This window comes from Bradyrhizobium sp. WSM1417 (genome assembly GCF_000515415.1).
Taxonomy (GTDB): Bacteria; Pseudomonadota; Alphaproteobacteria; order Rhizobiales; family Xanthobacteraceae; genus Bradyrhizobium.
On record NZ_KI911783.1, the window covers coordinates 1841173 to 1898843 of the forward strand.

Genomic DNA, 57671 nt, shown 5'->3' on the forward strand with positions numbered 1-57671 from the left:
GCGCCAGAAATAATGTACCTTGTTTGTCTCCATGGCAGCCAGATCGTCCATGTACCGCTTCTTTGTTAGCGTGACGTTGAAGAACGAAGGGGCGTGGTCGATACGGTTCCTGCGCAATCGCCAAAACACGACAAAGGCTTGCTTCCCGGGGTCAGTTTCTTGTTGGTTCGATAATACTCCAGCGCACCGGTAAGGATTTGCGAGTTCTCCGCCCGAGCCAGTCTCTCCAGCGCTCGGATGCAGGAATCCAACCGCATCTTCTGAACAAGCCTGTCGAGTTGCCGTTTGGCGTCCGCCGGCGTTAACCGACGGCCATTCTCGTAGACGGCAACGTTAAACTGAAGAATGCAGTGCGAGCCGACATCAAGGCTATGGTTGGTGAAGCCGTTTTGAATCTCGAAATGATATCTCAGGCCTTCCTGCCCGCAGAGGCCGCAAGTTTCGCAATCTCGTCATGGTCATGAGTCAGACCCGTGAAGCGCCATTCAGCGAAAGCTTTCGGCAATGTGTCCGCGATGGAGAGCGGAAGCATACTCTCCCTGACCCTTCTGGTGTATGTCTCCATTTTCGCAAGACCCCCATATCGAATTGCTGCGCTTACAAATTGTTCTTTCCACTGAGAATTTCTTACGGTCGCAATACGAGCGGGGCCACCTGGCAGCATACCCAAAATGTCACTCTAGCGATAGCATCTGCGGCTCCCAACGCTATTTCATGGGTGACAATCAGCTAATTAGCTGATAAGCTTCCAAAAAATCGAAGAGGTTCTATAGTATGGGTCTAGATATGTCGTCCTTTGGACGTGCCATTGCCTCCGCGCGCAAGGGGAAGGGCATGAGCCAAAAGGAACTCGCCACTAAGATCGTGAAGGAGGATGGCGAGGCGATAACGCCGCAGTACTTGAACGACATCGAACACGATCGCAGAAGCCCGTCCTCGGACCATTTGGTGGGCGAGTTTGCAAAGGTTCTAAAAATGGATCCGCTTGCCTTGTACGGCGTGATCGGGATGCTGCCGGAGCAGGACAGAAAACTGGTAAGAAAATCGACACCGGACCAGATCAATCAGGCGTTTGTCGCCTTTCGAAAGAAACTGAAGGAATAGGCAGCTTGAGGTACGTCCGCGACACGATGCATGGTTTTCGGGAGAGGCCTCATTACGAGCCCGCCGAACTTGATACCATGTTTGAAAAGCTCGTGGCGGACCACCTGCGGAGCAAGCACGGCAAGGTCGAGTTTCCTATTTCGACTGACGATATCACGACCTTGATTGAGCGGGACGTTACGGATCTGGACCAATATGCGGACCTGACCATGTATGGCGCCGGCGTTGAAGGCGTCACCGAGTTTGCCCGCGCTGGAAAGCCAAGGGTCTCGATTTCCAATGACGTCCACAGGTTCGAGAACCGGCTGCGGACCACCCTCACCCACGAATATGGGCATGTGATCCTGCACGCCTACCTGTTTGGGCTGGAGCAGCGCCAGCTACCGGTGGATGGCAAGCGGAAGCCCAACGCTATCTATTGCAAGCGGGACACAATGATTTCCGCGAGCAAGACTGACTGGATGGAATGGCAGGCAGGATACGTTTCCGGGGCAGCGCTGATGCCGAAATCCTACCTCCAGAAGATTGTTGCTGGCGTTCAGCACGCACGCAACATCTACGGCGCGTGCGAGCCTGGCGGTGCCAATGGTGAAGCGCTGATTCAGGCTGTCGTGAGTGAGTTCGCCGTCTCTCGGGAGGCGGCAACGGTTCGTCTGAAGATCCTTGGCCACCTCGGTCGGGAGCAGGCAATCGGCAATCTGTTCACCTGATCAATGCGTTAGCTACCATTGACTCTCCTGCAGGCCGGCTTATGATACGTCAATAAGCGTATCCGCTGATTGACGCGCGAGACAACGCGGGACGTATAAACTGGATGGAGAATCAGTCATGAGCGGCAACGAGGACAACACTTCCGGCCATGGGGGCGGGAATTCCGGTGGCGGAAACGCCGGAGGCGGAGGCAATCCCGGCGGCTCCGGAAACCCGGGTCACGGCGGTCCCAACGTCCACATCGAGGTTGATGGGCACAACAAGTCGGTACGGGAGGGCGACTGGCTCGTTAGCGACCTCAAGGATAAAGTTGGTGTCGACCCCGCCAAGGTGCTGGCGGAGATTACTCCGACAGGGCTCGTCGATCTTGATGACCAGGCTCGCATCGACGTGAAGGAAGGCATGCGCTTCATGAGTCATGCGCGTAAGGGCGGTTCATCATGAGCACCGGGTCGACCAATGACGGCCTCGATGAAAGTCTCCGGCCCATCGCGCAGCTGTGCGATGGGGTGGTGTCTTTCCAAACCGAGGGATGGCGAAAGTTGATCTATATGGAGAAGCTTCGCTTCAGGGTCGGTTCAAGCAGTCACGTCATGGATGCGATCCTCTGCCTCAACCACGACAACCCCGCATATCCCACGAAGCTTTATCTGGCCGCGAACGTGGGCGGCGAAGGCCTGAACTGGAACGAGCAGGCGTACCTGCTCGGCCGCAACTGGCCGACCTTTTCCTGGAAGGACGTGCCGGCAGACCAGCCATATGTCGATATTCTTGCCGCGCATCTCTCAGCGCTGAGCAAGGGAAAGGCAGCCTAGCATGTGGCGGCTTCTCTCCGGCCTATTCGGTCGTTCATCCCCGTCGCCTGCAGACCAAAGGCAGGTTGAACGTCGCGCATACGCGACATTTCGGTCCACGAGCTCGTTTATTCAGGAGGTAAGGCGCGATCTATCCCGGCCCCATGCATTCGCGCATGAGCGGGTCGGCTTCATTACCGTGCGCGCGGCGTCCGGTGCGGATGGCCTGGTTTTGCTCGCGGAGAACTATTATCCGGTCGCTGATGACGAGTATGTGCGCGACAATACTGTCGGCGCGATGATCGGCCAGGAAGCACTCCGCAAGGCGCTAGAGCTGGCGCTCTTGCAAGGCATCGGCGTCTTCCATGTGCATATGCACTTCCCTTCGGCGCGGTTGTGGTTCAGCGCCACCGATCTGCGCGAACAAGCCAAGTTCGTGCCTGACTTCTTTAAAGTTTGCCCGCAGATGCCGCATGGCGCAGTCGTTCTCAACGACAAGACTGTCGCCGGACGCATATGGACTGCCCCCACCCAAGTGAAGAACATCGATGAGTTCAACATTGTTGGCACGCGCTCAACTGTGGGGCGCGCCGCGGCCGATGGCAGCACAGATTTGTTCGCATGACAAACGACCGCGATTTTAGCCGCCAGAGCTTCCTCGGTGCACATTCCGAAGCGCTGTTCGCGAATTTGCGAGTGGCTATCGTCGGACTTGGCGGAGGTGGCTCCCACATCGCGCAGCAGCTCGCCCATCTTGGCGTCGGGCATTTCCGGCTAATTGACCCTGATGAGATCGAAGCAAGTAACCTAAACCGCCTGATTGGCGGCACTCAGGACGATGTCGATCACGAGCGCCCTAAAGTAGAGATCGCCACCCGTATGATCCTTGGCATCCGGCCATGGGCGAAAGTAACCTCCAGGCAAGCGAAGTGGCAGGAGGCGGACGACCTGATCCGTGATGCGCACGTCCTGTTCGGGTGCGTCGACGGCTATCAGCAGCGCGACTATTTGGAGACCGCCGCGCGACGTTTTGGTCTGCCATACATCGATATCGGAATGGACGTGACCAGACTGCATGATGCCAGTTTTGCGGTGGCAGGGCAGATGATCATGACCTTACCGGGCAATCCGTGCATGCGCTGCCTGGGCTTCCTGACTCCCGACAAGTTGGCGCAAGAGGAGAATCGCTATGGCGACGTGGGCATCAACCCGCAAGTGGTTTGGACGAACGGCATGCTAGCCTCGTTTGCTGTCGGTGCATTCGCAAAGCTCTTTACGCCGTGGTTTTCCGCAGAAGAAAACTATACGTGGCTGGAGTTCGACGGTAATGCTCAAACCGTCTCGCGAAGCCAACAGCCAGATTACTTCCCGCTGTTACCAGTATGCCCACATCATGGGGGGACTAACGGTCTCGGCGAATTCGGCTTCGACATTCGTCGAGCGTAGCGGGCGGCTCAGCGACCACGCTATAGAGCCCTGAGTCCGGCGACACGCTCCGCGCTCCGGGGCTACCTTGCGGCCATCGAGCAAGGCGTTCCTCTTCTGGTGGAAGCTCGAGAGATCATAGCTGCTTTCCATGCGATGATCCGCAAGAAGGCTCACGTAGAGCTTGAACCATGGTTGGAACGAGCGCGCGCAAGCCTCGTCATGTCTTTTGCCAATGGCGTCATCAAGGACAAGGCCGCTGTCAGCGCAGCGATCACGACGTCATAGTCCAATGGACAGACCGAGGGCCAGATCACCAAGCTCAAACTGGTCAAACGCCAAATGTACGGACGCGCCAAGCTCGACTTGCTACAGGCTCGGCTAATCGGCGCCACATGACCAGTGCTGCACCAAATTTGCGTCAGAGCCAATTTTGCAAGCCGAATGACACATCCAGGAGATGCGGAGCGGCTGCCCGCCAGTTACTCACGATCGCACAATGGGTGCGTTACACCGCTATCGGGGCTGTTTTGCCAACCGCGTATCGGGTCGAGTGCGCTCAAAAAGCCCACATCGTCACGCGTGGCTGCAGCAATATCTGATTGGACGTAGCTTCGGCATGGCGTCCCTGCAGACGCGGCAGTGAAACTTCGTCCAGGGATGCGGACCGTCATGAGCCGCTTGGCCGACAAGCGGGCGCTGATTGGCGGCCGCGAGCCCATCCCGGTCAACCCAATGTTTCCTCAAACAAGAGATCCGGAAGTGGGCGCTCCGAGTGCCATATACCTTTCTGCTTTACATAGTAACGACATAACGAGCTGATTTTTGGGCTGTCGCCAAGTCTCACTCGCTGACGTGAGATCTCTCCCAACTGAGCGAAGACCTCTTGCGTGTAGCCTGAGGACGACAGGAATAATCCCCCATCGGTGGCATCACGCGCATTGACCTCAACGAACGAGGTCACGTCATCCATTCCAGAACGGTTGCGTAGCCAATGCTTGATCTCAATGTAGAATACCTTGTAGATGCCTCCAGCGACGCAACGTACAATGACATCCTTGCCGCCATCCTTAGCAGGCCGCGTTAGCTCCACCGAAAACCCGATTCCGCTTACAGCGGTGGCAATCACCCTTTCTAGATCGCGCCACTCAATTTGCTCCAGAATGCGAGGATTTCGTGCAACAAGTTCGCATAGACAAGCAGCCATCGCGCGAACTACTTGCGCGACGGGAGAAGCGATCTCGGCGTCCGGGTGTTTGGCTATTTGGGCAACGACCTCTGCGAGAGCGCTCCGGAGTTCGTTGACGCCCTCTCCCGTCTTGGCGCTAGTACGGAACACAAAATCGAACCCCAGTTCTTTCGCCAGCTTTTCAAGCCGGTCGACGTTGTGTTTGCTCGTACCCATATCCTCCCGCGTCGAGACGAGGAGTCTGCGAGCAACCGATACCGATGTGTGTTCTGAAGCTGCCGAAAAGGCCTCGAGCCAACCACGTGTTGAATCACCCAACGATCCATCTTGGTGATGCGCCAGATCCACGGCGACCACGACTGCGATGGCTTCTTTCCCGTTTAGGCTGGATTTCAGCCGCGACGCCGCATAGTCGCCGGGAATGTCGTGGATTGAAACGCTGCCCTCTAGGGCAGGCAATCCTATGTCAGCTGTTATCATACTCCGCGTGCTGTATTCCTGGAATGGGTCTTCCGCGTTGCGAAGCCTCCTAAACAGGGCCGTCTTCCCTGCACCTGAGTCCCCGATGACTACGATTTCGCGATCCCTGCGTAGTTCCTCCGCTCGGAACTGAGACTTCATCCTGGCCTCCAATGTGCTGTCATCAGCATTGCGATTGAACTAAGCCGGCGGCGACGGCCGTATAACGCCGAGAACTCGAGCGGACGGTTTGAACACTTTCAAAGTCTTTCGATCAGATGAACCTCAACCGGAAATCCCATCAATTACACCCGATCAGCAACTGCCCGAGGACTGACTTTGCTGAAGAATGGGATGCTGAGAGTTCCGGATTTCTTGTACCTGTCCCGCATGATCCCAAACACCACAGTGAATTCGCTTGGAATTGGCTTCGAACGTCCGTCGGGCAAGATTGCGACCCCAAACTTCTGATCACGCACGAAGGACTCAGCCGAGACGACGCCCTGAACCCATAAGAGATTGATCGGCGCTGAGGAGTGCCTATCCTTCAACTGAATGAACTGCTTGGTCGCGGAGAGAAAATCACAGGGGTCACCCTCCAGAAATAGCAGCGCAGCACTGCTCTGGTTGACCAGCGGCTGAGCCCACCCGTTGCAAACCCTCGAACAAAACCGAACCATGTCGGCGGCACTGCGGGCGCCTGGCCAACAAGAGCCTTCCGGCTTTGGCAGGCCCTTTTAGCGCAATTCCAAACAAGGCCGCGGCCATCAATGCATGGTCGATCTGATCGAGGTCGGTCGTACGCCTCGAAAACACTACTTACTTCAAATGAGCCGCTCTTCAATACCCTAAATAGGGTTGCAACCTGAGAGCTATTCGTTATCAACGATGCCGGCTCGATACAGGTGCTTCACCGATTGGGGGCGGAGGGGCTCGTCGTCTCAATTGCAATCAGTCGCCGCTTTCGGCTGCTGGACCGGTGAGCCGCGCAATGCGCCGCACTCCGTCCCATTCTACGTCGGATACGCGTCGAGAAACTTCTCCGCTCGGTGCCTTGCTCCATCATCGCCCGCATGTTCCAGTTCGTAGATGCCGACTGCCACTCCGGACAAATCTACGGCGTACGCCACGTAGCGCATCAACGATACTCAAACCCGCTGAATGCTAGGATGAAAGGACGCAATTCTGACTGGGAGCGGTTGGCGCTCAGATGGTTCTCCTGGAGAACGGCGCCCTGATCTATTCGTGTACCAACAGCTGTCGTCGCCGTTGCGGCAGGGCTCGCACGAGCATCAACGATGCGGACCAGCTCCTGCAAGCATTCGTCTTACTCGCGGGGATGGAGACGCAAGCCTTGCTCCCAAAGGATGTTAGCTTTCATGATGGCTCGCAATCCGCATATCGACTTTACGCGTGCGAGCCCAACCAGCCCAATGTTCGGGTTGCGACCTAGCGTCGTCTTCAAACCGCTCTTGATCTGCCGCTCAGTTTGGCACGCCGTCTCCTGACGAGTGATCTCGCTTGTACATCTCGGACTCTGTTTCGAAGCTTCTCGACTTCTCTAAGCTCCGCCAGTATCGTTTGCAGACGTTCACGCAGAACCGCACAATTATAAACCTGACGAGTACCTGACATTACCTGCCCCTAGTTTGTTAAGTAGTCGGCCAATTCGCTACGCCGAAGCTCAGTGAGCTAGAGCCGAAGCCGCCAGATGCTCCCAGTACTCTGCCTCTGCGAGCAGCTTCCAGCTTCTCTCGGGATCACGCACGGCGGCCTGTCGGCATAGCAACGCCATCGCACGAAAGCGGCGCCTAGCTTCCATCGAAAACTCCCTGCTTCTGGTTTTCCCCAACCCTAGTTTTTAATATTGCGGTGGAGTCATCATGATTACTGCGCATAACTAAATTTGTCGTTCAGCGGCAGCGAGTTAAGTTCCGGGTCAAAGCGGACTATTTTCGCTTTAGGCTTCACGTCAGTTTCGAATGCTACTCTGTGCGGCGTGTCGCGCGCGCAATTGCGCAGTTCCGCGTGAGCGAGTGCAGCGCCATGAGCCGTGCTGGGCCCAGCAACATGCATGCGAAGGGCCCTGAGTAGGCATGCCTGTCAGAAACCGAAGCGACGACCGCTCAGGATCCTCCCTAGTTGGTCCTTTGCCCAGCACCTGAACTTTACTGGCGATCAGCCCGGCGCAAATGCCGGGCTCATTCATCAAGCTCATTTTGCGGCACGCAGCTTGAACGAACGACCAAGTGCGCTGGCTACCAAGTCTTAGCAATTTCTGAATTGCCGCAGCAGTCTCGCTCAGGATTAGTCCTCAGGAACGCTTTCCCTTCCTTCGGCCCCGCGATGCTCTGACGCTCGGGGATCTGCTGCGGGCGATGGCGCGACTCGCGCTCACGGGGAACCGAGCGTTCAGAGGGATTGCGGCCGATACTAGCTTGGAGCTCGACAAGACCGGTGAACACGTCGGCCTGGCGGCGCAGCTCGTCGGCGATGATCGAGGGCTGGCTCGTGATCGTGGAAACAAAGTGACTCGCACGCGACGGCGCTGCAAGCATACTGTTGATCGGACGATCGTGTGTATTAACATCCTCCGAAGATTTGTTGTCGAGAGTCGCAAGGCGAACGGACAGCTCTCCTGTCGTTGGACATAGTGGTATCGGGACTGGATTGAAGCTCATCAAAATTGACCGGTCTTGAGGCGGAAAAACTTCCACTACGAATTACTGTGGCGCAACCAGCCTTTCGGGAAATCACTTCGAGTTGAGAATTGGAGACAGCAGCTGTGAGTGAAAGCTGAAGTGAACGGAACAAACGGCTTCGCGATGCCACCGTTCGGATCTTGCGTTGCTCGGTGTGCTCCGTGATTGTTCCGAGCAGGGCGTCGCCCACGCGCGAGAGGGCTGCGAGAAGATCAAAGCCGCGTCAGAGGATATGGCTGAAGCGCTGCGCGAGACCTATTCGGGAAATGCCAGGAGCGCGACACACTACGGGCTCAAGGTCATCCAGATCTCGAACCTTAATACCGCCTCTGCGATCGATTTCTTCGTCCAAGGCAAGTCGGCAGCGGATGTCGTCACTTCGTCTGCGGTGCAAACGTGCAAGACTTTCGATAGCGCATCCGTCCAAAGCAAGGACTTGTGGGACCTTACCCAGAAGCTTGCAACCGCAACCGGCGAACCGCTCAAGAAGCGCGTCGCCAAGGTCCTTCACCGAGGCAACTAAGCGGCACTCAATTCACATCCAGGTTCGTTCAAGAGGGAGATCCGGCCGGTTCTTTCAGGGCGATCTCCACGTGTTTTCCTGAAACTCCGTTTCGCAGCGCGGCAACACTTGAGTAGCGCTGGCCGCCAACTAGGTCAGGTTCGCGCTCCTATCGCTAGCCAATGCGACCCGATATCTTGTCGGGTGATTAAGTCTTGATGTGGATTTTTGAGAACTCTGCAAATGTGATTGCGCTTCCGGTGGGGAGCTTTGTTCATGCAAATCGATTTGAGGTGGGCCGCGCGCAGCCTGGCGAGTGACGCTGAGGTGGCTGAGGTGGAGGACTGCTCCTCCGATCTTACACCTTCGAGCGAACCCGCCGCCGCGAACGACAGTGCCGAAAACACGCACTGGCCCTTCATTCCATTTCCTGACGGCTGGTACGCGACGTCTTGAAACGATCCAGATCAGAGCCTTGGCCGCGGGTCGCTCCGCAGCAGATCGACCGTTCAGCGGTCCCGTTTTGGCGGCGGTATCGCCGCGGCCCCTTCCGGTTCGCGCCTACCACTCCCGCGGCCTTCGCCCATCCGTGCCGGCTTAGGTGGCGGCGGATCAGGTATTTATGGATTTCAAGCGTCGCCAGAAGAACTGCCAAGGCGCGCCGAAGTTAGGAGCGATCGTGTCCCCTGGCGTGGTGTAGCTGGCGGTGGATCACCGCGTTCGCCGGCAAGGGCCGGGCCGGTCAGTTGGCGATGGCCGGAAGGCTGACGGTTGGATCATCGCTCAATGGGGCGATGGTTTCCAGCGTCATGTAGCGGGCGCGCTGGACGGCCCATTCATCATTTTGTTCGAGCAGGATGGCTCCGATGAGGCGGACGATCGCATCCTCATTGGGGAAGATGCCGACCACCTCGGTCCGCCGCTTGATCTCGCCGTTGAGGCGCTCCATCCATAACGTGTGTCGCGACATTTTATGCGACCAAGGTTCGGGATTTAGCCTCTGATCGCGGGTAGCTCCGCTGCATCGCGTGTCTTTGCAAGAGAAAATGGATATTAGGGACAGTTGTTCGCAAACGACCTTCCCCGCGAAGACGCGCCTGCGCCGAACGAAGAGTTCGAGGCGATGACGGTCATTCAAATCGGGATCAATCATAGATGAAGCGGGAGACCGATGCCAAACAGTGACGGACGTTCCCCTTAGGAAGAACGCCTCTCAACAGATCCTAAGCGCAAATTCCATCTCACCAGTGCCGATGGTGCGTGCGGCCGCTTGAAAGCTCCTCGTCGGCCGTCGACCTGTTAACCGTGTCAACTCAGATCTGGGATCTGCCGCTGGTGGCATTTCGGGGCGCGTTTGTGCCGCGTGCGCCAAGGATCGTAGCAAGCGGCGAGAAAGAAGATCCGGCGTCCGCCGCGTAGGTTCCACAAGGGGCACCGGATCACATGGACAAGGGGCGGACGTGTCAGTTCGAAACCGCCTGCTGCGTGCTAATCGGCAGGAATGCACGAGCGGTCGAAAGAATTCGTCTCGGCAAAAACCAGCTCGTTGCTGATGATGAAAGAACGACCGGAGCTCCGCAGGATGCGCAGTTGAACTATGTCGGTCCTAAATGTAGCGGTCGCGACTCGCGAGCGAGGAGCGCGGAACTGCGCTGATCGACATGCATGCCCTCGCGCGGGTCCTCAATGTAGCGCGTTGGCACCACCTTTTGGATTTCTGCCGCGATTCTCAAACGGCTGCCTGGAGGTGCTTGAGGGCATGGCCACGCCTGTACGGGTGTCCATCGGGCCGCGCCTTCAACGGCCGAGACGGGCTCCCCACCTTGTGTCCCCATTAGTGGTGCAGTAACTCTTGTATTTCAGCTTAAGTCCGCCATATGGACTATCTCAAATGCCAATTGAACTATCTCAAAATTCATGCAAGCTTAGGATTGCCATGCGCCGCTCCAGTGGGAACAGCGCCAATGCGATCTATGAGGACGAGAAATGCTTAGAAGCTGGGATGAGGCGATCAACCTCATCAAAGAGCGCATCGATGGGACGGCCCGACAGGTAGGCGAGGGATTTCCTCATTGGGCCGATCCGAATACCGGCATATGGCGGACGACCGAAAATGGGGATTGGACGGGTGGTTACTGGCTCGGAATGCTGTGGCTGATTTCCCGAGATGGGTGCGGTGAGCGATATCGTCGCCTGGCCGAGACCGTTTGTGCGCGCCTCGCGCCACGGGTGACCGCCGACACGGCCTTCAAAGCCGCTACCTTCTACTATGGCGCCGGACTGGGTTCGCTGCTTGCGGGGAGCGAGTCCGCTCGCGCAATGGGTCTCGCTGCGGCGAACGACCTCAAGCGACGTTTCGATCCTTCGCTCGGTCTGGTTCCGTTGGGAGCCCAAGCAGAAGAGGGCGCGCATGTCGGCGCGACGGCGAGCAGCATCGACAGCCTAGTGGTTTCCCTGTTGCTTTTCTGGGCGGCGCGGGAATCCGGTGACGAGGAGATGAAGGGCATCGCTACGCGTCACACATCCAGGGTGCTCGCGCTTCATCAACGCGAGGATGGCGCCTTCATCCAATCCTCGAAACTCGACCCGAAGACGGGAGAGCTTCTGGAGCGCTACACCCACAAGGGTTACGGCGCAAACAGCGTTTGGGCGAGGGCACAGGCATGGGGCGTGTTGGGCGCGACGATCAGTTGCCTTTCGGGCGGCATTGACGAGCGCTTGCTTGCCGCCGCAACGAAGGGGGCGGATTGGTGGATAGACCACGTACCCGCCGACGGCGTTTCGTACTGGGATTTCGATGACCCCGCGGCTCCGAACACGGAACGGGACACCGCTGCTACCGCCTTCATGGCGTCGACCTTATTGAAGTTGAGCTCGATCGCGCCATCCGAGAGCCTGCGTCGGAAATATCGCGACGCCGCGGAGAAGGCCGCGACTGCGCTAGTGGGAGGCTATCTCACGCCGGTACGGTCCGACGACCGAAGGTCCCTCGGCATGTTGGTCGAGGGGTGCTTCAACAAGAGAGAAGATTCCCGACCCGAGGATTTCATCAACAACGCCGAATTGATCTTCGGCAGCTACTACCTATTCGAGGCGCTGCACATCCTTAGCGGTCGCCTGCGACCGTCCGACGTTTAGGGAGCCCGGTAATGCGATTGCTTCAATTCAATACTGCGGAGGGACGTCGGCAGGTGGGCGCCATCCTAAAGAATGGTGCCGAGCCGATCGTGGTCAGGAATGCGGCGGGCGTCCGCGACCTCGCACTCGAAGCCGCGCGTAGGGGCGCGTCTCTGGAACAACTTGTTTCGGAACGCGGGTTTGAGGGAGAAGTCGACTACGATACACTCATCGCCGAGAAGAGACTGCTCCCGCCGCTTGATCATGTGGAGCCTTCCCGCTGCATCATTTCGGTGACGGGTCTGACCCATCTCGGAAGCGCCGAGTCGCGCGACGCCATGCATGCGAAGTTGGCCGCTGCCGATCTCTCCGACACGATGCGGATGTTCAAACTCGGCCTCGACGGCGGCAAGCCGAGCCCTGGCACCATCGGGGCGCAGCCCGAGTGGGCGTACAAGGGAGACGGTTCATGGGCAGTGCCTCCTGAACATGCGTTAGGGCTGCCGTCATGGGCTGAAGATGGCGGAGACGAAGCGGAGGTCGTGGGCCTCTACGTCATCGGCGATCGCGGAGAAGTGTTGCGCGTGGGCTTTAGTCTTGGCAACGAATATTCCGATCACGTGATGGAGCAGCGCAACTACCTTTATCTCGCCCATTCGAAGTTGCGGCAGTGCTCCTACGGCCCAGAGGTCCTTCTCGGTCCACTGCCGAATGACGTTAACGGCAGCGTCCGCGTCACGCGGTCGGGCTCGACGGTCTGGTCCGCCAAGTTCATCTCGGGCGAGGACAACATGTCCCACGCGATAGGCAACCTCGAGCACCATCATTTCAAGTATCGTCATTTTCGTCGGCCCGGCGATGTGCACGTGCACTTCTTCGGTGCGAGCGTCTTGAGCTTCGCTTCAGGAGTGATGCCGCAGAGCGGCGACGTCTTCGAGGTGGAAGCCGAGGCCTTCGGTCGGCCGCTGCGTAATCCGATGATCGCCGACGAAAAGACGGAGCTTATTTCTGTTAAGGTCTTGTAGCGGGGTACGTGGGGCGTTCGCGAAGCCGGCCGGCCACTTCACTTCGGGAATGGCCAGGCCGGCCGGCTTTCTCAAATCTGTTGAAAATCAGCAACTTCTCGCCCAAATTCGCGATCGCGAGCTGGGCTTCGGAAGTGGAGGTCCTGTAAGATAAGCGACTACAATGCAAAAATGGTACCCCGAAATACAACCCGGCAACGCCCCGGCCTTTCTCCGTTTGCTTGAGGCGATCGAGAAGGACATTTCGTCAGGGACGCTTGCGAGCGGGACGAAGCTTCCGACGCAACGCCACTTGGCCGAGCGTGTTGGTCTCAGCGTGGGTACCGTGATCAAGGCCTACGCGGAGGGGCAGCGCAGGAGCTTGCTCGTCGGTCACGTGGGCCGAGGGACTTTCGTCGCAGAACAACGACAGAACTCTCAGGCGCGCGGGCGGGTCGTCGACCTCAGCCTGAACATACCGGGTCCTTCCATCTTGCCGAAGGTCCTTGCCGAGAGCACCTGGACCTTTCCCAGCGACATCTCAAATTACGTCGGCTACCTTTCGCAATCGGGCGTACTCGACCACCGCAATCAATTTGCCAGGTTGTTGCGCGAGACGGGCTTCGACACATCACCCGACAATCTTGTCATCACCAATGGCGCGCTGCACGGTATCTCTCAGACTCTGAGCGCGATTTGCCAGCCCGGAGACAAGGTATTCGTCGAGGCGACCACCTATCACGGCATGAAATCCTACGCTCATTTCGCCAAGCTCGATTTGGTCGGGCTTGCTATGGACGAGGAAGGCCTCGTTCCGGACGCGTTCGAGAAGGCGGCGGCGTCCGGCGTCGCGCGCGTGCTGTTCACGATGCCGACCGTGCAGAGTTCGACCGCCGCGATCATGGGTGCGGCGCGTCGGCAGGAAATCGTTCGGATCGCGCGCAAGCACGATATCCTGATCATCGAAGACGATGCCTATGGCTTTCTTGACGAGGCCAGCGTTCCGTTGGCATCCTTGGCGCCGGAGCGGACGTTCTACGTCAACACCCTCTCCAAATGCCTGGCGCCCGGCCTCAGGCTGGGCATGCTGGTGGTGCCGGAGCAATACATTCCCCGCATTCATCAGGCCATGCGGGCAACTTGTTGGATGGCTTCCCCGATCTCATCCATGATCGCTTCCGAGTGGATCGAAAACGGCACGGCTGCGAGGGTTCGCCAGTCTCTGATCCAAGAAGCGAAAAATCGGGTTCAGCTCGCTTCGCAGATTCTGCGTCCGTACGTCCGGGCAGGTCATCCGACAAGCTTTCATGTCTGGCTCGATCTTCCGAGCCAATCCGTCGAACAGGTTGCCGCACGCGCGCTGCAGCGTGGCGTGATCACCACGCCCACGTCCGCTCTCCTTGTTGATCCGACGCTGATCTCCGGCTTGCGGATCTCGATCGGCGTTCCCGAGCGGCTCGAAGACCTCGAATGGGCCTTGCGGCAGTTGGCCAGTGCGCTTGAGATCGGCCACGCAGCGGATATGTCCATCATCTGAGACCGGAATGCGGCGGGCGCACTCCGGTCCGATTGCCGATGTCGGCGATCGCTATGCTTCAGACGGTCCCGTCGAAGGAATAGGACGTCTTCACCGTCGTGTAGAACTCGGCGGCGTAGCGGCCCTGCTCGCGCGGTCCATAGGACGAGCCCTTTCTACCGCCGAACGGTACGTGATAGTCAACGCCCGCCGTCGGCAGGTTCACCATGATCATCCCGGCCTCAGCGTTGCGCTTGAAGTGGCCCGCGTATTTCAAGCTCGTCGTACAGATGCCGGAAGACAGCCCGAACGGTGTATCGTTCGCAATTTCGAGAGCTTCTTCGTAGCTTCTAGCGCGGATCACCGTCGCCACCGGCCCGAAGATCTCCTCGCGAGCGACGCGCATTCCGTTGTCAACGTCCGTGAAGAGCGCGGGAGACAAGTAGAAGCCGGGCGCATCTCGTTTCAACAGATCGCCTCCGGTGACGAGCCTCGCTCCTTCATCCTGGCCGAGGCGGATGTAGCGTAGATCCTGGTCGAGCTGGCGTTGATCGACGACCGGACCGATATGCGTCCCGGTCTTACATGCGTCGTCCACGACGAGGGATATCATGCGTTTCGTCATCGCAGCAACAAAAGCGTCGTGGATGCCATCCGTTACGATCAGGCGAGACGAGGCGGTGCAACGCTGACCGGTCGAGAAAAAGGAGCTGTTCACCGCGCATTCGACGGCAACGTCGATATCAGCGTCGTTCAGCACGACCATGGGATTCTTACCGCCCATCTCGAGTTGAACTTTCTTCATTGGATCGGAGGCCATGCATGCTCGGGCGACGTGTTTTCCCGTCGAGACCGAACCCGTAAACGAGATGGCCGCGATCTTGAAACTCTTCAGCATGGCTTCGCCTATGATCGAGCCGTGCCCCATCACGAGGTTGAACACTCCCGACGGGATCCCCGAGCGGGCGATGATCTCGGCTAATTTGTGTGCCGATCCCGGCACCAATTCCGCCGGTTTTAATACGATCGTGTTTCCGTAGCCAGTGCAGGAGCGATCTTCCAGGCGGGGATTGCGATCGGGAAATTCCAGGGCGTGATAAGCCCGATGACACCCAACGGCTCTCGCGTGATTTCGACGCCCACGCCCGCACGAACCGACGGCGCGTTCTCACCTGCGAGGCGCAGACATTCACCGGCGAAGAACTGGAATATCTGTCCGGCGCGCGTGACCTCACTTATCCCTTCCGGGAGTGTCTTGCCTTCCTCACGGGAGAGCAGACGCCCGAGTTCCTCCTTGCGACAGAGGATCTCGGTCGCGATCGCATTCAGGCAGTCGTGCCTGGTCTGGATGGTCGATCGTGACCAATTCCGGAACGCTTCGGATGCTGCGTTGATCGCTCGCTCGACGTCGATGGGTGACGCAAGCGCATAGTCCCCGAGAATGTCGTTCGTGTTCGAAGGGTTCACGTTGGCAGCAGCATCCGCTGCGGCGGTCCATTCTCCGGCGATGTAATTCAATGTCATCTCGTGTCCATCCATGTGGGAGGGGGCGCCCTGCGGGGACGAGCAACTGGGCAAAAACCAAATTCCGGTGTAATTCTGTTTTCACACATATTGGGATATAGCAATGTATAATTGAGCTGTAGTAATAATTGACCGCCCGGAAGATGTGCAGTAGCGTTCGGATGTCGCTCGGTCGGCCAAGAACCCGTTTTAGGAGAGGATGCCCAATGAACGCTCAACCCAACGGCAAATCGCTCACCGCCAAGGCTGGTGCCCTGAATGGCATCGTCGTGCTGGAAGTGGGGATGGTGATGCAGGTTCCGCTGGCCTGCCAAGTTCTGGGCGACCTCGGGGCGGACGTCATCAAGGTGGAGCGGCCGCAAGGCGACATCACGCGCGGTCTCGACTTCGAAGCCACGCGCCTGGGCGGTATGAGTTCTTACTACGCGGCAATGGGGCGCAACAAGCGGTTGCTGTCGCTGGATCTCAAAAATCCGGCGGCGAAGGAGATCCTGCTTCAGTTGGTCGACAAGGCCGATGTCCTCATGCACAACTTCCGGCCGGGCGTCATGGAACGCCTAGGCCTCGGCTACGCCGAACTGAGCGCCCGCAATCCGCGACTGGTCTACGCCGCGGGCTTCGGCTTCGGCGAGAGCGGGCCTCTTGCTGATAGACCAGGCCAGGATATGTTGGCTCAGGCGTTCAGCGGAATGGCCCGCGGTGGGCTGCAAGACAACGAGCCGCCTCACCTGACCAATTCGCCCATCGTCGATTACGGCGCGGCCATGTCTCTTGTACAAGGGGTTCTCGCCGCTCTCATCGAGCGGCAGACTTCGGGCCACGGCCAGATCGTCTCGACGTGCCTGTACGACGTAGCGCTCGCGATGCAGCTTTGCGAGGTCGCGAGTGAAAGCATCTACGGCACGAAGACCAATTGGATCAAGCAATCGATCTTCTTCAAGACGTCGGACAGTTGGGTGTCCGTGGTCATGTTGTTTCGGGACAACCCGCTGGGCCTCATGTGCAAGGCGCTGGAACTGCCGGACATCAGCACGCGACCGGAGCTTTCGTCTCTGAGCGGGCAGGTTGAGCACCTTTCTGTCGTCAAGGCACACTGTGAAAAGACGATTGCGGCGCTCACGACGGAAAAAGTGGTGCGAAAGCTGTCCGAGGTCGATCTGCTCTGCATGCCGGTCAATGAAATTGCCGACGCCGTCGCTCAGGAGCAGACTGCACACAACGGCATCATGTGGGACGTGGAAGTGCCGGGCCGCGGGACCGTGCCTCTCGTCGGCCTTCCAGTGCGTCTGTCGCGAACTCCGCCCGGGGTGCGCATTCATCCGGCGCCAATCGGCGCGGCCACCGACGAAGTTCTGTGCTCGTTCGGATTCAGTGTCGAGGCCATCGCCGAGGCGCGCGGCAAGAAAGCTTTCGGTTGATCTGGCACGGTCCTTTCACACGATCGGACTCAATGAAAATCCAATTGGAACCCGAGTACGCCCAATGACCACGTCGGACCTCGTCATCGCGACAACGCCGTCTCCGCATGTTCGACTGTTGAATATGAACCGACACGCGAAGCGCAACGCGCTGAGCAACGAGCTCATCGCGGCGATCGCTGGCGCTTCCCGAGCCGCCGTCGCCGACAAGGATATCCGTTGCATCGTTCTTACGGGCGGCGACGCGTTCTTCTGCGCCGGCGCAGACATCAAGGAGATGCAGCAGCGTGGATTCGAAGCCATCAACAATCCGGACAGGCGGAACGATTGGCGGGACATCACGAACTGCGTGAAGCCGATGGTCGCGGCGGTCGAAGGCATCTGTTTCGGTGGTGGGAACGAACTCGCCATGCTCGCTGACGTCGTCGTGGCGGGCGAGAGCGCTCAGTTCGGGCAACCGGAGATCAACATCGGTGTCATTCCCGGGGATGGGGGTACGCAGCGCCTGACGCGTGTGGCGGGAAAATCTTTGGCGATGTTGATGGTCCTCAGCGGCCAGCCTATCTCCGCCCGGACCGCGCTGCAGGCCGGACTCGTTGCGGACATTGTCCCGACCGGGACGGCGACGGCGAGCGCCCTCGAGATCGCCAGCATCATCGCGCAGAAGCCGCCACGTTCGGTCGAGCTCGCGAAATCGGCGGTGCTCGCTGCCTACCAGACGCCTCTTGACGCCGGCGTTGAGTTCGAGCGCCAAGCCATCCGGGTCGCCTTCACGACCGCGGACCAGCAGGAAGGGATGGATGCGTTCTTCGAGAAGCGGTCCCCGGACTATCGGGGACGCTGAGCGCTTCAAACCGAACGCTCTAGGTCCGAGACGCAGGGCGCCGCTTTATCCCGGGAACTCAGCGACAAGTCATTCGGCCACAAGATCTCGCGCACATTGATGATGCTTACCTCCGCCGCGCAGTTTGATTTCTCGTTGATCGCTTTCGTGAACGTGTAGGTCGCGGTGACGGTTTCGCCGAGATGCACCCCACGCAGGAATCGCAGCCAATCGTATCCGTAAGACAGAACGGGACGAGCGCATCGCCGTTCCGACGCCCACCATCAGGCTAACCAGCAACTCGCCCTGGACGACGCGACCGCCCACTCCGTTGTGGGCTGGGCAACGCTTCGTCGAGATGATTGATGAGAGTCCAGTGTGATGTCGGCGAACGCGATCACGTCGTCCTCTCCGATTCTCGATGGAGACGGATCTTCCGATCAGCTCGTCCAGCGAAGATCTGCCTTTCATGGCGCCTCCTTTTCGAAATCAGAATCTCTCGCGTTGCGCGATGCGGCCCGATCGGCGCCGTGAGGTCTCCGCTCGCGCCTGGAGCGAGTGAATTCTCCGGAAGAGGCGAACGAAAGCATGTCCCCCCGGAGCAGCGGATCGAATGAGATATATCAATTTCCAGAAAGGACGAAATTTGCGGTCAATTTGCTATCGCATAATCAATTACTTAAGGCGCTGAGGACTATCGCTGTAGAAGTGGACGAACTTCGATTTCCGACTTGAAATGTAGCAAGACGACATTGATACACTTCAATATTGACATTGGGCTATATGCGTGGTGTGCTCTTGAAGCGAAAGGGTAGGGCATCAGATCGCCCGGCCTTCGACAGGATCGCGAGAGCGACGTTCGTTTCCGCTTTCCCTACTGCGGACTTGCAGCAGACCGCAGCAATGTGCCGCCAACAAAAAAGACCATCACGACGCGCAAAGCGCGTGAGCAGAAGGAGAGGAACAATGACTCTGGCGAGGGGCCTGCACGCGCCTACTTTTTGCCAAGTTCGGAAGAATCGCCTCGACGGCGCTCGTCCTGGAAACTTCAAAAGGATTTGCCAAGAGCGGCGGGACGACGCGCGAATGCGCTCCCGGCCTGTCGGAGCGAACGTCGCCGACGTTCGATGACCGCTCATTCCGCATCCGGCTCTTCGATGAGCCTCATCAATTCATTCTGACAATCGGAAGCAGCATCGATGCAAGCCTCTGTACAAACTTTCGACGACAACTCCATTGAACTGGAAAAGCCCGTTGCGACAAAGTCGATGACCCTTGGGCTTGGCGGCGGCGTCGCTCTCGAGTTCTACGACTGGCAACTCTACGGCTTCATGGCGGCGTTTCTGTCGCCACACTTCTTTCCCGCTACCGATCCGGTCGTATCTCTGCTCGCCGGGCTCGCAGTTTTCGGAGCCGGCTTTGCCGCTCGTCCTATCGGTGCAGCGATTCTCGGCCCGGTCGCGGATCGCATCAGCCATAAGACAGTGATGATGGTTGCCGTGTCGGCGATGGCGCTTTCTTCGCTGCTGATCGCACTACTGCCGGGCTACAAGGACCTCGGCATCGCCGCCACGATCATACTGGTCACTCTCCGTTTGGTCCAAGGCTTGGCCGTCGGCGCCGAAGCAGGTGTCGCGAATGCGATCGCGATCGAATTGGCACCGCCCGGACGGGAGGGGCGCTACCTCGGCCTGATCAACGGCACCTTCATCATGGTGGGCTCGATCGGAGCCAGCTTGGTCGCCTTCCTCGTCAGCGCCGCCGTTAGCCCGGAAATCATGAAAGATTGGGCTTGGCGAGTTCCGTTCGGCGTTGGTGGCGTTCTCGGTCTGCTGATCATCTATCTCCGTCAAACCCTTCCCGAAACCTTGATTGCCCGCGCCATGCATCATGCGGACGAGGATTCGCGTATACAAGATACGACCGGAGGAGTTTGGAAGGCACTCTGGAAGGCGCGGCTGTCGCTGCTCGCGGCAATTCTGGTGGTCGGCAGCGTGCAGCTTGCGAACTACACATACAATTTCGGCCTGCCCAATATCGCTAACGGCGTGTTCAAGGAGAACAGCACCTACGTGTACGGCATCGTGACGCTTATGGGCGCCATCTGGATGGTGTTCTCGCCAGCGATCGGCGCCTTCGCGGATAGGATCCGGCCCTCGCGCGCATTCATCATGATGCGGTTGCTGCTTATTCCCTCGTTCTTCTTGCCGCTGTTTTATTCTGAGAAGAACATTGTGGTCTATTCCGTTATCATGCTGGTGGGCGGCACACTGGTCGGCTGCAACATGGCGCTGTACAATTTCATTGCAACTACCTTGATGCCGAGAAACGTCCGGACTACCGGAGTTGCTCTGGGTTACGCCGTCGGAGCGACGATATTCGGCGGTACAACGCCATTCCTGCTGCTTTGGCTCCAGCGCTCGAATCTCTCTTGGATGTTTCCGGTCTATGGCACGGCCATCGCACTGCTCAGCATCGCGGTGTATGTGATCGCTAAGAAGCGGGGCGGCGTCTACGTCGGAGACTAGGCGTTTGGACCTATTCGAGCGCGCCGCATCATCGCGGCGCGCTCGGCCTGCCGTCCTCGGCGATTGCCGCCGAATTGCGCGCATTTCGTCTACGATATCGCATCGTCAATTGCGAACAGGGCCAACGTGCTGTGAGTTCCTCAGCGAGCGAAGGCGCAGCGGGTGCCGACAGCGATGCCTGCGGCGGCGTGAGTTGGTTGAGGCGAATGCGAAGATCAATGGTGGTTCAGAGTATCTAGCCAACATAACGTTCCGCGCATTACCATTACGTCTCCGGGGCATGGACCTGAATTTGTGAGTACTATAGTTGCCCATGTCTTCCCGCCTTTGCACAATACTGCGGGGCCCGAGCGGGATCTCTTTTCGGCCGACGCGACGATCTTCAACGTGGCGGCCTTAGGCCGTGTCGAACGTTGAATTGCTAACCCAGTAGAGCTTTCATGTTTATCGCGGGGTCTGCGAGAGCCTCTGCCCTGGGGCTAAGCTTCCTACTGATCATAATCTCGGTAAAACGTATTCCTCTCGCTACAGAGCCCGGCTCCCGAATCCGAACGCGGCCTCGAGGCGTCCGTCGGCGGCTTAGGTAAAACAAGATCTGGCGCCTTGCGCCGAGGTCTCTGATGACGGGCACTTCTCGTTCCGGACAGAGTCCGAGGATTTGCAGTGTCTGGTCGTATTGATCTGACCCAAAACCAGGGAATGTCCTCGTAAGGACGGTCTCGCCTAGCATGTTCGTTGCCGCAGCTGCTTTTGCCGCTGCGCGTTGCGCGATGCCTCCAGCCTGATGCGCTTTTTATAGAGGCGATCCGCAGTCAGCCACCGCCAAAACGTGCGGAACCGAAGCCGCGAGCATCTCCCCGGAACGATGCCTTCGTCGACCGCTAATCCGGCCGTTTGCTCAAGCTCGATATTCGGCGTCGCACCGACCCCAACGATCGCCAAATGGGCCAGATGCGAGCGACCACCTGCAATCACCACGTTGGAACGTCCTTCGCTGACATCGATACATTCGGCGACAGCGCCTGGTTCGATGCGCACGCCAGAACGTTCGTGCTTGAGCGCGATCAGCTCAGCATAGAAGCTGGCACTGCCGGAAGAGGCCGTTCGCTTCGATGCTGGCAGCCGCACGTTTGTATTGTTCGCTCTCCGGGAGGAGGCTATTCCGCAATCGACGGCCATTGCTCTCACGAGAAAGTCCATCTTGCGGTGGGGGATCATCGGGTGCCCTAAGCATTTCGGGACCTTCGATTACCGAACCGGCAAGTCGCGTGCACTGCCACCATGCGTCGACCTGCGCAGCTACGAGCTAAAGGTCGAAAACGGCACCGTCTTCATCGATATCTAAGCGTAGCCAAAGGCCGGAATGCAAGACAATGTCGAAGCAGAGTTTTTATGCTACAGTCACTTTGGGCCATGGAACTGCGCGAGCCCGATGGGGTCGAACGTTCTTCGACCATAATATCGCGATGGTCCGGGAGGCGGGCTCGACGGCATCAGCACCTGATGCACTGATCCCGCGCGTCGCCCCGATTGCGTGTGCCCTAGCCGGCTCAGGACTTGCAGTCGAGTGCATGTGCTTTCACGATCGATCACTTGAAAGCTGCCATTGATCTCGCTCGGCAGCTCGAGGTCTTCCATCTCCAGCCTGACATCCGCCCGCGCCGTATCGCCGACTGTATACCGTCGCGGGAAGGTGGGATCAGGGTGACGCGAGATGCGGGCATACCGATCTACTCCGAAACGCATCGCAATAGGATGACGACGGATCTACTCGGATCAGGTTCCAGAGATGTGCATGCTAGCTGATCTCTCACACTTCCTGCTCGGCCGCGTATTCTGGTATCCGAACTCGGACGAAAACGAAGCGCTGGTGCGGCAGGTACTCGAGCGCAACGTCGCAACCGCCTCGCCCTGTTGCGAGCGCTTGTAAGTCTGCTCGTTGTCGTCGAACTCACGGACAACCGTTCGGCGCGGTCAAGAACGTTGATCATCGGCAGATGAGATCGTCGGGTCGGCTTCAATGCGGCTCGTCCACTCGCATCCCAGTCAGAAATTGAAGAGGGCGCCGCGCGGGTCCAAAGGTCCCGCTTGCCATGTGGCGGGACCATCTGATTCGATCGTGCTCCTCTGTGAAAAGGCGATAGGCTGAAGCAGCTGCTCGATCAGGACTCGAGTGCTGGATCAGAACGCCTAGCGCGGCTCGAAATCGTCATGCTCGCTCATGCGAGGGGGCCGCGTCGCACACAGGCTTGAGCCCCAATGTGTGGTGGGACGATAGGATCACAGGCCCAGAGTCGGAGCTTGGCTCTTTTCGCACTAACGCGTCGCGCTTCAGACAACGTGTCAGGAATCGGATGAGGCGAGGTCAGCTAGGCAAGCCAAAAGGCTAGAATTCCGCCGCTTTGGCGGCGAGCCGTGTCGTCTAAGGACTGGTACGTCGCTTGCTTAGTGAGAAGCGGAACCACGTCTTCACGCCCTGGCGGTTAATACATTCGGCTGTGATGAACCCGGGACATCGGTTCTTTGAATAAGAGGGCTAGTAACATGTCCGGTGTTGCCGCTGCGTTTCTATGCTCTTCAAACAACTCACGGGCGACGGTTTATGATCGCCTGGAGCACATGATTTCGAAACTTGCGCTTCGTGGGCAGGCGGGTGTCGGCGTTGCGGCGTTCATGCACAACGAAGGGATTCGATATGCGAGAGCGCTTCGATCATCATGCGGCTCCGCGCGCATTGAGCCCTATCAACAGGATCCAAATTTTAAGCCCCATGTTGCAATCGCCCAGATTCGTAGCCGATGCCGCGGAACCAGCGATGGCGGCGAACTTCCGCCACTTCACCACAATGCGGGCACCACCCACCATTTGGCAGTTTCGTTGGATGGAGCTTTGGTCAATGCCCGTGAACTCAGGGGGGAATTGCTTGCCCATGGCTATAGGTTAGGCGGCAACACAGATGCCGAGCTCTTGCTCAAATGGATTGAACGCACTTGTGAAAGAGACTATTGGCGGCACGGTCTGCCCGTTAGTTATGAAAACGTCTTGCGCGACGTTGATGACCGTATTGATGGTGCTATTAGCGCGCTCTTACTGGACGGTGAAGGAACTCTAGTTGCATACCGTAATCGACGTGGTTTGCGACCATTGGAAACTATGCAAACAGATGACGGCTTCTTGCTATTTGCTTCGGAAAATTGTGCCTTCGCCGGTCTAGAGGGTAAGACGCAGCAAGTCTTACCGGGACACATCAAGTATGTAGACGGAAAAACGGGGGGCTGTGTTGATCGTTCCGTGAGCAACAGGCGACACAAAGCCAAACTCTGCGCCTACGAATCTCTTTATCTGGGAAATCCAAAAACGTCGGTTGAAGGCCAATCGCATTTCGAAACCCGGTACAACATCGGTGTCGCCCTTGGTGGCCTGGTTGCGCACCGATTGCAAGGAGAGCCAGGCTCCCCGCTCACAATCGTTTCCTCGATGCCGCATGCCGGAGGACCGTACGCTGATGGTCTGTTTGCATCTCTCGCCGAATACGGCCTGTTCGCCCAGCGTCGGGAAGTAGTCGCAACGCAATTCCTTCAGCGAACTCTCATCGGTACACCCAGCCAGCGAAAGTCTCGCATTGCTCAAAAGTACCGCATCTCGGGACCTAGCGTTGCTAAAACCACGATAATCATTGCCGACGAGGCCCTCATTCGGGGCGACACCAGTCAGGCTGTTACGAATATGTTGCTAGCCGCTGGCGCCAAAGCCGTACATTGGGCGATCGGTTCGCCGCCATACTGGCTCCGAACTACTATGGCATGGGCATCGATACACTAGATGAGTTGGCATTCTGGCAGATATGGAAACGATTGCCACCCGAACAGCGCACGCAAAGCCTTCGCTTTCACAAGATGGAGCCACAAGTTCTCAAAATCATCGAAAGTCGTATCGCCACGTCCATCAACGCAGCCACGATAACGTATCTGCCGTTTCCACTTCTAGTGTCGCTGTTGCCAGGCAGCCAAGACGGCGTCGATTTGTCACCGTTTACATTTGAGATGCCAACCCCTGCGGGGCAGCGGCGCGCGAATGAGAACTTGCACGAATTAGTGGCCGATCTTCCCTATTCGGAATCAATCCCTGCTTGAGGTCAGATCATGAAACCCGTTCTCGTCTTCGATTGGAATGGCACGCTGCTCGACGATGCCTACGCACTGCTCGAAACAACCAATGCGATACTAGATCGCTTTGGTCGTGCAGCGATCGACATGAAGACGTTTCGGGAACATTGCGACGTTCCGCTATCTCTTCTTTATCGCAGTCTGGGACTGTCGCAAGACGAGCTTGCGACGGTGGATCGCGATGGCAGTGCAATCTTTCACGACGCCTATGAACGTCTTGCCGATAAAGCCGATCTGCGCGAGGGCGCGCGCAGAGTCTTGGAGTTGGCGCGTCGAGAAGCGGCTTCGTCCATCATCGTGAGCAACCACATAGTCGACCCTCTGCGCTCCCAGTTGAGAAGACTTGGAATCAATGACTACATCGACGACGTGCTCGCCTTCGAAAGCCGCGACACTCAATACAAATCGATGAGCAAAGGAGAGCGGCTTCGTCTGTACATGCAGAAGAAAAACTTGAAGCCGGCCTCAACCGTCATTATCGGCGATATGCCGGTTGAAACGGATATTGCACGGAATCTCGGACTGATAAGTGTATCTATTACCGGGGGATTCGTTTCTGAGTCGCGCTTGCGGGCGGCAAGTCCGGACTACACGATTAAGAACCATCATGAGCTGTTGCCAATCCTACGAAGCCATGGGTTTTTGCGGAATGCATAAATCATGATTGGCAAGGGATCATCACACAACGTCGCTCCTAAACGGTGAGGCAGAGAATAGACCTGATCGGCGTTGGACGACCGGTATGGGCATCAGCCTGTTGCGTCAGCAAATTGTTTGCATCTCAAAGCCAACAAGAATCGCTTCGGTGCGGATCGCTTGACTGGTGCGGGCTCATGAACATCCGTCAATCGCTGAGTTGGCGCGACATGTAAGTGCCGTTCTGTTATCCTCGCCCTCCAGCCGCGAGGTTGAGGCGGTCTGCCTTGGGCAAGACGGACTGTTCGTCCATATGCCCGAGGAGGTTTAATGATTGACTGCTCGACGTCGTATCCTGCTTCGACGGTTGCACTCGCTGAGCAAGCCCAAAAAGGCGGCCTGAGCTTTATAGATGCTCCACTGACGCGGAGCCCCGAACAAGCAGAGTTAGGCCGCCTCTACGCGATCCTAGGATTGAATGAAAAGCGTTTTCCTGCGGCTGAACGCATTCTTGCCGCATTTTGTGAGACCGTTCTTCATGTCGGCGATGTCGGACGAGGTCACAGGTCAAGCTTGTTTACAACAGCATGACGATGGGGATAGCGGCGGTAGCCGCGGAGGTTTGCCAATTTGGGTGCGGTCCTGACATCGTTCTCGTAATGCTCCGCTCTCTGGTTAGTCGCGGCTCCACTAACACCGGAATATTTCAGGGCTTCGTGGCCTTTTTGTCGGGCGAGAAACCCGATGTTCTGGCAATCTCAATTGTCAATTCCGCAAAGGATATTAACTGCGCCGTCCGCCTGGCAGGCGAGAGTGCAGTTTCGGTGCCGGTCTTGGCCGCCGCCGCTCACAAACTAAATGTTGAAGTTATTGCGGGCAAAGGCGAACTGACGCTGCCTCATCTGTCCCGCCCGTAGGTTCTTCGGCCTGTTTATATCGGTCGAGAATGGGCTCTGGCCGCAAAGCGAGTGCGATCGTCGGTTCGCACGTGTAGCGGCGTCTGAGAGCCCCCATCGTCCTGCGCATTTTGAGTGGTGCAGAGATTTTCGTGCGATCGCGTCATCCTGACCAAAGGCACGTGATCAAGGTGGCTCGTTGCCTTTCCGCCATCGTCAAGTGGTATGCGCTAAGAAACGTAGTGAGATGGAGCGTCTGTGACGCCGACCATCGGAGTCCTGACATTCTGTCGAACTGCGACAGGCGCTAAATAGGAATACGCAAGACGAATCAGTATTTGCCGTTTGGCACGCTTCTTGAAACCACATCCACCGAGTGTGCTGGCATCTTTTAAGAATAGGTGATCTTGGAATGAGCGTCCCTAATTTGACGAAACGAGCAAATACCCTGGGAACCGACAAGGGTGATGAGGTTGGCGACGCCCATGGCTACACCAGTTTCTACTCTTTTCTGTTCGAGGAATTTCGCCAGGAGGCCTTCACGATTGTCGAGATTGGACTGCAGCACGGGCACGGTTCTCTCGATCCCGATGCACTGCTGACTCGTAAGGTCTCTGACATTCCGTCTATTAGGATGTGGCTGGAGTTCTTTCCCAAAGCCGAAGTCGTCGGCTGCGACATCTCCGACTTTAGTGCCTTTAAGACCGACCGGTTCCGTTTCGAACGTGTTGATATGGGCGATGCGCGAGCCCTGGAACGCCTTGCGAGCTCACTCCCGCCCGTAAGGATCATCATCGACGACGCTTCGCACGCCGCTTACCACCAACAGCTTGCTCTAGCAAAGCTCTTTCCCATCGTCGAGCCTGGAGGTTTTTACTTTATCGAGGATCTGCATGCCACGCACGGGATTGCCGCAAGACTACCGCCCTGCAATTTAACTGAGGCGGTCGTTGAGAACTTCGCGCAAACGCGTCAACTGGACATTCCGTTCCTGCTTGGCATCGAGCGCAGAAACCTTGAGACCTCGATCCGGAAGACGTTTATTCACCGCGACGACAAGGGCGGCGTCGACCGCTGGCGGATGAAAATGGTCGGATTTGAAAAGTACTAGGTCGTCGGATTCGAGCGATTTGAGATTGCGGGGAATGGGAGGTTGAGGCCGCCATACCCTGCAATTTCGCTTTTGGATTTCCCTTCCCTTCGGCCCATGATTCTGTGGTGCATCGGAGGGAACGATGTGGCCGAAGAAGCTCAAGACGACAGTATCGAACGATCTGTTCCGGGCGCGGGCCGGACCAGATCAATCTGAAGCACGAGCTGGTTCTGCTTGCTGGCAAGATCGATTGGGACTGGATCGACGGCGAGGTCGCGCCGCTCTACAGCGAGAACGGCCGGCCTTGGATCGAGACCCGCTTCATGATCGGGCTCTTTTTGCTCAAGAATATCTACGGGCTGTCCGATGAGGGGGTGTTCGCGCTGGGTCCACGACCCTTATTTCCAGTTCTTCACCGGCGAAGAGTTTTTCCAGCGCGCTTTCCCGCACGAACGATGGACCTGAGCCATTGGCGCAAGCCGCTCGGCGACAAGCTGGAGCTGCTGCTGGCTGAGAGCCTGCGGGTGGCGCACGAGGCCGGCGCGTTACGCGGCCAGGACCTCAAGCGCGTCAGGTCGACACCACGGTGCAGCCGAAGGCCATCACCTTTCCGACCGATGCCAAGCTGCTTCATGCGGCCATCAAGGGGTCAACCGCCTGGCGAGAAGGCACGGCGTCAGGCTGCGGCAATCCTATTCTCGTGTGGCCAAGGCCGCCGCGATGATGGCGGGCGGCTAAAGGCGCCTTGAAGCCCGACCTCTTCGTCCAGATGCGTTGCGCCGTCCACAAGCCCGGCCCGGACAGCGGCGTGACAGATCCTCCCGTAGAGAATGAGGAGCATGCCCGCACATCGCGAACCTCTCTGCCGCAAGAGGGCGGAACGAGCCGTAACCAAGCTGGAAAAATGCTCTCACTCCTCACAACAGCAGGATTTAATATTAACTTATGTGCTAACCGTCAAACGGCGCAACGCAGCCATTGCTGCTCTCTTTTCTGCGGTGCAATCGACGATATTTTATGCGCAATCATGAGCTTGTTCCCGGTAGCTTCCTGGACCGACCGCGGCCGGCCTCGTGCTGTTCTGCTCGAGCCTACTCGTCTATGTCTTCGCTTAGCGGCTGCATCCGATGACGAGGAACCGATCGACATCGAGCATATGGAATTATGAGCCGGTGGTCTTGCTGCGGTGAAGATTGCTGAGCGTTGGCATTTCGGTGGGCGTTGTGCAGCATTGGCGGCTCCGCGGCAAAGCCGCCGCTTGTAAGCGGTTTTATGTCCTCTGGAGGAAGAACGTCACCTCGCGAAGGTGATGGTATTGCGGTCAGTCGCTGCAATTGTCGATCGCTGGAGCGCCGTCGGCACAGGCCAACAGTCGTTGATGAAATCCGTCGATAAATGGCATCAGAACGCCGACTTCAGGCGTCAGTGCCGCGCCATTGTATGAATCAGTATCGCCATATCCGTACTGTGCAGGGGCGAACGCGACCATTGCACAGTACGGTTTTGGTGGAGACCGGCAGAAGTAGAATGGCGGCGGCCAAACCAATTCCAATTGGACGAAGCAGAAAGTGATCTGGTTGCAGACAATTTGGTGCGCTCGGGAGCGACATAGTCCGATTTGAGCGCAGGTCCACCGCGACGGATCATCTAGTCCGAAATGGAAACGAGGCGGCTGATGCCATCGGCATGATGATGTAACTCCTGCCATGACGGCAAAACTAACTTGTTCAAGCCCGCAACCAGACACCTGTTCGGGGACGACCTCGATGTCAGAATGGGCGGCCCTGCTGCTTGTGAGCGCCGCGACGGCGGTGCTTGCCGGCATCACGGCTGCGGAGGCGGCCGACTGTCCGCGCAAGGACGCACTAGGGACCTCGCGCGTGCTCGCCGTTGACGCCAAGACTCATCCGCGGGTTGGACTGAAGAACTTTCCCCAAACTCTCCCCTTAGCCGACCACGAGGTCGTGCTGACCTTCGACGACGGGCCCCGGCCGCCGTACACGGAAAAGGTGCTGGCGGCGCTCGCGCAGGAGTGCGTCCGAGCCACGTTCTTCCTGGTCGGTAAGTCGTCAGTCCAATTTCCCGAGCTCGTGCGGCGCGCGGCCGCGCAAGGCCATACCATCGCGCACCACACTTGGTCGCATTCGATGGCGTCGAAGACCAGCTTCGAGAAGGCGAAAGAGGACATCGATCGCGGGATTGCCGCCGACGAAATGGCGCTCCATGGAGTATCGACAATGGCCCCTTGCAGCGCCCTTGTGAAACAGGCGGTCGTCGAAGAATGCGTATCGTTCTTGCGCTTCTCGCCATGGAAGTCGCGCTCGACATTGCGTCCCTGACAGCTGCCCGATTGCTTGCCAGATGGCGGGATCGCCGCCACCATCGGCGCGAAGCTCTTCCTGCTGGCCCAGGCTTGGATCAGCTGCTATCGACCGGACAAGTCTTCACTGGACAACAGCCCACGCACCTACGGCAGGTTCAGCACGGTGACAAAGAGCTTGGCCGCGATGCCGCCGTCGAGCAGTCGATCCCGCGTTCCTGCAGAACACGGTCGCATCCCACACCTGATCATCCATCGACAGACCAATGGAACAACAGATTGGAGTCGAGCTACTCCATCAACTACCGTTCCGGTCGTGCCGTGTAGAACGCCTGCAGCAGCAGCGCCCGCAACAACCGCCCCGGCGGAATCGACGGTCGGCCATGGCGGGCGTACAGCCTGGCAAAGTCGCGCGACAGATCTTTCAACGCAGCCTCAGCCAAGTCGCGGATCGCACGCAGCGGATGATCCGCTGCAACGCGTTGCTCCAACCGGGCGTAACTGAATATGCCTTCCGGCCGCTGATCTGCCCCGCGCATCGCATCCCCCAGCCAGGCGAAAGTGGTGGTGTTGGCCTTGCAGCCTTACTGAAGGCTGCTTCCGACCCGACCTTGCGTGGTAAGATTGGTGTTGGACCCAATGCACGGGTCTTCTCGATCAACACCGATGGCGCTACAGATCGTCTCCTGTACGAACAGCTCGTCAATGCCACGCCAGCGCAAGTGATCGCGAAGAATAATAAACCGGTCAAGAACGTGTCAACAGATTGGGCTAACTCGTGAGCCTTTCGTAAGCCGTCCCATCCGTACGCCTTGGGAGGCTGGCCAGCGTTCCGCCCTTACGGAAGGCTCGTCGCCGCGCAGATGCCGCCCCGGCGCGGCGAAGGGGTTCATGTCCATCCCGTTCCGATAGTTGTGCTTAGCGTTGCGAGGACGTCCAACCCGGCGGAAGACAACGCTTAACCAGCACGGGGTCCAATTATATGAGCAAAGACTGATGTCTCGACGACGCTTGGCGATCACGCATCGGCGCTGTTGTCCTCCTTGTCACTGGAATGCGTAGATCGGATTCGTCCCGCAATAGGCTAGTGCCGGACGCAGAGGCCATGCACTGGTCATAGGTCGAGAACTGGCAATTGCCCGGATGTGCCCAGGTACGTCCCTGCAGGCAATAAACATTCTGCCGAGCCGGTGGGACGAAAGAACGCCCCCGCGGAGCGGGGATCAATGGCCATCCAAAGCCGATGAGGATGGAAAGTGCAAGCACACAGGTAAAGGCGGTTGCGCATGAGACCCTTAGCCTCCGTTCAGACTTGAGAGGAGAAAATCTAGAATTGATGTTTTGATTTTGATCAATGGCAAATAGCTTCGTAGACGCGCTTGGCGGACGGAGTTCGTCGCGATCTGCAGGAGCTTTGCGATTCCACACAGACAGGCTTAGCGGCTGACCGCGTGTAACGGGTTGGGGACGCCAGAGCTCTGGAGCTCCGCGGAGAACTCTGGCCTCACACCGAATCCGTATTGGTCGGCCCAGCTCCCGATCCACAAATGGTAACTCTAGTCTGGCGCCGCAGCGACTGGCCCCCGGCGCGACGAGCCGATGTGCTCCTCATCACCACGGTGCTCCACATGAGGGCTACGGCCCCCGCATTCAAACCACCGTTGATGCCCCAGAGCGCCTCCCTTCTAACGTCGGCTCCTCCCACGGGCTGACATCGCGCCGGTGTCCAGTTCAGCTTTCAGGCGAGCTCTCTCCAGCCGCATCCTGAGCGCTGCAAGTCGGCTCGACAGTCTCACCGATTCCTCGATGCCAAGCTCACCGAAAACGAATTGATCCAGTTCTTCCTGTTGTGCAGCGATGTTCGCGAGACGCTTACGGGCTTTGTTCGTTAGCGAGAGCTGGACGACCCGAGCATCCCTGATACCAGTCTTGCGCCGCACAAATCCGACTTTCTCCAGCGCCTTCGAATGTAGCGTGATGAAGGACGGGTCGACCTTTATCAGTTTTGCGACCACGCCGGCGGGAGCACCGCCATCCTTGTCTAAGTCCATCACCGCCATCAAGATCGCCAATTGTGTTCCACTAATGCCGAGTGCCTCGGCTCGGACGTGAATCCTCCAGACCGACGTTCAGGCATCTGATCTCCAACGTTAATCGCCGCACCAGCTCCTGACTCTCAGCAGAGCCATTTCCCCCTCGCGTTGCTTGCTTAGCCAAATGCGGCGCCGTCGAATGTTAGGACCCTGCTCAAAGCTCGTTCGCGCTGACAAGGCTGGAGAAAGGGACAATGCCTGGCCGTTCCTGTTCAGGCCTCACGCGCTTACTTCCCGTCGATTATTGGGGAATGCCGAGAAGTGGCCCGAAGTATGGGGCTCCCAGGAGACCCCGGCCTACATGTGGCGGCTACTGCTTGCCGACCAATTGGCTTCGCCAAAAATACGAGGCTCGCCGAGATGCACATTCAAAAAGAGACCCTCGATTCGGAGTGTCGCGGACCGGCGCGGCACTCCATCACTTACGCTCCGGCGACGGGTTGCTCCAACGCGGGAAGACCGTAGTCGGAGCCGGGCAACGGCCTCGAATGTCTTTCTAACATGGGCAGCTCTGCGCTTAAAAGAATCGCAACTTTGCACAATCGATACGGTGGATTTCATCAAAAAGGATCGCCCAGACGCCGAGTTCAAGCGCCATCGCAGCGTTGCATCTCGTGTGTTGCCGCCCACGAGCGGGTGTTGCCGCCCGACGAGCTAGAGGATTTCGATCGTCTGCTGTCCGACTAACCAGCCCTTATCATGCGTCGACACAAAGCGACAGCGCAATGACGCCCGCGGCCGGCTCACCCTCGTCTGTGACAGGGACCGGCGCCAGGCCAGGAGCCTATCCGCTGTCGCTTTCCATGCTGCTCGCGCCGAAGAGCACGGTCCCTCTGCAGTGCAGGCTGTCCTCTGGGGACTCCTGCCCGACGACGAACGCGTGCTCGAACGGTGAGCCGAAGATTTCAGGTGCCGCGCGCAACGTGTTTGCCCTTATTTCCCATGTCGGCGAGGACTGCGCGGGTGCCGTTCAGTTCGTCACTACCGACGGGCTGGAGGCCTTGCGAAGCGGTGCCGAAGATAAGGTCGAATGGCTTGACGAGACGGCGACCGCCCAACGCCTGCAGATCTTACGCGAGGATCACGCTGCTTGGCGGCTGCCGCGCGATACCGGACAATTCAACCTTGCGGGCGCCCAACCCAAAAACGCATTGCTTCTGCAAAAAGGCAAGGGGGAATTCCCTTTGCCGCACTGACAATCCATCCCAGCACGCCGATGGCAGCATCAAGGCCACCTGCTCCTGCGGCAAGGATGGCCGCATGGCCAAAAAACTTGCGCGGCTTTCCGTTGGACAAGACCAAGATCGATCGCTGCTTTGTGAAGGACCTTGCGAAACGATGCGGCTGCGCCGCCATAGTGCGCGCGATTCGGGTTTCCGACGTAGCCTCAACATCACCGTGACCACAGAGGGCGTGGAGACAACCGAGCAGCTCGATTGGCTTCGCGTCGAGGGCTGCTACCAGGTGCAAGGAGTCTTATTCAGCAGCGCCAAGGCTACGGCCGAGGTAGAGGAGCTCTTGCGTCGTTTCGGCGCGAGAATCTCGAGAGCTGCGTAAGCTTCGGGCCGGCAGCGCCACGTTCGTAATGATTTGCGCAGATCACAATCGGAGCGCGATACCGCCCCGAGACTGTCGCTCGTGCCCAATGGGCGCCATCTCGAAGCGCATCTTAATCCGCTGAGGTCGTTTCTATCAGCCCACGTATCGCGCATTGCTCGCGTAGACCAACGATTAGGCTCGACACTTGAGAGCGCGCAAAAGCTGCGCAGTTAGCCAATTAGGCGCATAAATTCAAAGTCTAGTCGGACCAAATTGAGAAACTTTGACTCCAAGGTACGGTACGTTGACCGCGCCGGGCATGTCCGACGGCGAGTAAGCGAAGACGATCTATCGAGGGGAGACCGAGGAATGTTGTACGCAACGCACAAAGGCGTGTGCTTGCCGCGTGGACTGGCAATGTAGCCAACGAGTTCGTCATAGTCTCGGGTACTCCGCGTCGAAAAACCTCGATCCACCGTCGACAAAGCCGGATTGCTACTGTAGGTTAAGTCATCAATTTCGACGCTCTTCTCGCAAGCGCGCCATATTTATTATGTTGCAGGTCCCCTGTATGCCACGGGGCGCGATCCTGTTCGGTACCAGCAGCACGAATGTCCGCAATCCGCGTCTGCTTCACTAACTCCGTGAGTATCTCCGCGAACCTCTGAGGGAAATGATGCGATGACTGTGCGCGAACAGCTCTTTGCCCTGTTACGCAACCTGCGGTGGATGATTGTCCTGTCGGTATCCATCTCAATATTGCTGTATCTGCCAGATCAGATCCAGGAGCTCTATCGGATAGCCGCTGACGACATTGGTTGGGTGACCGTCAGGGAGTTCGCCGCCTTGGGCGTGATTGCCGTAACGATCTGGGCAGGCGCGTTTCAGCTCACAACTGCGTCCCTGCCGGAAATCCCCCACGCTACGGGTCGTTTGGCCTTTTACATAAGACTTGCGCCCATTTTGCTCGGAGCGCTGCCGATAATCGCCGCGACGGCAGGTCAATTCGCGTCGCGCCCAACGAAAAAGGTCGGGGAGATCGAGGAAGTCGGAAGTATCTTTCGCATTCAGGACCACGCGCTCGCGTTTGAGCGTAACATGCTGCTCATCCTCGCAATCGCCATGCTGATCATGCTCGTCTGCTTCGTGATATTTACGTGGCGGATGGGATCAAGAGATCGATCGATTGATCTCGCGAGCCGCGCCAACAATAGCTACTTCATCCGCTACAGGTTTCTCGCGCTCACGATCGGGGGCATCGTCCTGTTGACAACAGCATTCATCCTGCTGCCGGATAGGCTCGCACAATTTTTCGGATCGTTCGGCGTGATCGCTCTCTTTGCGGTTTGCGTCGTTGGTCTCACCGTCCACTTCGCCCTACTGACGATCAAGTTTACCTTTCCATTTATACCGGTTGTCTTTGGCGGCTTGTTTCTGCTTGCCTCCTTGTTGGGAGGCGACGACCACGAACTGCGCACCGTCGCTGAAGCAAACAGCCTGCCGAAAGACGCGCGCGTGTCTGCGGTCGCGGCGTTCCGTGAGTGGCTCTTACAGAAGCCGCGGCTGGAAGAAGCGAGGAGGCTCGGCGAATATCCCGTCTTCATTGTCGCGGCTCAAGGAGGAGGTATCTATGCTGCCAATAATGCGGCGCGGTTTCTTGCGAGGATGCAGGATCTCTGTCCGGCATTTCGACAGCACCTTTTTGCGATAAGCGCTGTCTCCGGAGGCAGCGTCGGTTCCGCCATCTTCGCCGCTGCGCTCCACGCCGAGAATGCGTCCCTTGATTCGAATGCCGCCGACGGAAAGACATGTCCGAAAATCGCGGACTTTCTGGCCGGTGTCGGACGAGTCCAAGATATTGATGCCCCCGGCCCAGTGGAGCAGCGCGTTGCAAGCGTCTTGGCGACCGATTTTCTGTCGCCTTTGGTTGCCGGCTTCCTCTTTACCGATTTCACTCAGATGTTCTCTCCGGTCGCGATCCCGGCCTTCGATCGCGCGCGTTTTCTGGAATATACTTTGGAGAACGCCGGCGACAGAATGCTCGACAGCCACAAGGGCACCGGCGATCAATCCAATCTGCTAAGGGCCGACTTTCAGTCCCATTGGACAGCCGGCAACAACATGCCGGCGCTGTTGTTCAACACGACAGATGCGGGCAGCGGCAAACGGGCCGTCATCTCTCCCTTCGATTTCGATCCGCTACACCCGAATGACACGGACCTGTGTATTCTCGCGAGCCTCGAACGCGTGACAACGGGGGCCGACCAAACGGTCAAGAGCCACTCAGTTCGGATTCCGCTCAGCACAGCCGCATTCACGAGCGCGCGGTTTCCATGGGTGACACCGGCAGCGACCGTCTCATTGAAGAATGACTGCATAACCACCAACCCGCAGGCGCGCCTAGTGGATGGCGGATATGTGGAGAATTCGGGGATCGAGACCGCGCTCGACCTGATTGAGAAGCTTAACAGCATCAAGGGCACTTCTGACGCGCCAAAATTCCGGATCTACCTGCTGTCCCTGGTGAGCGGGCAATTCGGTGATCATGGTTCATTCATGTTCGGTGAGCTCATGGAGCCGGTACGCGCGCTCTTGAGCACGCGAAGCTCCCGAACCTATGTCGCGCTCCATCATGCAACCAGCATCGATCGTCGGCCGGACGCGGAAGTCACCCCCAGCGTGCAGCGTTTTCCAGCCTTCGGCCGAACCGACATAACAGGCTTGTTCTATAGCCTTCCGCTCGGGTGGACGTTGTCCCAGCAGACCGAAGATATCATCTCACTGAGCAGTGGCCGGTTTTGGGACTGCGTGCCGAAGGACGACTTCGATCAGTCCCGCCAGCGGCAGAGCAACGCTGATTGCCTGCAAGTGAAGTTGTTTCATCTTCTGAATGGATCGGTCGCGTCCGCATTTGAAACGCTCAAAGACGCCAAACTCGCACAGGCTGCCTACGCCGACGAGCTAGCCAAGGAATATCGACCAACTCCAAAGATCAAGCCACAGCCATTGCTTGCGTGTTATGAGAGCAATTGGTTGCAAAAGCGCGGGTATGAGAAATATCAGGATAAAGTCGCATCCTACGCGCACCAGCTGACTGAATCGAGCAAGGACCATTCGCCGGCCCCTTCACCTGTTCCGCCATATCGCAAGAGCTATATGGCATATTTTCAGACCGAGCAGGTCAAAGCCTTGTTGCAAGAATGGGATCGCGTCGAGGAGACGGATCCCCGGATCCTGGCCTATATTCTGGGATCAGTCTCCTACGACAGCTCCGACTTTACGCGCAGCAGCGAGAACTTCTCTTACAGCGCGGTGTCTCAACTCCCGCAGAAATGGCGCGATCGCATCGACAAGAACAACGCAAAGCTTGTGGCCGCAAACAGGCCGGCCGTCGACGCGAACTCATTGCTTAACCATCCCAAAGAGTTGGCCAACTTCGTTCTTGGCTACGACGGCAACCCGTTCGGAAATCAGCCCGGAACGGATGACGGATGGCTGTTTCGTCCGCGAGGAATGTATCAATTGGTCGGGCGCGAACAATATCTGGAAGCACAGAGGCAAACGCAACAGCTTGACGAGTTGGAAGGACTTGATCTGCTAACGCTTCCCGACGCCCTAAGGGATGCAAAGATTGCAGCCAAGGTGACGTTCGCTCACTTTCGACTCCATCCTTACGAAAACCATCAGACACTGTTCGAGTTGCTGAAAGATCGTGCGAAGGATTGGACGGCCGTGCGTGCATTGCAGACGGACATGGAACATGCCCCGGCTGACGGCGCGCGCGTCAATGCAAGGAGTGAGATGTTCCTCGGCTGTATCGAGGAGGCGTTGCATCCGACGAAAATCAAGACCCTGCAAAGCCAGTTCTACGGTGACGAATGAGAAGCTTGAGCCGCCGGTCCGTTTTGCTTGTTGAGTGAACGTTGCGCCGAGATTTCGACGACTGATGTTTGAACGTTTTAGGTCTCAAAGGGGGATTGCCAATGACGGCAAGGGGTGAAATGTGCGGCTCAAGTGTTCGTCGACGGCTTGCAAGACTGTTTGCGGCGGGGGTGGTGTTCGTCACGGCTTTGGGGGTGGGAGCGGCTCCGGCGCAAACGGCCGCAAAGCCGCTTTCGCCCAACGATGTGTCCATCCTCTTCCCTTCACCGCAGTCGTCGGCTGATCTGGCCAATCTGATCGCGGCATCCGATCTCGCCGGCCCCATAGGAGCTCCGCAGCGACTTTTTTCCGACGCAGACTTTGCACGCTTTATCGCCAACGCCGAGCATCCCGAGCGTCCAGGAGTGCCAGACTCAGGCGTACGCCACATCCAGCTGCCCGATGCCGTGAAAAAAATCGACGCCTGGTTTGTTGCCGGCATCAGAATCGACCCGGGCGCGCCGGGATTGTCGCCGGATGTCATTGCCCAGTTTGGCCGACAGCCGCAAATCCGCCTTATCATTCAGCCGGTAACCAATGGACCAGACGGATTCAAAGTTCATGACACCGCCGGCCACCTCATCTTTAACTTTAGCCTCGACCCGGATCCGCCTCTCGACGGTTGTGCGCCGTTTTCGCGGTTCAAGCCGGATGATGAAGCCTTCAAGGCAATCATTCGTGACATCGCGACCTTGCGCGATCAACTTGCAGCCGGACATTTTGGCAATGTCAAAATCTCGACTGCTGGTGATCTGAATGTGCATCCGGGCCTTGTTGGGGCATCGGCAAAGGCGTTTCGTGATGCACTCAAGGCCCTACTTGAGAAGCATCTTTCACCGCAGCGCCTCAACACCATGGCTGTCATGGGCATCTCGCCGCCCGAGCCCTGGATTTTCGTCTCGATGTTAAGGGTCCCGCAGGCTGGCTTAATACCCGTGCCGGGCCCGACGCTTGATGGCGTACACGCAGCGCAGATGTTCAGCATCATTGGCGGAAAACACGTCATCCCGCAGCCGATTACCAACAATCAGAGTCCGATCACCTGTCGTCACGCGGCATTGCAGAATCCGCCTTTAGCAGTGGCCGATCGCAAGGGTGTTTCGACATCCGAGTTCATTGATGGCAACGTGCCCAACAGTCGCATACTCGAAATCGTCAATATCATTGCCGACCCGAAGAAAAGCCACTTCTTCAATACGGATTGCGTCAGCTGTCACACCGAGACGGCGCAGCCACTCGTCAGGAAAGTTGCAAACTTCGCGGTGCCGGGCGTGGACCGGGCGGTCTTGCCAAAGGAAAACTGGAATGTTCGCAATTTCGGTTGGTTCCCATCGTTCTTGCAGGGCGGACCGGCGGCGGCGACGATAACGCGGCGCGCGGCAGCCGAGACGGCCGACGTGGTCGCCTTCATCAATATCCAATTGCTGAACAAGTAACAGACGCCGTCGCCGTTTCCGGCTGCCCGCCGGCCGGGCTGAACGCGCGAAAGAGATAGATGGAGTACTTGCTATGGGGAGACGTTCTTTCGGCTCTCGCCTTTATTCCTGGGTGAGGCGCTGGCCTCATGTCGCCGGGCTGTTGTTCGCAATCGTCGTCGTCGCGATTGTGTCGGCCGGCTTGGTGTATTTCGCGCCTGAGAAGGTTCGCGATGCAGCTCTTAAAATCAAGAACGACGCAAATCTGCTCGCTCAACTGCTGCCTGCTACCTTGCCGGAGCCGTCGAAAATCGAAAGCGCCTATTGGCTGCCGCAGAATTGGAGCTCGCGCCAGCGTTACTGGTTTCACCACACCTCGCAGGGGACGGCGACCATACCTGTTCCTTATCAATGGTTCCTGGCGTTGGAGCGCCCAGAGCTGTCCTTCTCTTACACGAGCTTGACGGACGACGACTATCTGCGCCGCCTTGGCTTTATCCCAAGTCCTAGCTCAAAGGACTTCGCCCGTAACGCGCCCTCATACGGTTATCGCGAGGATGGGTCGAATGCGGGCGGTGGGAGCCCCGGTTGGACTCCAAACCTACCCGACAATCCAAATGGCTTGCCTGTCGGGTTTGCCATCCTTAAGGGCGGCGTCGACCCGGCGACGGGAGGCTCGTACGAAGATCAGATCGGATTGACCTGCGCCGCCTGTCATACGGGGCATCTGGAGTACAAAAATGTCAGCCTTAGGTTCGACGGTGGGCCGGCGATGGTCAACCTCGGGGAGGTTGAACGAGTCGTCGGGCTGTCTATCGGCTACACGCTGATTTTGCCGTGGCGGTTTGAGCGTTTCGCCAGCAGGCTGGAGCAGATCAAAGGTCAAGGCGTTGATCGAAAGCTGCTTCGAAGCGATCTGGACCTTGCACTTCAAAAGATCAAAAAACAAAAGGCGCAGGGCGATAGGCTTTTGACGGAACAGGGAGTTGCGGATCTCGATGAAGGTTTCGGTCGACTTGACGCGCTGAACCGGATCGGGAACCAGGTTTTCTATAGCAACCTAGTCGATCCCCTGACCGGCGAACTCGCCGATCCACTCCTCAAGGGCAACTTAGCCCGCCACGATGCGCCCGTGAGCTTTCCGCCGATCTGGGACACGCCGTATTTCCTGTGGGCGCAATATGACGCCTCCGTTCTCAACGAACTTGTTCGCAATTCAGGCGAGGCGCTCGGTGTCAGCGCGAAAATCAATATGGCCGCGCCCGCGCCCGGACGACCGCTTTTTGCCTCATCGATACATCTATCCGACATCGCGCGGTTCGAAGAGCTTCTGCGCGGCGCGGATCCTTTTTCGGCGGCCGATGCAAGCGGCAGAAAATTTACCGGGCTCGTAGCGCCCAAGTGGAAGGACGCTCAGGAAAAATTCCGGAGCGACCCAGCATGGGGCATTGACGAAAAGCTCGTTGAAAAAGGCCGCGATCTCTATCGCGCGCACTGCTTTGAATGCCACCGAGGCCCGGTCAACGATCCTGCCTTCGACAAAAGATGGCCGGGGGATTCGTTCTGGAAGCCGGAGAACCCCGATCGCTCCGCCAAGAACGAGAAGAATTGGGTGGACATAGGGGGGCGCCACTATTTCAATGTGGTCCAGATGCCGGTCACGGCGATTGGTACCGATCGTCAACAATCCGATGTCCTCACCACGCGCCGCGTTCACCTACCCGAGTCACTTGGATTGAGTCCAGTCGATGACCTCAACAAAGCCTGGGCTTGCGGCCTTTCAGCGAACAAAGGGGCAGATCCTCTTTTCGTACTCGCACTCATGGACGTGGTCGGAAAGACAATCGACCAATGGCTGATTGCGAACGGCACCTCCGAAGAAGCCAAGCAGCAGATCTGGGGACCCAGGAAGAATTGTCAAAACCAACGAGTCTACGTTGGGGCCCGAGCGAACCATAACGGAAAGGACGAAGATGTTCTTGCGCTCGAACCTCAATATCGGGCGCGCCCGTTGGATGGTGTTTGGGCGACAGCTCCGTATCTGCACAACGGGTCCGTGCCGACGCTGAGACACATGTTGTTGCCGCAGAAGGAGCGGCCAACGTCCTTCTGCGTTGGCAGCCGCGAATTCGATCCGGTCAATGTTGGGCTTGTTACGAAAACACAAGCGAGCGACGCCTGTGCGGCCGGTCTGACGGAATTCAATGTGTCGCTGCTTGGGAACAGCAATCGTGGACATTCGTTTGAAGGCAAGGAAACCGACTTAGCGAAGCTGCCGCCTGGTGTCATCGGGCCAGAATTGACCGACGCCGAGCGGCGCGCACTTGTCGAGTATCTCAAGACGCTGTGAGAGGTCCGTTGCCCGCACGAGAAAATCAAAGCGAGACGTTTCGAAGTGTCGAAGCCGTTGGCTCATCTCGTCCATACGAGCAGCTCTTCCCTCGGTCGCTTCTCGCGTATTCCGCTGAGGTGGGTCAAACGCCGTCGCATATCACAGATTGTCGAAGGAATGTGAACCAGCCGACTTCCGCTGCTCCAATGAGGATTGACTTGACGTGGGCGGCGTGTTTGAGCAAAATTCCCGTCTGAGGCTGAGCTACGCACATCCTGCAGCTCTTTGTGCTGTCGCCAGCAGCACTCCCCTTCTCCGCTACTGGATAAGCGTGATCGGTACATACGTTTCCCATGCCGTTTTTAGGAGTTGTGGGTGACCAGGGTTGCCGTGCTCAAACCGGTCTCGTCGTTGCACTCCTCCTGCATGCCCCTCCGGGTCGCTATGCGCGCGCTGCCCGGGTGGCATTTCTCCAGGGCAATGCGCGCTCTCGCACGCCGGAATCTCTGCGCCCAGGACAGCTCAAATTCGAGCATGGTGCACCCGGAATCGACTTCATAGTCGTCGTTGCTGGGGTCGACGCCATACGCGCGCTTGAGCCCATAGGCTGATCGCATATCGTCGAAGCCATTGACGATTACAGACGGTCGCATGTCGCTGATATCGTCAGGCTTGAAATGCAGCTCCTTGCGGTTCGCCCGATCCTTCCATACCTCGACCTCGGATAGACCGAAATTGCCCTTCCTGAAAAGGTAGCAGGACGCCACCGTGTAGTATTGCGACCTTAAAAACCCTTGGAAGCCTGGCGGTCGGCGCAACGGCCGGAATTCTGTGGTCGATAAGACCGGCCAAAGTGCCCGGGTCAAAATCCCAATCAATCTCGTAAGTTGATGGTTCTCCCGGTTTCGGAGCGGCCGGACTCGCTTTGACCTGCGGTCAGGTGTTGCCGTAGCGCTTGCCCTCGGACTCAACAAAGCGCGCCGAGATTGCTACTTTACCGTTCTCCTGCTCACCCGTTGTCCAATCCGCGCCCTTTCCGATCCTGCCAAACGACAGGATTGCATTTGCCGACGGGCAAGGGCCATGAAAACTCGCGTCGATCCCTCCTTCCTGGCCTCCTCCTGCTTCGCTTCCGCCTTTTTGGTGTCGTTCTTATCGTCTGTCGGAGTGCTGTCCTTGTCCTCTCTCCTGAATGCCCCGGGATTCGCCATGAACGTAATCAGCGGGATGAGGAGCGCCTGGTAATCTTCGATGTCGAAAGGGATCTCAGGTACGCCACCCTGCTCCTTATAGAAATCCTCGGCAACCCCGTTCGAACCGTCCGCGATCGCCTGTTCAAGCCGAGCGTTCCAGCTCGCAAATTGCCAATGAAGCTTGAGACCGGTCAGCTGTTGACCGGAAGCGATGATTTCATTCATGGGGTGCTCGCAACCAGATCGCGATCATCGGCGGCGTTGAGTGGCGGCCCTGACCGATTGCATCGCGGCTGTTTATGGGAAAGTCAGCGGTGGTGACAGGCTGACTGACCCCTGGTCAACCCGCGTCGTGGCCCACGCCTTATCCAGAGGCCCCTTTCGTCCGCCCATCAAAAAGGCTGCGTTACGATGCGGATCATGTTCCTGACGTCTCGTTCTCGCCGATCTCCTCGCGACGTTTAGGCAGCACCGCGCGCGGGTCGCTCAGTCGAGGTCGAGGGCGAAGCCCCTACGCCGAAATTTAATCGCGTGCGACTGGCGCTCTGTTCAACGCCATTGGCACGACATGCAGGCCGACGCCCAGGAGAACGATCGCAGCCGATGTCAGTACCTGAAAATTCAGATGTTCTCCTAGCACTAAGCCAGCCAGAGCGACCCCGAACACTGGGATCAAGAGTGCGATGGGGGAGGTCGAAGCCAGACCAATGGAAGTAATGGCCCGGCCCCAAAGAATCTGTGCCATGGCGAATGACGCAATAGCCACGTAAGCCACGGCCAGCCAGCCGGCGAGCGGCGCTTGTGTCAGCGCTTCGCCCACCGCTGGGGCAGCGGGCCGCATCAGCGCACGCGCAACCCAGACGGCAGGCAGACAGATCAACGCACTCGCACACTGCAAACGGATCACCGTTTCAGACGCTTGCTTGAGCGTCATGTTTGCGATAGCCCAGCCGGCAGCCGAGAGCAGGCATATGGCACTCGCGACCAACGGCGCCTTGCTGCCACCCGTGGCCAGCACTCCGATAAGGCCGACTACGCCCAAGGCGCTTCCAACAATCGTGGTCGTCCGCACCGGTTCCCGGAGCATCAGGAAACCGAGAGCCAAGGATATGAAGACCTGAAACTGGATCAGCAACGCCGCGAGGCCGGGGGATAAGCCCAGATCGATTGCCAATGTCGACAGCAGATATTGGCCGATGCCAGAGCCTAAAGTGTACGTGAGCAGGGTTCGCGTAGGCACACGCGGCCAACCGACAAGAGGGACCAGCATCGCTACGATCGAGAACCGCAACGCGGTCAGCAGATATGGATCGAAGTGGTCAAGTGCAAGTCGCACCGCGACGAAATTGCCGCCCCATAAGCCAGCAGCCCCAATCGCGCTTGCATAGGCACTGCGCTTGAGGGTCATGTTCGCGCGTCCTGCGAGCGCAAGGCAACCGAAGCGGAAACATCAGCGGTCGTGCGATACTCGGCGTTGGCTCGAGACCGAATCGGTAGGCAGGTAAAGACTTCAACCTTCAAGCCTTCCAACAGCTCAAGCACGGACTGCCTCAGTAAATCGCCTCTCCGTTTGGAATCGGTGCTCGTAGATCGCGCCATAACTGCGGCCCGAACTCGGGGCCCTATTAGCCAATCTGAACAGTCCCTGCTGTTGACGTAGCGCTTTTGCAGTCTGCTCATATTGAGGCGATGGTCCATAAACAATTCCTCATCGAGAGGAAATGATATGTCGATTGCGGCTGTCATAGAAGCGTCGTGCACTCGTTTTTGAATGATGCATGTTGACGAGAGATGACCTCTCGAGTCAAACGACGCGTTTTGGTAGGTTGCATGACAATAATACAAGGCAGATATTCTTTCTCTGTGGAGTCTCGACTGAGACTTTCCTACGTCGATCGGCGCACAGAAGAAGCGGGATGTTGAGATTGTGCGGTTCGCTGCGAGACGATTTCTAACGTTTGTCGTGCGATATAGCCAAGGGCTGCCGATGTTTGGAGCTTTGGCTCGTTGCCTAGATCAACGACGTTCCACACCAGAACAGCCCTTGTAGCTGCTGCGCTGCTGGTCAAGATGAGAGCAATCACAGATGACCGTCAGAAAAATTCGATGTTTCCAAGACCTCATCTCTATTCCTGACAAGAGCGCGCCAGTCGTGACATTGTTCAGCGGCGGCCTAGATAGTTCGTACCTCCTTTGCTTCTTGTATGAGGCGGGCTTTACGAGTGTAACGGCGCTTTGTGTTGACCTCGGCGAGGCTGTCGAAGTTGAGGCGCTGGAGACGACCGCCAAGCGATTTGGCGCGGAATTGCTGATCGAAGACCGTAGGGTGCAGTTTGCAGACCGATACGTGAAGCCAGCCCTTAAGGCCCACGCGAAATACCTCGACATCTACCCCGTGAGTTCATCTCTCTCTCGCCCCTTGGTCGCGCAACGCGCGGTTTGCGTCGCGTTGGAGCGCAATGCGGGCGCCGTGCTGCACACCGCGAACCAGTCTCAGAACAGCCTGCGGCGCTTAAATACGGCGATATCTGCCGAAGACTTTTTAGGGCTTTTCGGCAGCCCTTACGAATACAGCGCCTTGTCGCGCGAAGACAAGGCGAGGGCGTTGGCGAGCTACGGTTTGACGTATTACGCCGGTCGAAAGCTTAGCGGTGACGCGAACATCTGGTGCCGAGAATTTGAATCGGGCCCATTGGACAACCCCGAAGCTTTTACGCTCCCGGAGGAAGTTTTCACTTGGTCACGGCGCCAACCTGACGTTGGCCCTTGCTCAGTTTCCCTCGGCATCCAGGAGGGTGAACTCGTCCAGGTCGACGGTGAAGCTGTGGCGTTTGCGGATGCAATTGCTCACCTGAATGCGCTGGTCGGCTCCTACGGCTTTGGCCGATTTTTAGGATTGGAGCACCTGGATGATGGCGAGAAGGTTCTGGAGGTGCGTGAGGCCCCAGCTGCGTTCATTTTGATGCAGGCCCTTCGGCACCTGGAAACGGCAACCTTGTCTGCGAATTCCATCATTCTGAAGCAAGCTTTAGAGAGAAGTTGGACGCTCGAAGCCGTGGAAGGGAGATGGAACTCGGACGTAAAGGCGGCCGCGGAAGCAGGCATATTGTCGCTGGCTCAACGCGTGACGGGAACGGTCCGCTTTGACATCGATCATCAATCGTGCCTGCCAAACTCAATTCGCGCTGACCGCCCGCTTTACCTCACTAATCGTGATGCTTGGGAAATCGAAAAGGCCCGCGAGCGCGGCACGCGTTCGCGGGCTGATTTTTTGCGGAATTACTTCGACGAGACTCCCAAAAGAAACCCAAAGTCGCGCTCAATCGAAACTCCCTTGATATCGGCTTCTATGGCTATCGAAAAGGTTGGCACCCCGCTTGTCGATGCATTGACTAGCGATGGGTACTGGGTAGAACGCGGCGCGAAGAACTTCGAACGCTGGGACTTCTACGATCCTCAGAGTTGGCATGATTTTGCGACGTGCTGGGATGATCTTCTGCTCGACGAGTATATGCGAGACGGGGGAACATATCGCTTTCGCCGCTATAGTCAGCTTTTCTACAGCGCGAATGACGGCCATCTAGCTCTGCTTCCTCACGCTCCCTACGAACAGTCGGCGATGATCAATCGGCTCAACGGAGGGTTCCAACGGCACTTCGAGGCGATCGACGGGCGATTTCTGGAGAACAGGTTTTTCCAAGGTCTGATGCGGTGGATGGGCTCTAGCTACAGTGCGGCCTCCGGCCATCTCAACTGGAATATCAAATTGCACCCGTACCGTATTGTCGCGACCGAGAGGCCTGGGGAGCCGAGTCCCGAGGGTCTGCATCGCGACGGCGTCGACTACATCTGCTCGTTCATGGTGCGGAAATGCAATGTCAACGGTGGCGAAACAGTTATAACTGATGCGAACGAAAATGAACTGGTCCGTTTCACGCTGGAGACGCCGGGCGATATTATGATTGCTGATGACAACATCGTCATGCACGGTGTGAGCCCGATCCAAATGATTAACAGGAAAAAATCAGTTGCTTACCGTGACGTGCTGGTCGTCGCCTTCACCAACGACTGATCCCTCAACGCTGACGAGGGCGATCATGTGGTTGGCGCTTGCTCGCTGGTTCCCCTCGGCTGTTGTCCCTCTGGCATTTCGGGCACTATCAATCTGTAACGCTTCCGTTGCTCTCTGAGGAGAGCGTACGTTCATCGACCTCATCCTGGGGTGGAGGGATCACCGGCATCGGGTTCTCGTCGTGGGTCCTCGATCCCTTGTCAGCACGTCGAATCAGGCTACGCGATCACTCCTCTGGTGCATGGGCAAGCTCCCGACCAACCTGCAACCTGAGGGCATTCAAGTGGAGAGGTCGAGGCTCATGAACTGGTTGTGCGGGCTTTCCTGATAGTCCGCGAACCGCTCACAGGAAAGGAAGCCCGCGTTGCGGTAGAGCGCGACCGCAGGAGCGTGCAGCGCTGCGGTACCGGTCTCGAGGCTGAGGCGTGCATACCCTCGGTTGCGGGCTTCAGCAATGATGTGGTGTAGAATAGCGCGACCGACCCCGGTCCTCCGTGCGGCGGGCGAAGCGCGCATCGACTTCACTTCTCCATGCGTGCGATCCAGTTGCTTGAGAGCACCGAATCCAACCAGCACATGACCCTGCCAGGCCGTCCAGAAAGTAACGGCCGCGCCCGAAAGGCCAGTCGCGTCCAGCGCTCGCGCGTGCTCGCCCATGACGCTGCGCAGCTCTCTTAAGTGATATGCTAACAAGTCGGCGACATATGGCGCCGTCGGATCGTCCTGCCTGATTTCCACTTTACGCCCCGTCATTGTACTCAACCAACCAGCCGGCACTAGCGGCAGTTGCGGATATATTCAAGGTCATTCTTCATTGTGCAGCCAGGACTGGCATTGTGATCGAAAGATCGCATCGCATCGGTCCACGCGGCGAACGCCGATCGTGGTCGCCAGTAATGGCCAAATTCGACCGAGTAGTCAGGAACAAGACGCGCTCCCCGACCCACGATCTTTGGATCCAAGCGGCTAGAGAATCTCAAGCACGATCTCGACTGATCGCGCAAGCTGCCTAGCCGGTGGTTTCTTCTGCACAGATGACTGACGCAGATCACAATCGTGCAAACTCCTCGAGAGTGAGATGTACGTTCGGAATGTCCGTCTGACTTCGCGGCGGATGGACTTCGCCCGCTTCGAAGGATTCGAGCTAGTCGGGCCGCGGCGATGGGGGCCGAGTGTGGCCGCGGTATCCCTGTCGGCGAGGATGCGCGCAATGGTGCTGCCAACCAGCGCCTCCATGTCCGGTATCACAGTGGCCAGCGTGTGCCCGTCATAGGAATTGCCTGGCAGCGCCTTCACATGGGTGACGAACCGGCCACCCTTGGCTGGCTGAGGGTGGTCGCGACGGAGACTTTGACACTGAACTCGTAAGGCCGATGGGCCTTGCCTTTGCCGATACATTCGACTTCCGACGCGTGCAGAGAGTAGACCTTCGGACCGGGTTGACGCCGTTGCTGCTCGCGCACGCGCCGCGCCAGCGCCAGCAGCTTTGCGAACGCCGCTTCGAGCCCGCCATTCCCCTCGATCTTGCGACCGATGTCGCGGATGAAGCGGCCGAGATAGGTGCGCAGCTTCTTCAGGATCCGGTTGGCGCGCTTGAACGGTTTGGCATGGGCATAGCGCTGATGCTGGATCAGGGCGAGCTTATCCAGCTGCGCATAGGACTGGCGTAAATCCCCCGTTCAGCTGCGCCAGCCGCACCAGCTTCGCACGGGCCGGTTCAGAAGCTTGGCATCGATGGGGAATGTCACGTTCTTGGGCCGAACCGTGGTGTCGACGATCACCCATGGCAGCTCGGACGGTTTGATCACCTTGGTCCTGGTGGCAACCGACAGGCTCTCCTGGATCAGCGTAGCCAGCCGCTTCTCGCCCATGCGGTTTCGCCAGCGCGTCAACGACGAACGGGTCGAACACCAGCCGGTGATGGAAGAACTCCCCGCCACCGAAGTATTGGTAATAGGATTCTCGACCGCTCGCACAGCACCTCTTCGGAGAGGTCGTCGGTGTGCTTGAGAATCGCCAGCCCCGCCATCAGGCGCGTCGGCAGCGGCGGCCGGCCGGGATCATCGGTGTAGAGCTCGCCGAACCGCTCCTCCAGGCACCCCCAATCCACCGTCAGCGCCACCAGCGGATGCTTCATCTTGATGATCTGGTCGAACCGCGAGCGGAACAGATCCTGCTCTCCCGTCTCCCGCCGTTCCGGTGACCGCATCGCCTCCTGGTCCCTCGCCAAAGCTTCAAAGGCGAGTGAATCACAAATCAAGTTTGCAAGGAATCCCCTCCGCCACATCCGTTTCCCGGCAAACTCGATTGCCTCAGAGAGCCGTTTCCAGATTCCAAATCAACGACTTGGGAATTCTTCACGGACCATTCTTTACTTCATGCGCCTTGATCGAGATCAAGAAGTCCATGCGACAACAACTGTACGGTGGATGAGTTGCAAGCCAGTGCCTGGTCCGTCCCGACGGTTTGCAGCGGTGGCGATAATTTGGAACGATCGATTGTAAGGCAGTCTTTGATGCTAGCTGTAGTTGTTTTTGGCCCCACGACAATTGCGCTGCTCCCAAGCGGTGCAGTTCATTTGGCTGGAGAGAATCTTGTCTTTCCTGGCTGCTGACGCCGGTTCTCTTCGTCGCATTCTTCAACACGTTCAGGCGTGCCCGGTCAATCCGGTCGTGCTGGCGAATGCACGCCTGCTGCGCGCCTGCAATCCTCCCTGCTGCGCCACGTGTACCTGCCGTTCACCACCGGGTTATCTTCCTCGCCCGCTAGGATTGCGGCACTTGATCGCGCAGGCCAAGGGCGTCCTCGATGCGGACAGGGTATTTGCTGGAATCATCGTTCTCTCCGCCTCTGTTGTTCTCCTCGACGCTATCGTCGAGCGCGCGGAAAAGCAGTTCCTGGTTTGACGGCCCGCGCCTGCTCATGAAACCTGATCGTAACACTCTCCCAACAGTCACGGAGCTTCGCATGCACGCTTTGACACGAATGATGCTGGTCATGGCGCTAACCGTTTGCTCGGTCATTTCGGCGGATGCCGCCGGGCTCGAGAAGGCGAAATTGAGGATCGCGGCGGGATCACAGATCCTCAACTCTATGCCTCTCAATTCGGTGTGAAGCTTGGTGCATTCAGAGACCAAGGCCTTGACGTTACTATCGAGAACTTCCACGCCGGTGGCTCAAAAAGCGCTGCAGGCGCTGGTCGGCGGTTCGATCGACGGGACAGTCGGCTTCCAGAATCACGCCATTCAGATGCAGGCGCAGGGCTGGCGTTCGGAAAATTTCTGGAGCTCGCGACCTCCGACAAAATTTGGCAAGCCGTTGCTGCGGCGTGCCTAACCTATGTGGGCAGGACAATGATTGATGATATCGACAAGGCTCTTGACTGGGAGGGCCACCGGCTTGACTGCGCATTGTGCGAGCATCTCGCACTGAGCGAAACCGGCGGATGTCGGCTCAAGCACGCCTGCGTCAACGAACGTTGTCCCGGCAGTATCGAGAGGTTCTTCGAGCGGAATCCGGATCTCGCCGACGGCTATCTCAGCCATCCGCATTGTGAGGTAAGGGCGATCGCGGCGAAGTTTGCGAAGGTCTCTCTGCTGCCGTCGCTGATCAATGATCCCAATGAAAAGGTGCAATGGAATGCGATACTTCGCCTGCCTAGAAGCTACGCGTTGCAATTACGGAAGCATCCGCGTCCCGAGCTGAGGAGGCGGGTAGCGACCCTGCTCGACGGTGAAGAATTGCTTTCCATGGCCTCAGACGAATATTACTATGTTCGCCTTGTCGTCGCGAGTCGGATCGAGCCTATACTGCTCCCCCAAATGATGAATGACGAGGAAGCCGAGGTCCGCCGTGTTGTAGCACGGCGCATACCAAATGAATGGTTGCTCGGCATGATCGACGATCGTGACGCGTCGGTAAGACTGGAGATAGCCCAACGACTATCTGTGCAGGTTGTGTCCCTGCTGCAGCATGATCCTGACTGGCGCATCCGCTACGAGGTCGCAAGCCGTGCGCCAATGGCTCAGATCTTTAGCCTTGTCCATGACCCGCATAGTCTCGTACGCGAAGTCGCGAGCTCGCGGATTGCGGAAGACCGCCGCTGAGATCGATACCTCGCCGGGCGACCGACGGCCAGATGAACTTGCCGCGATATGCTTATTGCGTCATGCCGAGGATCTTGACCAGATCGCCGCGACGTTCCCGGAAGATGTAGAGATCGCCAGCGCGCGGATTGCGCCTCAGAATCTCCTGGAATGTAAGAGCGAGGCTCGCAGGCCGACGCATGTCGATGTCGCCAGTAGCGATTCAAGCCCTGACGCGGCTCGGAATCTGGACCATCGTCGCTGCAGCAGCTCAAGAAGTCGCTGCAGCGTCTCAACGTCCCAGCCACGGTCAACGCGAACGCGACAGCCGCCGAGCTCAATCCCGATGATTCCAACCCTTGCACGCTACCCAGGCGGGGAAGAGGCCGTTTGTGCCGCGTCGCTCGAGATCGGAGCCGCCACACCGCGCAGCCGACCCTGGCGCGCTTGCCGGCTTCAAGTGAACAACACGCTGTGAGCCACCCGTGCCAGCGCGCGATACCGCACCCGTCTGGCCCGCCTGCAAGTTCTCTTCGACAAGTCGAGCCTTCTCATCGTAACTTCATCGCCCTCGACGCGCTGCGCGCAACACATTGACCTATCAAAATGTCCCGCTCCATGCGCAACCGCTCGTTCCTTCCGTAAGCGAGCAATCCCATGCGACCAGATCGACGGCTTGCCGGTTGTGGTCGTCCGGAAACGAGCGGCGTTGACGTGCTTCCATCTGACACGTTGTGACTCGCGAGCGCAGGTACGGTTTCACAGCCCGGCAGCCGGTTGCTCGTCCTCAGAGCCGTGTGTACCTTTGAGCGCACGAAACAGCAGATTGGGACCCTGAAATTGGTGCGTTCTGCTCTGTCTTCATGGATCTCGGCAACTAGTACTATTTCCGAATACGTAGAGGTTGGATTTCGGCTTGTGCAAGCTTCTTGAGGGCAAGTCTGCGTCGCGGGTAAAATAAACCCCACACCGTTCATCCTGATCCGCCTTGAGCCCACGTGATGCCGAGTGCATCCAGGAGAGCTAGTCGTCCGTGAACAAGGCTCTAAGCGATTGAGCAGGAGTCAGTTTTTTAGTTGCGGCGGCATTTGAGATTGCAGGGTTTGGGGGCTTGAGGCCCCCAAACCTTGCAATTTTCGTTTGTGGATTCCCTTTCGTTGCGGACCATGATTCTGTGGTGCATCGGAGGGGCCGATGCGACCGAAGAAGCACAGGACGACGGGATCGAACGATCTGTTCCGGGCGCGGCTGGACCAGATCATCAACATGAAGCACGAGCTGGTTCAGCTCGCCGGCAAGATCGATTGGGACTGGATCGACGGCGAGGTCGCGCCGCTCTACAGCGAGAATGGCCGGCCCGGGATCGAGACCCGGTTCATGATCGGGCTGCTGTTGCTCAAGCACACCTACGGGCTGTCCGATGAGGGCGTTTGCGAGCGCTGGGTTCACGACCCGTATTTCCAGTTCTTCACCGGCGAAGAGTTCTTTCAGCATGTCTTCCCGCACGAGCGCTCGGACCTGAGCCATTGGCGCAAGCGGCTCGGCGACAAGTTGGAGCTGCTGCTGGCCGAGAGCCTGCGGGTGGCGCACGAGGCCGGCGCGTTACGCGGCCAGGACCTCAAGCGCGTCACGGTCGACACCACGGTGCAGCCGAAGGCCATCACCTTTCCGACCGATGCCAAGCTGCTTCATGCGGCTATCAAGGGGCTCAACCGCCTGGCGAGAAGGCACGCCGTCAGGCTGCGGCAATCCTATTCTCGTGTGGCCAAGGCCGCCGCGATGATGGCGGGCCGCTACGCCCATGCCAAACAGTTCAGCCGGCATCAGCGGCAGTTGCGCATTCTGCGCAGCCGGCTCGGCCGTATCATCCGCGACATCCGCCGCAAGATCGAGGGCCAGCCGGCACTGGAGGAGGCATTCGCCCTCCCGCTTGGCCGGGCCGTGCAAATCCGCTCGCAGCAGCAGCGCCAGCGCGGCTGGAAGCTTTATTCCTTCCATGCCCCGGAGGTGGAATGCATCGGCAAAGGCAAGGCCGCCGCGCCTTACGAGTTCGGCGTGAAGGCCTCCATCGTCACCAACAACCGCCGGGCGCCCGGTGGCCTGTTCGTACTGCACGCCAGGTCGCTGCCCGATAATCCCTACGACGGTCATACCCTGCGGGACGTCATCGACCGCGCACCGAGGCGCTCACCGGCTGTCCGATCGAGCGGGCCTATGTCGACAAGGGATATCGCGGCCGCGACACGCAAAATCCCCGTCGCGTCTTCATTTCGGGCCAGAAGCGCGGCGTGTTCGGCGCCATCAAGCGCGAGCTCCGGCGCCGCTCCGCCATCGAGCCCATCATCGGGCATCTGAAGGCCGAAGGTCACCTTGGCCGCTGCTATCTCAAAGGCCGCGCCGGCGACGCCGCCAACGTCGTGCTCTCAGCAGTCGGCCACAACTTCCGCCGTATCCTCGCCTGGTTCAGAGAACTCTTGTGCCTCTTCCTGATCCAGCTATCGCATACGCTTGCCTGTCCGCTCCCACTCAATTCGGCTTCTTAACGGACGACGAGCTAGCGCTCACTGCTGTTCAGAACAGGTGCTGAAGCTTACCCATTTTGCGGATGGATTGATCGCAACAGTGGCAACATCGTCTACGTCGGACCAGGTTCGGACAATCTCGTGTGGCGCCAACTGCTTACAAGAGATCACGTTTCCAGGGGTGGAAGCATACTCATCCCCTCTGCGGTGAAGCACTCTAGCATGCAGCGCGCAATGCGGCTGACAGAAGAGATTTTCCGGACCAGCTCTGCTCTCTCCACTAGGTCATAATGCACCCTCGCATTGTCCATCTACAGATACGCCAACGGTCTTAGCGGATTCTGTTAGCACATTCCGAACAGAATCGCGACCAATGCGGATCTAGTTGTTTCGTAGTTAGTGCGATGTATGGGGTAAGCAACCCGCATCCCGAAACGACGAGCCGCCGAAGTTCATGATCTTAACTGTCTTGCCGTTCGCAAGTCGGCCGTGAGCACAAGGGCTCAGTCAGGTGCATCTCGCGAATGATCGACCCGACCTGCGAGCGGCACATTAACCAGGCGCGTAGCTGCACGCATCTAGCAGGACTGCGCTCCACTAGGCGATTCGCTGCGAGCGGTAATGGAGTCATGAGGTTCTTCTACGGTCAATGGTTGATACCTAGCGCCGCGAAGTCGTCGGTTTATTCACGCGGGACTGAAGGCGTGGACACGGGAACTCAAGTTGGTTCGGCATATTCATCGCACAGAGTCTTCAGTCAGCCTGCACCACGCGTCCTCGAGGATGTGGAGTGAATTTCAACCGGCAGACCGCTTCCACGGTGCCCATTTGAGGGTCGTGGACGCCAATGTGCTGCCGGTTCGAATTCAACATTCTCCGCCTCCGGCGCCAATTGTAAGCCGGGCGTTCCTGATTACGTGTCATCGTTGAGCCGTTTTTCGCGAGCGCGGTTCGCGTATTCTGTTAGAGTGTTCTTCCCTGCGTCAATTACCAAACACGCAAGGCCGGGGCGGATTTGCTTAGCTATTGCGAACACCAATGCGAAGGATGTCGCTCGCAAGTTGTCCTGGCCACACCACACCAGCGTGCAGCGGTGCGCGGAGCTGGCCCCGAGGCGGTCAGTACCATCTCCAATCTCCGACCTATCCTGTTGAGCCATCCTGTTGCTTTAGTCTCACCCGCGACTGGTCGAAGCCGGAATGCACGGAAAATCAACACGACGACAGAAGTAACTGCGCCGCTTTGGCGAGGTAAAGTTGGCTTCGTATGTTCAAGCAGGGCTCGCCGGTTTTCGTGCCTGCTAATTCCGACGGAGCAGCACGCGCACGAGGTCATCGGCTTCCGCGTTCATCTGGAACGCGCCGAACAGGCCGCTTTGCTGGCTCGGTTCAGAAAGCTGGTGCCGTATCCGATGCTGACCGCTGTTGTCCACGACCGGCCCTTGGGAATTTGTCGGTCGGCGGGCACCATCCGCTTTGTCGCGCGCCTCCTACTAGCCCAGCGCGGCATCACGGATGCGCATTCGCAAAAGGCCTTGGCGGCACGAAGGGCGCGATCCGTGCCCGAAATCGGACGCCGATGCAAAGCCTGTCAGGTTACATACAGTCGACCCTACTGGGCGCGTGGATGTTTTTCAAAGCGTTGTCATGTGCTTAGTGCGCGCGGACAGCCTGGCACGGTCATTGCTAACTAAGGTGAACCGACAGGGTCGCGCAACAGTAACGTTGGAAGAAAAACATCATGCTATGCTTGGCGTCCCCTGCTCCTTCGCTCAAAGTCGAGAACTGGCTGCGTGGCGAGCCCCTCACGAACTTCGAGCCAGGAAAATTGTACATCGTCGAATTTTGGGCAAGTTGGTGCGCCCCATGTGAGGAGGCGATGCCTCATCTGATAGAGCTGCAAGCAAAATATAAAGATGAGGGGCTTGCGGTCGTCGGAGTCGCAGCTAATGAAAAAGCAGCAACGGCGGACGAGGCTCGCGCCAAGTTGGACGCATGGTTGACTGAAAAATTCTCAAATCTGAACTATCGAATCGGGTTCGACAGTACCCGCGCAATGAACAAGCTTTGGATGGATGCCAGCTCTTCTCTTGCGATTCCGAGATCGTTCGTCGTCGACCGCGACGGCCACATTGCCTTTATCGGTAATCCGATCGACATCGACCACGTCTTGCCGAAAATTATCAACGGCACTTGGCGCAGCAGCGATGAAGCTAAAGCCGCTGATGCGAAACGGATTGGGGAAGACCAACGCCTAGCGCGGGTATCCTCAATCCGCCGGACAATTCGATCGGCGATGGAAGCAAAGGATTGGCCGGCAGCGCTCTCAGCGGCCGAAGAGGGCATTGCCGCGATGCCGGACAATTTCGGGTTCCGCGAGATTCATGCGGATCTGTTGCTTCACAAAATGCGCGACACGGCGACTGGGTTCCAGGTCTTACGCCAACTGGTTCGAGATGCGGTTGAGAAACAGTCAGATGCTGTGTGGGAGCTGAATATCCTGATGAGGCAACTCTTTGATCCGGATAACGATAGGGCCTACCTTCCGCGTGCGGAGCGCTTTGCGATCGGCAGGGATGTGTCGGAAAATATCCTCAATCCTGGGCAAGCCCACGGCCTCGACCTCTATTCTTATGGGGGGCTCGCTCAGTATTACTACGAGAGTGGTGACAAGCAACGCGCCATCGAGCTGATCGAGCGGGCAATGACACGGCTAGAAGATCCGAAAGTGCCGGACGCTATGAAAAAGGATTATATGCCGCAGTTGCTCCAAACCTTGGCCACCTACAGGGGCGAGTAGGTTTGTTGCAGCGGGTCTTGTTCGATTTCGCAGGAAAAGTCTCCTGGAGCTCCCAAAGTGCAGCCGCAGGAGGAGACATGAAGAGAGATGTTAATCGAAGATGCACGATCGGGGCTGTGTAAGCGCCTTCGAAGCTCGCGACCAACAGAACGTCTAGGATCATTTGGGCGATTTGGACTCGCAACTCACAAGCAAGCCTAGCCCACAACGACCGATGCGACACCCTGCGGCTCGTCTTTGCTGGGTGTCTGGTCCCTTGTTGTATTCAGGGGAATGCCGCTGCCCTTTACATGCGTGGTTTTGTAGCTCGAAATCATCAGTCGGCTACTCACATCGAGCACTACTCACGTGGTTATGTTCGCCTCGCCCGCACAAACGGCGCCATCGAAGAAGTCAAATGCACGTCCGAGGCCCAGTATCGACGTTACATCTGACCGTCTTCGTCTGGTTGCGCCGCGTCCAGTGCTCTGTTGGGCCACGATAGACCTGAACAGAAACTTGTTGTCCCTTAAAAAGGAGGTGGCCAAGTTCAGGCGATGCTGAAGGCGTACTTGAGAATGTCCGATCTCGAATGCTTCAAACCAATGATCCGTGGCCCTTCAATATCAATTGATGGGGCAACTGTACTGCATAAGTCGCCGCCATGTTCACGACCACCAGACGCACGACCAAAACCACCACGGCCTTCGGGGCCCGGGGAGGCGTGCGCGCGTAGTCGTCGACTAAAACGCAATCTGCTCCACCGAAGCCCCGCCCATGACGGTCCGGGGCCTTTTTGTTGTCTAAATCGATCTCAATGGAGGACACAGTGAGTAACGATCCCGTCGTCGCGATTGCGGCGTCACCGGTGCGGTGGGCGCCGAATTCATCGCCACCATGGACAAGCGCGGCTTTCGGGTCGGCAAGCTCAAGGCGCTCGCCAGCGCCCGCTCGGCCGGCAAGACGGTGTCGTTCCGCGGCAAGGTCATCGTCATCGAGGAACTGACCGAGCGCGCCTTCGACGGCGTCGACATCGCCCTGTTCTCCGCCGGCGGCAGCATTTCGAAGAAGTATGCCCCGATCGCGGTCAAGGCGGGCGCCGTCGTCGTCGACAACTCCTCCGCCTTCCGGATGGACCCGAACGTGCCGCTGGTGATCCCCGAGATCAACGCGAATCGCATCCGCGATCACAAGGGCATCATCGCCAACCCGAACTGCGCGGCGATCACCGCGCTGGTGCCGCTCTGGCCGATCCACCAGAACCACCGCATCAAGCGCGTGATCATCTCGACCTATCAGACAGCCTCCGGTGCCGGCGCCGCCGCGATGGACGAGCTGGTCGAGTCCACCCGCGCCAACCTCAACGGGCACGTTTATACGCCGAAGGTGATGCCGCACCCCTACGCCTTCAACCTCTTCAACCACAACACCGCGGTCGATCCCGACACCGGCTACAACGACGAAGAGACCAAGGTCATCCAGGAAACCCGCAAGATTTTTGAGGACGAGAAGATCGCCATTGGCGTGACATGCGTCCGCGTGCCCGTGTTGCGCGCCCATTGCGAGGCCATCACCTTCGAATGCGAGAAGCCGATCAGCGAGGACCAGGTCCGCGCCATCATGGCGCAGGCTCCGGGCGTGAAGGTCGTCGACGACCGCGCCAGGAACTACTTCCCGATGCCGATCGACGCCTCGGGCCAGGACGACGTCCTGGTCGGCCGCATCCGCAAGGACCTCAGCGATCCCTCAGGGCATTCGATCTCGATGTTCGTGGCGGCGGATCAGCTGCTCAAG

Annotated in this window: 40 protein-coding genes and 12 pseudogenes (1 of these 52 running past the window's edge); 36 read left to right on the forward strand and 16 right to left on the reverse strand. The window is 58.0% G+C overall.

All coding sequences use genetic code 11. The annotated features are described in order from the left end of the window. Positions 1-786 precede the first annotated feature (786 nt). The 7 genes and pseudogenes from BRA1417_RS0108860 to BRA1417_RS45315 form a co-directional block, all read left to right on the forward strand. Positions 787-1104: a helix-turn-helix domain-containing protein gene (locus tag BRA1417_RS0108860; protein WP_256379225.1), complete on the forward strand. Its 318-nt coding sequence runs from the start codon at positions 787-789 to the stop codon at positions 1102-1104. Positions 1105-1181: 77 nt separating this feature from the next. Further along, on the forward strand, positions 1182-1814 hold the full coding sequence (locus BRA1417_RS0108865; protein ID WP_198034796.1) for an ImmA/IrrE family metallo-endopeptidase: 633 nt from the start codon (positions 1182-1184) through the stop codon (positions 1812-1814). A gap of 118 nt (positions 1815-1932) precedes the next feature. Next, positions 1933-2259, forward strand: a complete 327-nt coding sequence (locus BRA1417_RS42220) for a hypothetical protein (protein ID WP_084462136.1) — start codon at positions 1933-1935, stop codon at positions 2257-2259. Continuing rightward, positions 2256-2630, forward strand: coding sequence for a hypothetical protein (locus BRA1417_RS39595; protein ID WP_035968396.1), 375 nt, complete (start codon positions 2256-2258; stop codon positions 2628-2630). The genes BRA1417_RS42220 and BRA1417_RS39595 overlap by 4 nt, the downstream gene beginning before the upstream one ends. A 1-nt stretch (position 2631) precedes the next feature. Then, a complete protein-coding gene (locus BRA1417_RS39600) occupies positions 2632-3234 on the forward strand; it encodes a hypothetical protein (RefSeq protein WP_198034797.1) in 603 nt (200 codons plus the stop codon). Continuing rightward, on the forward strand, positions 3231-4055 hold the full coding sequence (locus BRA1417_RS0108885; RefSeq protein ID WP_027515535.1) for a ThiF family adenylyltransferase: 825 nt from the start codon (positions 3231-3233) through the stop codon (positions 4053-4055). The genes BRA1417_RS39600 and BRA1417_RS0108885 overlap by 4 nt, the downstream gene beginning before the upstream one ends. 66 nt (positions 4056-4121) lie before the next feature. Further along, positions 4122-4433, forward strand: a pseudogene (locus BRA1417_RS45315) (transposase); the annotation flags it as partial. Positions 4434-4761: 328 nt separating this feature from the next. On the opposite strand, the gene BRA1417_RS41645 reads toward BRA1417_RS45315, so the two are convergent. The 3 genes and pseudogenes from BRA1417_RS41645 to BRA1417_RS45320 form a co-directional block, all read right to left on the reverse strand. After that, positions 4762-5844, reverse strand: a complete 1083-nt coding sequence (locus BRA1417_RS41645; RefSeq protein ID WP_051448287.1) for a restriction endonuclease — start codon at positions 5842-5844, stop codon at positions 4762-4764. A 143-nt stretch (positions 5845-5987) separates the two neighbouring features. Continuing rightward, positions 5988-6362, reverse strand: coding sequence for a DUF6119 family protein (locus BRA1417_RS0108900; protein WP_027515536.1), 375 nt, complete (start codon positions 6360-6362; stop codon positions 5988-5990). A gap of 1578 nt (positions 6363-7940) precedes the next feature. Further along, positions 7941-8236 (reverse strand): annotated as a pseudogene (locus BRA1417_RS45320) (hypothetical protein); the annotation flags it as partial. Between the two features lie 302 nt (positions 8237-8538). On the opposite strand from BRA1417_RS45320, the gene BRA1417_RS0108920 reads away from it, so the two are divergent. Further along, on the forward strand, positions 8539-8907 hold the full coding sequence (locus BRA1417_RS0108920; protein WP_245286343.1) for a phasin family protein: 369 nt from the start codon (positions 8539-8541) through the stop codon (positions 8905-8907). Between the two features lie 721 nt (positions 8908-9628). On the opposite strand, the pseudogene BRA1417_RS46130 reads toward BRA1417_RS0108920, so the two are convergent. Beyond that, a pseudogene (locus BRA1417_RS46130) lies at positions 9629-9844 on the reverse strand (transposase); the annotation flags it as partial. A gap of 1028 nt (positions 9845-10872) precedes the next feature. On the opposite strand from BRA1417_RS46130, the gene BRA1417_RS0108940 reads away from it, so the two are divergent. From BRA1417_RS0108940 to BRA1417_RS39620, 3 genes are all read left to right on the forward strand, one after another. After that, a complete protein-coding gene (locus BRA1417_RS0108940) occupies positions 10873-12024 on the forward strand; it encodes a hypothetical protein (protein ID WP_027515542.1) in 1152 nt (383 codons plus the stop codon). Between the two features lie 11 nt (positions 12025-12035). Then, entirely contained in the window at positions 12036-13028 is a 993-nt protein-coding gene (gene araD1 / locus BRA1417_RS0108945; RefSeq protein WP_027515543.1) for an AraD1 family protein, read from the forward strand. Positions 13029-13191: 163 nt separating this feature from the next. Beyond that, positions 13192-14544 carry a PLP-dependent aminotransferase family protein gene (locus tag BRA1417_RS39620; protein WP_063628379.1) on the forward strand — a complete coding sequence of 451 codons (1353 nt, stop codon included), beginning with the start codon at positions 13192-13194 and terminating at the stop codon, positions 14542-14544. Between the two features lie 58 nt (positions 14545-14602). Here BRA1417_RS39620 and BRA1417_RS39625 read toward each other — a convergent pair. Continuing rightward, positions 14603-16047: pseudogene (locus BRA1417_RS39625) on the reverse strand (aldehyde dehydrogenase family protein). Between the two features lie 206 nt (positions 16048-16253). On the opposite strand from BRA1417_RS39625, the gene BRA1417_RS39630 reads away from it, so the two are divergent. The 3 genes from BRA1417_RS39630 (at position 16254) to BRA1417_RS0108980 (ending at position 20816) form a co-directional block, all read left to right on the forward strand. Further along, positions 16254-17465, forward strand: coding sequence for a CaiB/BaiF CoA-transferase family protein (locus BRA1417_RS39630; RefSeq protein WP_051448289.1), 1212 nt, complete (start codon positions 16254-16256; stop codon positions 17463-17465). Continuing rightward, positions 17419-18309, forward strand: coding sequence for an enoyl-CoA hydratase-related protein (locus BRA1417_RS0108965; protein ID WP_245286152.1), 891 nt, complete (start codon positions 17419-17421; stop codon positions 18307-18309). Before BRA1417_RS39630 ends, BRA1417_RS0108965 begins: the two co-directional genes overlap by 47 nt. A gap of 1178 nt (positions 18310-19487) precedes the next feature. Next, a complete protein-coding gene (locus BRA1417_RS0108980) occupies positions 19488-20816 on the forward strand; it encodes an MFS transporter (protein WP_027515546.1) in 1329 nt (442 codons plus the stop codon). A gap of 421 nt (positions 20817-21237) precedes the next feature. Here BRA1417_RS0108980 and BRA1417_RS46135 read toward each other — a convergent pair whose 3' ends face one another. Together BRA1417_RS46135 and BRA1417_RS43680 are read right to left on the reverse strand one after the other, a co-directional pair. Beyond that, positions 21238-21546 carry an oxidoreductase C-terminal domain-containing protein gene (locus BRA1417_RS46135; protein ID WP_084462138.1) on the reverse strand — a complete coding sequence of 103 codons (309 nt, stop codon included), beginning with the start codon at positions 21544-21546 and terminating at the stop codon, positions 21238-21240. After that, positions 21540-21944, reverse strand: a complete 405-nt coding sequence (locus BRA1417_RS43680) for a hypothetical protein (protein ID WP_027515547.1) — start codon at positions 21942-21944, stop codon at positions 21540-21542. Before BRA1417_RS43680 ends, BRA1417_RS46135 begins: the two co-directional genes overlap by 7 nt. Between BRA1417_RS43680 and BRA1417_RS45325 the strand changes: the two are divergent. The 10 genes and pseudogenes from BRA1417_RS45325 to BRA1417_RS39665 form a co-directional block, all read left to right on the forward strand. Beyond that, positions 21898-22161, forward strand: a pseudogene (locus tag BRA1417_RS45325) (Rieske 2Fe-2S domain-containing protein). The gene BRA1417_RS43680 and the pseudogene BRA1417_RS45325 sit on opposite strands and share 47 nt — an antisense overlap. A gap of 450 nt (positions 22162-22611) precedes the next feature. After that, a complete protein-coding gene (locus BRA1417_RS45960) occupies positions 22612-22746 on the forward strand; it encodes a hypothetical protein (RefSeq protein ID WP_256379146.1) in 135 nt (44 codons plus the stop codon). Between the two features lie 614 nt (positions 22747-23360). Further along, complete coding sequence (locus BRA1417_RS39650; RefSeq protein ID WP_245286153.1) at positions 23361-24638, forward strand: hypothetical protein; 1278 nt, start codon at positions 23361-23363, stop codon at positions 24636-24638. Beyond that, positions 24620-24949, forward strand: coding sequence for a hypothetical protein (locus tag BRA1417_RS45330; protein ID WP_245286154.1), 330 nt, complete (start codon positions 24620-24622; stop codon positions 24947-24949). Before BRA1417_RS39650 ends, BRA1417_RS45330 begins: the two co-directional genes overlap by 19 nt. 9 nt (positions 24950-24958) lie before the next feature. Beyond that, positions 24959-25639, forward strand: coding sequence for an HAD family hydrolase (locus BRA1417_RS0109010; RefSeq protein WP_027515550.1), 681 nt, complete (start codon positions 24959-24961; stop codon positions 25637-25639). A 261-nt stretch (positions 25640-25900) separates the two neighbouring features. After that, on the forward strand, positions 25901-26209 hold the full coding sequence (locus tag BRA1417_RS42235; RefSeq protein WP_256379226.1) for an NAD(P)-binding domain-containing protein: 309 nt from the start codon (positions 25901-25903) through the stop codon (positions 26207-26209). 125 nt (positions 26210-26334) lie between these two features. Continuing rightward, on the forward strand, positions 26335-26535 hold the full coding sequence (locus tag BRA1417_RS43685; protein WP_156948646.1) for a hypothetical protein: 201 nt from the start codon (positions 26335-26337) through the stop codon (positions 26533-26535). A 391-nt stretch (positions 26536-26926) separates the two neighbouring features. Then, complete coding sequence (locus BRA1417_RS39660; protein ID WP_051448290.1) at positions 26927-27625, forward strand: hypothetical protein; 699 nt, start codon at positions 26927-26929, stop codon at positions 27623-27625. Positions 27626-27749: 124 nt separating this feature from the next. Beyond that, positions 27750-28339 (forward strand): annotated as a pseudogene (locus BRA1417_RS42240) (transposase); the annotation flags it as partial. 1055 nt (positions 28340-29394) lie between these two features. Continuing rightward, a pseudogene (locus tag BRA1417_RS39665) lies at positions 29395-29853 on the forward strand (polysaccharide deacetylase family protein); the annotation flags it as partial. A 23-nt stretch (positions 29854-29876) separates the two neighbouring features. Here the strand turns inward: BRA1417_RS39665 and BRA1417_RS45335 are convergent. Further along, positions 29877-30418, reverse strand: a pseudogene (locus tag BRA1417_RS45335) (transposase); the annotation flags it as partial. Between BRA1417_RS45335 and BRA1417_RS39670 the strand changes: the two are divergent. After that, positions 30311-30709, forward strand: coding sequence for a hypothetical protein (locus BRA1417_RS39670; RefSeq protein WP_035968400.1), 399 nt, complete (start codon positions 30311-30313; stop codon positions 30707-30709). The pseudogene BRA1417_RS45335 and the gene BRA1417_RS39670 overlap by 108 nt on opposite strands. Before the next feature lie 196 nt (positions 30710-30905). Here the strand turns inward: BRA1417_RS39670 and BRA1417_RS46140 are convergent, their stop codons facing one another. Both BRA1417_RS46140 and BRA1417_RS39675 read right to left on the reverse strand, forming a co-directional pair. Continuing rightward, a complete protein-coding gene (locus BRA1417_RS46140; RefSeq protein WP_371259979.1) occupies positions 30906-31472 on the reverse strand; it encodes a DUF3551 domain-containing protein in 567 nt (188 codons plus the stop codon). Between the two features lie 140 nt (positions 31473-31612). After that, the gene (locus BRA1417_RS39675) at positions 31613-31999 is read right to left on the reverse strand and encodes a MarR family transcriptional regulator (RefSeq protein ID WP_245286155.1); all 387 of its coding nucleotides are present in this window, start codon (positions 31997-31999) and stop codon (positions 31613-31615) included. A gap of 746 nt (positions 32000-32745) precedes the next feature. On the opposite strand from BRA1417_RS39675, the gene BRA1417_RS39680 reads away from it, so the two are divergent. The 5 genes and pseudogenes from BRA1417_RS39680 to BRA1417_RS0109065 all read left to right on the forward strand — a co-directional run bounded on the left by BRA1417_RS39680 (position 32746) and on the right by BRA1417_RS0109065 (position 41245). Next, positions 32746-33216: a hypothetical protein gene (locus BRA1417_RS39680; RefSeq protein WP_198034798.1), complete on the forward strand. Its 471-nt coding sequence runs from the start codon at positions 32746-32748 to the stop codon at positions 33214-33216. Positions 33217-33293: 77 nt separating this feature from the next. Continuing rightward, a pseudogene (locus BRA1417_RS0109050) lies at positions 33294-33577 on the forward strand (EAL domain-containing protein); the annotation flags it as partial. Between the two features lie 663 nt (positions 33578-34240). Continuing rightward, positions 34241-37441: a hypothetical protein gene (locus tag BRA1417_RS0109055; protein WP_245286156.1), complete on the forward strand. Its 3201-nt coding sequence runs from the start codon at positions 34241-34243 to the stop codon at positions 37439-37441. Positions 37442-37542: 101 nt separating this feature from the next. After that, positions 37543-38916 carry a hypothetical protein gene (locus BRA1417_RS0109060; protein ID WP_245286157.1) on the forward strand — a complete coding sequence of 458 codons (1374 nt, stop codon included), beginning with the start codon at positions 37543-37545 and terminating at the stop codon, positions 38914-38916. 73 nt (positions 38917-38989) lie between these two features. Then, positions 38990-41245, forward strand: coding sequence for a di-heme-cytochrome C peroxidase (locus BRA1417_RS0109065; protein ID WP_084462143.1), 2256 nt, complete (start codon positions 38990-38992; stop codon positions 41243-41245). A 344-nt stretch (positions 41246-41589) separates the two neighbouring features. On the opposite strand, the gene BRA1417_RS0109070 is transcribed toward BRA1417_RS0109065, so the two are convergent. The 3 genes from BRA1417_RS0109070 to BRA1417_RS0109080 form a co-directional block, all read right to left on the reverse strand. Beyond that, positions 41590-41994, reverse strand: coding sequence for a hypothetical protein (locus tag BRA1417_RS0109070; RefSeq protein ID WP_027515558.1), 405 nt, complete (start codon positions 41992-41994; stop codon positions 41590-41592). A 222-nt stretch (positions 41995-42216) separates the two neighbouring features. Further along, positions 42217-42645: a hypothetical protein gene (locus BRA1417_RS0109075; protein ID WP_027515559.1), complete on the reverse strand. Its 429-nt coding sequence runs from the start codon at positions 42643-42645 to the stop codon at positions 42217-42219. Positions 42646-42943: 298 nt separating this feature from the next. Further along, on the reverse strand, positions 42944-43828 hold the full coding sequence (locus tag BRA1417_RS0109080) for a DMT family transporter (protein WP_027515560.1): 885 nt from the start codon (positions 43826-43828) through the stop codon (positions 42944-42946). 678 nt (positions 43829-44506) lie between these two features. Between BRA1417_RS0109080 and BRA1417_RS42020 the strand changes: the two genes are divergently transcribed. Next, positions 44507-46492: an argininosuccinate synthase-related protein gene (locus BRA1417_RS42020; RefSeq protein WP_035968402.1), complete on the forward strand. Its 1986-nt coding sequence runs from the start codon at positions 44507-44509 to the stop codon at positions 46490-46492. A 279-nt stretch (positions 46493-46771) separates the two neighbouring features. Here the strand turns inward: BRA1417_RS42020 and BRA1417_RS0109090 are convergent, their stop codons facing one another. Together BRA1417_RS0109090 and BRA1417_RS45340 are read right to left on the reverse strand one after the other, a co-directional pair. Next, positions 46772-47245, reverse strand: a complete 474-nt coding sequence (locus BRA1417_RS0109090; protein ID WP_245286158.1) for a GNAT family N-acetyltransferase — start codon at positions 47243-47245, stop codon at positions 46772-46774. 406 nt (positions 47246-47651) lie between these two features. Beyond that, positions 47652-48701 (reverse strand): annotated as a pseudogene (locus BRA1417_RS45340) (IS5 family transposase); the annotation flags it as partial. Between the two features lie 385 nt (positions 48702-49086). On the opposite strand from BRA1417_RS45340, the gene BRA1417_RS42270 reads away from it, so the two are divergent. Then, complete coding sequence (locus tag BRA1417_RS42270; RefSeq protein WP_198034802.1) at positions 49087-49398, forward strand: hypothetical protein; 312 nt, start codon at positions 49087-49089, stop codon at positions 49396-49398. 105 nt (positions 49399-49503) lie between these two features. Continuing rightward, positions 49504-50598, forward strand: a complete 1095-nt coding sequence (locus BRA1417_RS0109125) for a 4Fe4S-binding leucine-rich repeat protein (RefSeq protein ID WP_371259980.1) — start codon at positions 49504-49506, stop codon at positions 50596-50598. Positions 50599-50650: 52 nt separating this feature from the next. Here the strand turns inward: BRA1417_RS0109125 and tnpB are convergent, their stop codons facing one another. Further along, positions 50651-50800, reverse strand: a complete 150-nt coding sequence (gene tnpB / locus BRA1417_RS42275) for an IS66 family insertion sequence element accessory protein TnpB (RefSeq protein WP_305728117.1) — start codon at positions 50798-50800, stop codon at positions 50651-50653. Positions 50801-51771: 971 nt separating this feature from the next. Here tnpB and BRA1417_RS39700 point away from each other — a divergent pair. The 3 genes and pseudogenes from BRA1417_RS39700 to BRA1417_RS39710 form a co-directional block, all read left to right on the forward strand. Beyond that, positions 51772-53120 (forward strand): annotated as a pseudogene (locus tag BRA1417_RS39700) (IS5 family transposase). Between the two features lie 1719 nt (positions 53121-54839). Beyond that, on the forward strand, positions 54840-55898 hold the full coding sequence (locus tag BRA1417_RS39705) for a TlpA disulfide reductase family protein (RefSeq protein ID WP_035969176.1): 1059 nt from the start codon (positions 54840-54842) through the stop codon (positions 55896-55898). Between the two features lie 796 nt (positions 55899-56694). Further along, positions 56695-57671: pseudogene (locus BRA1417_RS39710) on the forward strand (aspartate-semialdehyde dehydrogenase) (it continues 51 nt past the right edge of the window).

What these genes read in the sequence shown, in the direction of transcription:
- BRA1417_RS0108860 (WP_256379225.1), top strand. Translation starts at nt 787, where the DNA reads ATGTCGTCCTTTGGACGTGCCATTGCCTCCGCGCGCAAGGGGAAGGGC.
- BRA1417_RS0108865 (WP_198034796.1), top strand. Translation starts at nt 1,182, where the DNA reads ATGTTTGAAAAGCTCGTGGCGGACCACCTGCGGAGCAAGCACGGCAAG.
- BRA1417_RS42220 (WP_084462136.1), top strand. Translation starts at nt 1,933, where the DNA reads ATGAGCGGCAACGAGGACAACACTTCCGGCCATGGGGGCGGGAATTCC.
- BRA1417_RS39595 (WP_035968396.1), top strand. Translation starts at nt 2,256, where the DNA reads ATGAGCACCGGGTCGACCAATGACGGCCTCGATGAAAGTCTCCGGCCC.
- BRA1417_RS39600 (WP_198034797.1), top strand. Translation starts at nt 2,632, where the DNA reads ATGTGGCGGCTTCTCTCCGGCCTATTCGGTCGTTCATCCCCGTCGCCT.
- BRA1417_RS0108885 (WP_027515535.1), top strand. Translation starts at nt 3,231, where the DNA reads ATGACAAACGACCGCGATTTTAGCCGCCAGAGCTTCCTCGGTGCACAT.
- BRA1417_RS41645 (WP_051448287.1), bottom strand. Translation starts at nt 5,844, where the DNA reads ATGAAGTCTCAGTTCCGAGCGGAGGAACTACGCAGGGATCGCGAAATC.
- BRA1417_RS0108900 (WP_027515536.1), bottom strand. Translation starts at nt 6,362, where the DNA reads ATGGTTCGGTTTTGTTCGAGGGTTTGCAACGGGTGGGCTCAGCCGCTG.
- BRA1417_RS0108940 (WP_027515542.1), top strand. Translation starts at nt 10,873, where the DNA reads ATGCTTAGAAGCTGGGATGAGGCGATCAACCTCATCAAAGAGCGCATC.
- araD1 (WP_027515543.1), top strand. Translation starts at nt 12,036, where the DNA reads ATGCGATTGCTTCAATTCAATACTGCGGAGGGACGTCGGCAGGTGGGC.
- BRA1417_RS39620 (WP_063628379.1), top strand. Translation starts at nt 13,192, where the DNA reads ATGCAAAAATGGTACCCCGAAATACAACCCGGCAACGCCCCGGCCTTT.
- BRA1417_RS39630 (WP_051448289.1), top strand. Translation starts at nt 16,254, where the DNA reads ATGAACGCTCAACCCAACGGCAAATCGCTCACCGCCAAGGCTGGTGCC.
- BRA1417_RS0108980 (WP_027515546.1), top strand. Translation starts at nt 19,488, where the DNA reads ATGCAAGCCTCTGTACAAACTTTCGACGACAACTCCATTGAACTGGAA.
- BRA1417_RS46135 (WP_084462138.1), bottom strand. Translation starts at nt 21,546, where the DNA reads ATGCTAGGCGAGACCGTCCTTACGAGGACATTCCCTGGTTTTGGGTCA.
- BRA1417_RS45960 (WP_256379146.1), top strand. Translation starts at nt 22,612, where the DNA reads ATGCTAGCTGATCTCTCACACTTCCTGCTCGGCCGCGTATTCTGGTAT.
- BRA1417_RS39650 (WP_245286153.1), top strand. Translation starts at nt 23,361, where the DNA reads ATGTCCGGTGTTGCCGCTGCGTTTCTATGCTCTTCAAACAACTCACGG.
- BRA1417_RS45330 (WP_245286154.1), top strand. Translation starts at nt 24,620, where the DNA reads ATGGGCATCGATACACTAGATGAGTTGGCATTCTGGCAGATATGGAAA.
- BRA1417_RS0109010 (WP_027515550.1), top strand. Translation starts at nt 24,959, where the DNA reads ATGAAACCCGTTCTCGTCTTCGATTGGAATGGCACGCTGCTCGACGAT.
- BRA1417_RS39660 (WP_051448290.1), top strand. Translation starts at nt 26,927, where the DNA reads ATGAGCGTCCCTAATTTGACGAAACGAGCAAATACCCTGGGAACCGAC.
- BRA1417_RS39670 (WP_035968400.1), top strand. Translation starts at nt 30,311, where the DNA reads ATGGCGGGCGTACAGCCTGGCAAAGTCGCGCGACAGATCTTTCAACGC.
- BRA1417_RS39680 (WP_198034798.1), top strand. Translation starts at nt 32,746, where the DNA reads ATGACGCCCGCGGCCGGCTCACCCTCGTCTGTGACAGGGACCGGCGCC.
- BRA1417_RS0109055 (WP_245286156.1), top strand. Translation starts at nt 34,241, where the DNA reads ATGACTGTGCGCGAACAGCTCTTTGCCCTGTTACGCAACCTGCGGTGG.
- BRA1417_RS0109060 (WP_245286157.1), top strand. Translation starts at nt 37,543, where the DNA reads ATGACGGCAAGGGGTGAAATGTGCGGCTCAAGTGTTCGTCGACGGCTT.
- BRA1417_RS0109065 (WP_084462143.1), top strand. Translation starts at nt 38,990, where the DNA reads ATGGGGAGACGTTCTTTCGGCTCTCGCCTTTATTCCTGGGTGAGGCGC.
- BRA1417_RS0109075 (WP_027515559.1), bottom strand. Translation starts at nt 42,645, where the DNA reads ATGAATGAAATCATCGCTTCCGGTCAACAGCTGACCGGTCTCAAGCTT.
- BRA1417_RS0109080 (WP_027515560.1), bottom strand. Translation starts at nt 43,828, where the DNA reads ATGACCCTCAAGCGCAGTGCCTATGCAAGCGCGATTGGGGCTGCTGGC.
- BRA1417_RS42020 (WP_035968402.1), top strand. Translation starts at nt 44,507, where the DNA reads ATGACCGTCAGAAAAATTCGATGTTTCCAAGACCTCATCTCTATTCCT.
- BRA1417_RS0109090 (WP_245286158.1), bottom strand. Translation starts at nt 47,245, where the DNA reads ATGACGGGGCGTAAAGTGGAAATCAGGCAGGACGATCCGACGGCGCCA.
- BRA1417_RS39705 (WP_035969176.1), top strand. Translation starts at nt 54,840, where the DNA reads ATGCTATGCTTGGCGTCCCCTGCTCCTTCGCTCAAAGTCGAGAACTGG.